The following is a 55027-nucleotide window of genomic DNA, read 5'->3' as shown; positions in this document are numbered from 1 at the left end:
TGGCGCGCGGCAAGACCGGTCGCGTGTATGGCCACCTGACCGGCCTGCTGGTCCTGATGAAAGGCCAGCCGCTGGCCTACAACAAGGACAACCAGGAAGACAAGGAACCGCTGTTCGACACCATCGACACCGTGCTTGATACCTTGCGCATCTTCGCCGACATGGCGGGCGGCATCACGGTGAAGGCCGAGAACATGCGCGCGGCAGCCCTGCAGGGTTACGCGACGGCGACCGACCTGGCCGATTACCTGGTCAAGAAGGGCCTGCCGTTCCGCGATGCGCACGAAGCCGTGGCGCATGCGGTGCGGGCCTGCGATACGGCGCGCTGCGATTTGTCGGAAATGTCGCTGGAACAGCTGCGCGCGTTCTCGCCGCTGATCGAGCAGGATGTGTTTGCCGTGCTGACGCTGGAAGGCTCGGTGGCGGCGCGCGATCACGTCGGCGGCACGGCGCCGAACCAGGTGCGCAAGGCGATCGAGCGCGTGCGCAAGCAATTGGCGGAATAAATCGCCGCCCCTTGCACTCCCGTAGGGTGGTCGGCTGGGCCGACCGCGCGTTCAAACCTGGCTGACATTGACGCATCGTCGATTCTTGCGCTGGTTGAACGCGCGGGCGGGAAACCCGCCCACCCACCTATTCCCCTCGCTTTTCCCGGCCCCGCTGGCGCGCTTCCTTGTTGAGCGTCTTCCACCTGGATCGCTCGGCAATCCTGTCCAGCGCCGTCTGCTCCGCCCTTCTCACCTCCCGCAACAGCTTGCGATAGTTCTGCAGCCTGTCCGCATCCACCACGCCCCGCACCGCGCATCCCGGCTCGCTTTCATGGCGGCAGTCGCGGAACTGGCATTGGTCGGCCAGTGCGGCGATATCGTTGAACGACATGTCCAGGTCATCCTCATCCGCATCCGGCTGCCACGCGCGCAAGCCCGGCGTATCGATGATGCAGGCGCCGCCCGGGCAGCGATGCAGCGAGCGCACCGTGGTCGTGTGGCGGCCGCGGTCGTCGCCGTGGCGGGTGCCCCCGGTGGCCTGGCTGCTGCTGGCGAGCGCATTGGTGAGCGTGGACTTGCCGACGCCCGAGGAGCCCAGCAGCACCAGGGTCTGCCCTGCCCCCAGCCACGGCGCCAGCACGCCCGCATCGTCCTGCGCGGCCGGCACCAGGTTCAACGCCGGCACGTCGTCGGGGATGCGCTGGCGCAGTTGCGCGATCTTTTGCGCGGCGTCGCTGCCGATATCGGGCTTGGTCAGGACCATCACGGGCGCCACGCCGCAGGCGCGTACCAGGGCGATATAGCGCTCCATCCTGCGTGGATTGAAGTCGTTGTCCAGGCCCATCAGCAGCAAGGCCGTGTCGACGTTGCTGGCCAGCAGCTGGCGGCCCGAGGGCGTGCGCCGGGAAAGCTGGGTAGTCGGGGCTAGCGTGCTGTCGATCCAGTATTCGCCGCGGTTGAGGGTGTTCAGCACCCAGTCGCCGACCACGGGCTGGCCGCTGGCAACGAAGCGCGGGCAACGCGCGGGGAAGGCCTCATGGCCGTCGTCCAGCATCAGCACGTCGCGCTGCACCGAGGTGACGCGAGCGAGGCGCTGTTGCGGCGATGCCGCCGCCAGTTGGGAAACGAAGTGTTGGGTAAAGCCGATCCGGTGCAGGGCCGGGAAATCGAAGTCGATCATGACGATGGTAGATTCCAGTTCGATGGCGCAACAGGCGTGCGCAGGCAGCCGCGCTATTGGCGCGGCAAGGTCAAGGAATGGAAGGTCGGCGCGCTAACGCGCCCGGTGCATCGTCGTGCTACGGCGTGGTGCTGGACGAGCGGATCAGGCGGCCGACCGGAGGGCGGTATCAGGCTGGTTCATGTGATGGCTCCTCGAATCGGTGAAGGGATTGGTAGTCTGGCAGTGAGCGTTCGCGGCGTCAAGGGCCGGTGGGACTGGCCTGTGGGGCGAGGCACATGGGCCATTTGCGCTATGCTGTTTCTTTCCTGTCAACGACGAGACCGCACCCGTGAGCCCGACCAATCCCACCGTCCTGCCTTCGCGCGAATACGAGGCTTTCCTGTTCGACATGGACGGCACTATCCTGACGTCAATCAAGTCCGCCGAACGGGTCTGGACCGCCTGGGCCATCCGCCACGGGCTCGACCCTGTCAGCTTCGTGCCGACCATCCACGGCAAGCGCACCGAAGACAGCATCCGCGCGCTCGGCCTGCCGGGGGTCGATCCGGTGGCCGAGGCGCTGGGCATTGCCCTGGCAGAGATCGACGACGTCGCCGACATCGAAGAGATCGCCGGCGTCGGACGCTTCCTGGCCAGCCTGCCGCTCGAGCGCTGGGCCATCGTCACCTCGGCCTCGCGCGCGCTGGCCACGGCCCGCATCGCTGCCGCCGGGCTGCCCTTGCCGCCGCTGCTGGTGTCGGCCGATGATGTGAAGCGCGGCAAGCCGGCGCCGGATCCCTTCCTGCTGGGCGCCAAGCTGCTGGGCGTGACACCGCAAAACTGCCTGGTCTTCGAAGACACGACGATCGGCCTGGCGGCAGCGGAAGCGGCCGGCATGGACAGCGTCGTGGTGACGGCCACGCATACCCATCCGGTCGAGACGCTGTCGGCCGGCGTGCCCGACTACGCCGACCTGGAAGCCGTGCGCACCGGGAATGGCTTGCTGCAAGTGCGCCGCAAGGCCATGTAGTACAGAAGGAGGAAAGCATGCAGCGCTACCGGGACCTCAGCGGCGAATCCGGCGTCGTCGCCTATGACATCGGCGATGGCGCGATCACGGTCAAGTTCCGTGACGGCGAGCGCTATCTCTACACCGCAGAGAGTGCGGGTGCAGAAAACATTGCCACGATGCAGGAACTAGCCCGCGCAGGAAGCGGGCTGTCGACCTTCATCAGCCGGCATGTCAGGGACGGCTACGCGCGCAAGCTGGACTAGCCGCGCGGCGGGTAGGGCGTGCCATCCTTGCGCGTGTATGCCTCGGTGGCGTTGTCGTAGCGCAGGTCGACGTCCGGATACGACGCCACGTCTTCCTTCACCCGCGATCCGACACACAGGAACACGCCCGGGCCCCAGCCACGGTTGACGAGGTTGTGGCCATTCGGCCTGCCCGCCGGAAACGCCGCGCAGTCCCCTGCCCGCATGATGGTCTCGCCTTCGTCGGTGACCAGCACCAGCTCGCCCGACACCATCATGACGAACTCGTCTTCATGCGAATGCCAGTGGCGCTGCGACGAGGCCGCGCCGGGCTGCAGCTCGACCAGGTTGGCGCCGAACTGGCTCAGTCCACCGGCGTCGCCCAGCGCTTGCCGGCTGCGTCCGTCCACCAGTTCGGCGAACGGTTCCGGATAGCCGGTACCTTTCACTACGGGAATGCTGCTCAGGTCCAGTCTCGCCATGCCAAGGTCTCCTTGATTGGTCGCGGCCTAGCCGCGTTTTTGTACCAGCGTCAGGATATCGTAACTCGCCACCAGTTCGTCGTGTTGATTCGTCACCTGCACGTCCCAGGCCACCACGCCCTGGCCACGCCCCTGCTCGTCAACGCGGTTGCGGTCGACCTTGCGCTTGCAGGTCAGGCGCGCGCGGATGGTGTCGCCGATGGCCACCGGCGCCACGAAGCGCAGGTTGTCCAGGCCATAGTTGGCCAGCACCGGGCCCGGGGCCGGCGACACGAACAGGCCGGCCGCCGCCGACAGCACGAAGTAGCCGTGCGCAATGCGCTTGCCGAACTGGGTGTCCCTGGCTGCGATGTCGTCGAAGTGCATGTAGAAGTAGTCGCCCGACACGCCGCCGAAGTTGACGATGTCGGCCTCGCTCACGGTGCGGCGGTGGGTCAGCAGCGAGTGGCCAATCTCGAGGTCTTCGAAATGGCGGCGGAACGGATGCAGCTCGCTTTCCTTCACGGCGCCGCCGCGCACGTATTCGCCGGTCACGGCGCCCAGCATGGTCGGCGAGCCCTGGACGGCGGCGCGCTGCAGGAAGTGCTTGACGGCGCGGATGCCGCCCAGCTCTTCACCGCCACCGGCGCGGCCCGGACCACCGTGCTTGAGCTGCGGCAGCGGCGAGCCGTGGCCGGTGGAATCGACTGCCGATTCCCGGTCGAGGATGTGGACGCGGCCGTGCGAGGCGGCGGCCACCGGCACCGCGTAGGCGGCAATGGCCGGGTCTTTCGTCACCAGGGTGGTCACCAAACTACCCTTGCCGCGTGCGGCCAGCTCCAGGGCTTCGTCGATGCCGCTGTAGGTCATCAGGGTGCTGACCGGGCCGAAGGCTTCGACGTCGTGCACGGCGTCGTTGACCATCGCGTTGCGGCACAGGAGTAAAGTAGGCGCGAAGAAGGCGCCGCCGGCGACACCTTCGCCCACCGGCTTGAAGCCGTCGCGGGCGCTGAACAGGACTTCATTGCCGCGCGCGAGCATCTCGACCCGCTCGGTCACGTCGCGGTGCTGGTCCATCGAGGCCAGCGCGCCCATGCGCACGCCTTCCATCTTCGGATTGCCCACCGTGATTTTGGCCAGGCGTTCGCGCAGGCGCTGGCCGACGGCGTCCACATGCTGCTCCGGCACGATGACGCGGCGGATCGCCGTGCACTTCTGGCCGGCCTTGCCGGTCATCTCGCGCGCGACTTCTTTCACGAACAGGTCGAATTCAGGATCGTCGGGGGTGACGTCGGGCGCGAGGATGGCGCAGTTGAGCGAGTCGGCTTCGGCGGTGAACGGGACCGATTCGCGGATCAGGTTCGGGTTGGCGCGCAGCTTGGCGGCGGTGTCGGCCGAGCCGGTGAAGGTGACGGCGTCGAAGCCGCCCAGGCGGTCGAGCAGGTCGCCGGTACTGCCGATGACCAGCTGCAGCGCGCCTTCCGGCAGCAGGCTAGATTCCATCATCATCTTGACGGTGGCATGGGTCAGGTAGCTGGTAGCGGTGGCCGGCTTGACGATGCAGGGCATCGCGGCCAGGAAGCTCGGCGCGAATTTTTCCAGCATGCCCCAGATCGGGAAGTTGAAGGCATTGATGTGCACCGCCAGGCCGCCGCGCGGCACCAGGATGTGGGTGCCGGAGAAGCCGCCGCGCTTGCCCAGGGCGATGGCCGGGCCTTCATGCAGCACATTCGACGAGGGTAGTTCGCGCGAACCCATGCTGGCATAGGCGAACAGCGTGCCGATGCCGCCTTCGACGTCGACCCAGCTGTCAGGCCGGGTGGCGCCGGTAAGGTGGGAGATCTCGTACAGCTCTTCCTTGCGCTCCATCATGTAGAGGGCCAGGGCCTTGAGGACCTGGGCGCGCTTTTGGAAATCGAGCTGCATCAGCTGCTTCACGCCGGTCTTGCGGGCGTAGGTGATGGCTTCGCTGAAGTCGATCTTTTCGGCGTGGGTGTGGAAGATCAGGTCGTTATTCAGCGCGCTGTGCAGCGGGGTGAATGCTTCAGCGCCGTGCCAGCGGCCGGCGATCAGGCTTTGCAGGGTTGCGATGTTGCCCATGTTGTAAGTCTCCGTTCAGTTGTCTTTTCAGTCCACCACCAGCCCCAAAACCGTCGTCCCGGCGCAGGCCGGGACCCAAGGTTTTCGCATGTCGCTGGCGCATCCGCGAAGCGTTAGCGGTGCGCACACAAAATTGGGTACCGGCCTTCGCCGGTACGACGTTGAGGAGTTGCGGGTAGTGCTTAGCTTTTCGGCTTATGCGACGTCGCCATATCAAAATCGATGCCTTTGCGCCCAGGCTCCACCTCTGTGAACGCCTCCACCTCCCGCATCGTCTGCAGCGAGCGCACGTTCAGGTCGTGGTACTGGCGCGTGCCGAAACTCTTCCATTTCACGTCTTCGTCCGTCAGCGCGCGCATGACCTTGGCCGGTGTGCCCATCACCATGCTGCGCGGCGGGATGATCATGCCGGCCTTCACGAAGCTCATGGCGGCGACGATCGACTCTTCCCCGACCACCGCCTTGTCCATCACCACCGCATTCATCCCCACCATGGCATTGCGCTGGATGCGGCAGCCGTGCAGCACCGCGCCATGCCCGATGTGGCCATCGACTTCCACCACCGTGTCTTCACCCGGGAAGCCATGCATCACGCAGGTATCCTGCAGGTTGGCGCCCTCCTCCAGGATCAGGCGCCCGAAGTCGCCGCGCAGGGAGGCCAGCGGCCCGATATAGCAGCGCGGGCCGACGATCACGTCGCCGATCAGGACCGCGCTCGGGTGCACGTAGGCGCTGGGATGCACCACCGGCCGCACGCCGTCGATCTCGTACACCTTGACCATGGCTTACACCCGCTCGACGATGAGCGCGATGCCCTGCCCCACGCCGATGCACATGGTGCACAGCGCGTAGCGGCCACCGGTGCGGTGCAGCTGGTTGACGGCGGTGGTGATCAAACGTGCCCCGGAAGCGCCCAGCGGGTGGCCCAGCGCGATCGCGCCGCCGTTCGGGTTCACGTGTTCGGCGTCGTCCGCCAGGCCAAGGTCGCGCGTGACGGCCAGGCCTTGCGCCGCGAAAGCTTCATTGAGCTCGATGACATCCATCTGGTCCAGGCGCAGGCCGGTCTGGGCCAGCAGTTTTTTCACGGCCGGCGACGGGCCGAAGCCCATGATGCGCGGCGCCAGGCCGACTGTCGCCATGCCGACCACGCGCGCGCGCGGCGTCAAGCCGTGGCGGGCGGCGGCGTCGCTGGACGCCAGCAGCAGCGCGCAGGCGCCGTCGTTCAGGCTGGAGGCGTTCCCCGCGGTGACCGAGCCGTCCGGCGTCACCACGCCCTTGAGCTTGGCCAGCGCGACCAGGCTGGTCTCGCGCGGCTGCTCGTCGGTGTCGAAGACCAGTGGCTCGCCCTTCTTCTGGGGCAGCGTCACCGGCACGATCTCGTCGCGGAAATAGCCCTTGGCGTGGGCCGCGGCCCAGCGCTGCTGGCTGCGCAGGGCAAAGGCGTCCTGGTCGTCGCGGCTGATATTGAATTCGCGTGCCACGTTCTCGGCGGTTTGCGGCATGGTGTCGATGCCGTAGCGGGCTTTCATCAGCGGGTTGACGAAGCGCCAGCCGAGGGTGGTGTCTTCGATCCTGGCGCCGCGCGAGAAGGCGCTGTCGGCCTTGCCCATCACGAAGGGCGCGCGGGTCATGCTTTCGACGCCGCCGGCGATGATCAGGCTTGCTTCTCCGGCGCGGATGGCGCGGGCGGCGGTGCCGACAGCGTCCATGCCCGAGCCGCACAGGCGGTTGATGGTATTGGCCGGCACCTCTTGCGGCAGCCCGGCCAGCAGCGCGGCCATGCGGCCGACGTTGCGGTTGTCTTCGCCGGCCTGGTTGGCGCAGCCGTAGAACAGGTCGTCGATGGCAGCCCAGTCCACGTCCTTGTTGCGGGCAATGAGGGCGGCGATGGGCAGCGCGCCCAGGTCGTCGGCGCGCACGGTGGACAGCGCGCCGCCGTAGCGGCCGAAGGGGGTGCGGATGGCGTCGCAGATGAATGCGTCAATCATGGGGTCTCCTGTGTATTCAGTTCTTCGGGCGCTGGTCGACCACGCGCCGGGCCTTGCCGGTGAGCGTGCGTTCGATGCCGCCGGGCGGGCGCAGGCTGACGCGCGTGCTCACGCCCACCAGCGTCTTGATGCGATGCTGGAGTTCGCGGCCGAGCATCTCCACGTCGTCGGGCGAGAGCGAAGCGTCGCGCAGTTCGCCCAGCACCGCCAGGGTGTCGAGGTGTCCCTCGCGCGCCACCACCAGCTGGTACTGCGGCGCCAGCGCCGGCATCTTCAAGACGATTTCCTCGATCTGGCTCGGGAACACATTCACGCCGCGGATGATCAGCATGTCGTCCGAGCGGCCCGTGATGCGGCCCATGCGGCGCATGGAGCGCGAGGTCGGCGCCAGCAGGCGGGTGAGGTCGCGGGTGCGGTAGCGGATGATCGGCAGCGCTTCCTTGGTCAGCGAGGTGAATACCAGTTCGCCCTCTTCGCCATCCGGCAGGACCTCGCCGGTTTCGGGGTCGATGATCTCGGGGTAAAAATGGTCTTCCCAGATCACCGGGCCGTCCTTGCTCTCGATGCACTCGCTCGCCACGCCCGGGCCCATCACTTCGGACAGGCCGTAGATGTCGACCGCGTCGATGCCGGCGCGGGCCTCGATTTCGCGGCGCATGGCGTCGGTCCAGGGTTCGGCGCCGAAGATGCCGACCTTCAGCGAGGACTGCGCCGCATCGAGCCCCTGGCGCGTGAATTCCTCGATGATGTTGAGCATGTAGGACGGCGTGACCATGATGATCGCGGGCTTGAAGTCCTGGATCAGCTGCACCTGTTTCTCGGTCTGGCCGCCGGACATGGGGATCACGGTGCAGCCGAGTTTCTCGGCGCCGTAGTGCGCGCCCAGGCCGCCGGTGAACAGGCCGTAGCCGTAGGAGATATGCACCATGTCGCCGGCGCGCCCACCGGCGGCGCGGATCGAGCGTGCCACCACGCCGGCCCAGGTGTCGATGTCCTTCGCCGTGTAGCCGACCACGGTCGCCTTGCCGGTGGTGCCGCTGGAGGCGTGGATGCGCACCACCTGCTCGCGCGGCACCGCGAACAGGCCGAACGGATAATTGTCGCGCAGGGTCTTCTTGTCGGTGAACGGGAATTTCGCGAGGTCGGCGAGCGACTTCAGGTCATCCGGGTGCACGCCTGCGGCGTCGAAGGCGGCGCCGTAATGCGGCACGTTCTCGTAGGCGTGGCGCAGCGACCACGTCAGGCGCTCCAGTTGCAGGGCCTGCAGCTCGTCGCGGCTGGCGCGTTCGATCGGCTCCAGCTCGCCGGCTGCGGGTGTACGTTGGACCATCGTCGACCTCCTGTGTGTTGCTAAAGCTCTGCCACCATGCCGCTGACGCGGTGCGACTTCCCGCGGAACAGCGCGATCGTGCGCCCGTCCTGGCTACTGACCTTGATGTCGTAGACGCCGGTCTTGCCCTGCAGCGCCTGTTCCACCGCTTCGGCCACCAGCACGTCGCCTTCGCGCCCGGGCGACAGGTAGTCGATGGTGCAGCCGGCGCCCACGGTATTGAAGTTGTGCGAGTTGCAGGCGAAGGCGAAGGCGCTGTCGGCCAGCATGAAGATGTAGCCGCCGTGGCAGGTGGCGTGCCCGTTGAGCATGTCGGCGCGCACCGGCATCGACATGCGCGCGTAGCCGGGCCGGATCTCGTCGAGCGTCATGCCCAGCGCCTGGCTGGCCTGGTCGCGCTCAAACATGGTCTTGCCGGCCAGTTCGGCCAGCGCTTGCGCGTTGCTATGCATGGAAGCGCGCTCCTTCGCCGCCTGCCGCGAGCTTGCGGCGCAGCAGCGGCGAAACCCGGTAACGGTCTTCGCCATAGGTGGCGGCCAGGTTGGACAGCACGGTGACGACCTGCTGCAGCCCGACGCTGTCGGCCCAGGCGAGCGGACCACGTGGATAGTTCACGCCCTTCTGCATGGCGATGTCCACCGCTTCGGCGCTGCACACGCCCTGGTTGACCGCGTCGGCCGCTTCGTTGGCCAGCATGGCGACGGTGCGCATCACCAGCATGCCCGGCACGTCGTCGAAGCGCGACACGGTGAAGCCGGCGGCCTGGAACATGCCGACGACGGCGTGGTAGGCCTCGATGCTGCACTGGTCGGCGCGCGCCAGCGCGATGCGGGTGGCGCCGGCTGCATCGAGCAGCAGGTCGTAGACCACGGTGTCGGCGTGCCAGCTTTCGGCGGCGCGCTCGGTGGCGCTGCGGCCGTCGCTCAGGTAGACGGCGGCGCCCTGGCAGACGAAGCCGGGCGTGCTGTCCAGGGTTTCCTCATGCTGCAGTTCGAAGCCGGCGCCGGCCAGGCGGGCCGCCAGCGGCGCCAGTGCGGGCGACTCGCTGCCGACGATCGAGACCGATGCGGGCCGGGGTTGCGGCGCCTCGGTCTGCACGGCCGGCTTGTCGGCGCCTTCGCCGTAGCGGTAGAAACCGCGGCCGGTCTTGCGGCCCAGGAAGCCGGCGTTGACCAGCTCCTGCTGCAGGACCGAGGGGGTGAAGCGCGGGTCGCCGAAGTAGGCGTTGTAGACCGAGTTCGTGACCGAGAAATTGATGTCGTGGCCGATCAGGTCCATCAGCTCGAAGGGGCCCATGCGGAAGCCGCCGCAATCGCGCATCACGGCGTCGAGCGTGGCGACATCGGCTGCCTGTTCCAGCAGCAGGCGCAGCGCCTCGGCGTAGTACGGGCGGGCGACGCGGTTGACGATGAAGCCGGGCGTGGACTTGGCGTGCACCGGGTTCTTGCCCCAGGCTGCGGCGGTGGCGTAGACGGTGTCGGCGACGTCGCCGGAGGTGGCGATGCCCTTGACGACTTCGACCAGCGCCATCAGCGGCACCGGGTTAAAGAAGTGCATGCCGACCAGGCGCTGCGGGTGGCGCAGCGGCGCGGCGATGGCGGTGACCGAGATCGACGAGGTGTTGGTGGCCAGGATGCATTCCTGGCTCACGATGCTTTCCAGCTCGGTAAACAGCGCGCGCTTGGCGTCGAGGTTCTCGACGATGGCTTCCACCACCAGTGCTGCCTCCTTTGCTTCCTGCAGGCTGCCGATGCTGATGAGCCGCTTGCCCGCTGCGTCGGCGTCGGCGGCGCTCATGCGGCCCTTCTCGACCAGCTTGGCGAAGGTGACGGTGATGCCCTTGATCGCCGTGTCTGCGGCCCCGAGGCGGGTGTCGAACAGCAGCACCTGGTGGCCGGCGGTGGCGGCGACGTGTGCGATGCCTGCGCCCATGGCGCCGCTGCCGATGATGGCGACGATGCTGTCTTTCGCGAGTGCCTGCATGGTCTTACTCTCCCTTGAATTGAGCCGGGCGCTTGGCGATGAAGGCGGCGACGCCTTCGCGGTAGTCGTGGCTGTTGCCCAGTTCGCGCATCATCTCGCCTTCGAGTTTGAGCTGTTCCGGCAGGGTGTTGGCCCAGCTGGCCTGCAGCGCTTTCTTGGTGAAGGCCAGGCCCTTGGTGGGCGCGCTGGCGAAGTGGGTGGCCATGGCCATGGCCTGGGTCATCAGTTCTTCGTCGGGCACGCAGGCCCAGATCAGGCCCCACTGCTCGGCCTTCTCGGCGCTCAGTTTGTCGCCCAGCATGGCCAGGCCCGTGGCGCGTGCCTGGCCGATCAGGCGCGGCAGGTGCCAGGTACCGCCGGTGTCGGGGATCAGGCCCAGCTTGCAGAAGGCTTCGATGAAGCTGGCCGATTTCGCCGCCAGCACGATGTCGCAGGCCAGCGCCAGGTTGGCGCCCGCGCCGGCCGCCACGCCGTTGACGGCGCAGATGACGGGCATGGGGAGGGACTTCAGGGCCAGGACCAGGGGGGCGTAGAATTTTTCGACGGATTCGCCGAGGTCGACGGCTTGGGCGCCGGGGGCGACGGCGCGGTCTTGCAGGTCCTGGCCGGCGCAGAAGCCGCGGCCGGCGCCGGTGAGGACCAGCACGCGCACCGACTTATCGGCCTGGAGTTGGTCGAGGGCGTCGCGCACTTCGAGGTGCATGGCCTGGGTGAAGCTGTTCAGGCGATCGGGGCGGTTCAGGGTGAGGAGGGCGATGCCGTTGTTGATGCTGAATTCGATGGATTCGTAGGTCATGGATGTCTCCAATTTTATTGTTATCGCTTGCCCGTCGTTCCCGCGCAGGCGGGAACCTAATTTCGTAGCGTTTCGATTGCGCTCGCAAATTGGGTTCCCGCCTTCGCGGGAAGTCGTAGGCGCCAGTGGCGCGTACGACGGTCTTGGGGCTAGAGGGGAAAGGCGGCGCTAGCCTTATTCGGCGATGTCGAAATCCACCACCACCTTGTCCGTAATCGGAAAACTCTGGCAACTCAACACAAACCCCCTCGCCACTTCGTAGTCTTCCAGTGCGTAGTTCACGTCCATTTCCACTTGCCCGTCCAGCACCTTGCAGCGGCAGGTCGAACACACGCCGCCCTTGCACGAGTAGCGCATGTCGATGCCGGCGCGCAGGCCGGCGTCGAGCAGCGATTCCTTGTCCTTGTCCATCGTGAAGCTGGTGGCGCTGCCGTCCATGATCACGGTGACTTCGGTCAGGTGCTGCGCGCCCGCCTCGATCTTGCGCGGCTTGTGTTCGTGCTTGGGGATGCTGGCGGCGAACAGCTCGATACGGATTTTTTCCTTCGCCAGGCCGGCCTGCTGCAGCGAGCGCGAGACGCCGTGCATCATGTCTTCCGGGCCGCAGATAAACGCCACGTCGATGTCGCGGATGTCGATCCAGTGCCGCAGGAACAGGCCGCACTTTTCTTCGGTGATGCGGCCGTTGAACAGTTCGATGTCCTGCTGCTCGCGGCTCATCACATACACCAGCTTGAGCCGGTCCATGTAGCTGTCCTTGAGGTCGGTCAGCTCGTCGCGGAAGATCACGCTGGACGAGGCGCGGTTGCCGTACACGATGGTGAAGCGGCTGTTCGGCTCGGCCAGGAGCGTGGTCTTCACGATCGACAGGATCGGCGTGATGCCGCTGCCGGCGGCGAAGGCCAGGTAGTGGCGCGCGCTGCCTGGCTCGAGCGGCACGTTGAAGTGGCCCATCGGCGGCATGACTTCCAGCGTGGCGCCGGGCGCCAGGTGCTCGTTGGCCCAGGTCGAGAACAGGCCGCCCGTGGTGCGCTTGATCGCCACGCGTAGAACGTCATCCTGCACGGCCGAACAAATCGAGTAGGAACGGCGCACGTCCTCGCCGTCGATCATGGCGCGCAGGGTCAGGTGCTGGCCCTGCTGGTAGGCGAACAGGGTTTTGAGTTCGGCCGGCACATCGAAGGTGACGGCGATCGCGTCGCGCGTCTCATGCTTCACCGCGGCCACGCTCAGTGGATAGAATTTGCTCATCTTAGTGGCACTTGAAATAGTCGAAGGGCTCGCGGCAGTCGAGGCATTTGTACAGGGCCTTGCACGGGGTCGAGCCGAATTCGCTGGTCAGTTGGGTATGGGCCGAACCGCAGTTGGGACAGGAGACTTGCGGCGCGGCGCGGCTGCGGATGCCGGCGTGCAGGCCGCTGATGTCGATCGCCTGCTGCACCGGGGGCGCGATGCCATAGCCCTTGAGCGCGGCCTTGCCGGCTTCGCTCATCCAGTCGGTGGTCCAGGCGGGCGCCAGCTGGCTGACGATGCGGACCTGCTCCAGGCCGTGGGCCTGCAAGGCTTCCTTCACCGAATCGGCGATGACCTGCATGGCCGGGCAGCCGGAATAAGTGGGCGTGATCGTTACCACGCAGGCGTCGCCTTCAAACGCCACGCCGCGCACGATGCCCAGGTCCACCACCGAGATGACCGGGATCTCCGGATCGGCAACCTCGCCGAGCCAGGCCCAGACCTGTTCGAGGGTGACGCCCAGTGCGTTCATTACCACTGCGCTCCCGGATAGGCGCGCTGCAGGAACTGCATCTCGGCCAGGATGAATCCCAGGCGCTCGGTGTGGCGTCCCTGCTTGCCGCCGCGCTGCATGTAGGCATCCGGCGATGGCATCGCCAAGGTGGCTTCGCCCAGCACCTCGGCCACGTGGTCGAGGAACTGGCGGCGCAGCGCTTCCGCGGCCGGGGCAACGCCCTGCTCCACCATGGCGTTGTCGATGTCGTCGTAGATGAACATCTCGCCGCTGTACATCCACAGGTCGTCCAGCGCGGCCTGCATCTTCGCGTGGCTCACGTCGCTGCCGTCGCCCAGGCGCACCACCAGGTCGCCCGAACGGCGCAGGTGGTAAGTCACTTCCTTGATCGACTTCTGGGCGATCTCCGCGATGCGCGGGTCGCTTGATTTGGCCAGGCCGTCCATCAGGAAGTAGTGCCAGGTATCGAACAGGAACTGGCGCATCATGACGTCGGCGTAGCTGCCGTTGGGCTGCTCGACCAGCTGGCAGTTGCGGTAGTCGCCGGCGTCGCGGTGGAAGGCCAGGCGGTCTTCGTCGCGGCCCTTGCCTTCCAGTTCGCCGGCATAGGTCAGCCACATGCGGGTCTGGCCCAGCAGGTCGAGGGCGACGTTGGACAGCGCCATGTCTTCTTCCAGGGCCGGGCCCTTGCCGCACAGCTGGCACAGCTGCTGCGAGAGGATCAGTGCATTGTCGCCCTGGCGCAGCAGGTAGTCGATTTTTGCGTCCACGGCCGGGCTCACAGGTTTTTCACTTCTTCCGGCATCGGGAAGAAGGTCGGGTGGCGGTACACCTTGCTGTTGGCAGGCTCGAACAGCGCTTCCTTGTCGGACGGGCTGCTAGCCACGATGTCGTTGGCGCGCACGACCCAGATCGAGACGCCTTCGTTGCGGCGCGTGTAGACGTCGCGTGCGTTATTGACGGCCATTTCGGCGTCGGGTGCGTGCAGGCTGCCCACGTGCTTGTGGGCCAGGCCGTGCTGGCTGCGGATGAAGACTTCCCACAGCGGCCATTCTTTACTCATATTCTTGTCTCCGTGCTTTGTATTCGTCATGCGGGCCTGCGTTGGACGCGCGTTCGGCGAAGCCGAACACCCTACGCGGCCTTGGCTGTTTTCTTGTCGGCGTGCGCCACCAGGGCGTCGCGGAACCATTCGCCATCGTCCCAAGCCTTGACGCGGGTACGCAGGCGTTCGCGGTTGCAGGGGCCGTTGCCCTTCAGGACGTTCTGGAACTCGCTCCAGTCGATGGCGCCGAAGTCGTAGGAGCCGCGCTCGGCGTTCCATGTAAGGTCGGGGTCGGGCACCGTCAGGCCGAGGTATTCGATCTGGGGCACGGTCTGGTCGACCATGCGCTGGCGCAGCTCGTCGTTCGAGAACAGCTTGATGCGCCAGGCGGCCGATTGGGCGCTGTTGACCGATTCGGCATCCGACGGGCCGAACATCATGAGCGAAGGCCACCACCAGCGGTTCAGCGCATCCTGCGCCATCGCCTTCTGTTCCGGCGTGCCTTGCGCGAGGCTCATCATGATGTCGTAGCCCTGGCGCGCGTGGAAGGATTCTTCCTTGCAGACGCGGATCATGGCGCGCGCGTACGGGCCGTACGAGCAGCGGCACAGCGGGATCTGGTTGATGATGGCCGAGCCGTCCACCAGCCAGCCGATGGCGCCCATGTCGGCCCAGCTCAGCGTGGGGTAGTTGAAGATGCTCGAATATTTAGCCTTGCCCGAGTGGAGGGCATGCAGCAACTCGTCGCGCGACACGCCCAGGGTCTCGGCGGCGCTGTACAGGTACAAACCGTGGCCGGCCTCGTCCTGGATCTTGGCCAGCAGGACCGACTTGCGCTTGAGCGTGGGCGCGCGCGTGACCCAGTTCCCTTCCGGGAGCTGGCCGACGATCTCGGAATGCGCGTGCTGCGAAATCTGGCGGATCAGGGTCTTGCGGTAGGCATCGGGCATCCAGTCCTTGGCCTCGATCTTGATACCGGCGTCGATCCGCGCCTGGAACGCGGCTTCTTCCGCGCTCATGTCTTCCTCGGTGCGGACTTTCTTCAGTCCGGTCTCCACCATTTGTGCGTACATGCTAGGCCTCCATTGCAATCCCGTTCAATCCATAATACGATACAAAAAAATAGATGTACACCGAAATTTTGAATCATATTGCGACCAAGCCCATGCAGCCAAGCAGCACCAGCGACTGGATCGCCCACTTCCTCGCGACCGATCCGCCGCGCCACAAATCGCTGGTGATGACCCTGTGCGGCGACGCCATCGCGCCGCACGGCGGCGCCTTCTGGCTGGGCAGCACCATCGAGCTGCTGGGCCCGCTTGGCGTATCCGACCGGCTGGTGCGCACCAGCGTGTTCCGCCTGGTGCAGGAAGGCTGGCTGGTGGCCAGCCGCGAAGGCCGGCGCAGCCGCTACGCGCTCGAACCGAAGGCCCTGCCGCGCTTCGAACGGGCCAACCGCCGCATCTATTCGCCGCCGGGCCTGCACTGGGACGGCCGCTGGACCTTCGTGCTGGCCCCGAACGGCAGCATCGACGGCGACCTGCGCGCGCTGCTGCGCAAGGAACTCGAATGGGAAGGATTTACCATGCTGGCCACCGGCGTGATGGCGCACCCGGCGCCGTCCCGCGACACCCTGCACGAGATCCTGGCGCGCTGCGGCGCCGACGGAAAGGTCTTCGTGTGCGACGCCACCGAGCTGGCGGGCGCCGGTTCGCGCCCGCTGTCCGAGCTGGTGGGCGACGGCTGGGACCTGTCGGGCGTGGCCGCCAGCTACCGCCAGTTCATCGACGCGTTTACGCCGGTACTGGGCCTGTTGGGCAAGCAGCCCGACATTGGCCCGCAGGACGCCTTCGCGATCCGCACCCTGCTGATCCATGCCTACCGCCGGGTGCAGTTGCACGACCCGATGCTGCCGCTCGAGCTGCTGCCCACCCCGTGGCCGGGGTCGGCCGCCTATGCACTGGCCAAGGAGATCTACCTGCTGACCTACCGCCAGGCCGAGCAGCACATCATGGCGATGCTGCTGCGCGAAGACGAGACCACGCCGCCCGCCAACAGCGACTTCCATGAGCGCTTCGGTGGCCTGGCCAGAGCGTTACTGTAAAATTATCACTTTCGCTCACACCCCAACACATAAATACCGACAGGACACACCATGTCTATCAAGATCAGCAGCCAGTTCGACGCTGGCGCCATCGATGTCGTGAACGCCACAAGCGCGAACGCCATCGACCTGAACATCCGCAAGGATTCGCACGCCGACATCATCCAGTGGTTCTATTTCCGCCTGCAGGGCGCGCAGGGGCAGGCGTGCACGATCCGCTTCCTCAATGCCGGCCAGGCCGCCTATCCGGCCGGCTGGGAAGGCTACCAGGCGATGGCGAGCTATGACCGCATCAACTGGTTCCGCGTGCCCACCAGCTTCGACGGCCAGGTACTGAGCATCGAGCACACCCCGGGCATGGACAGCGTGTACTACGCCTACTTCGAGCCGTATTCGTGGGAACGCCACCTGGAGCTGCTCGACCGCGCCCAGATGTCGGAGAACGTGCGCATGCTCGATCTCGGCTCCACCGTCGACGGCCGCGACCTGAACATGCTGGTCATCGGCGAGCCGTCGCCGGAAAAGAAAAAAGTCTGGGTGATCGCACGCCAGCACCCGGGCGAGACGATGGCCGAGTGGTTCGTGGAAGGCATGCTCGACGCCCTGCTCGACCCGGCCCATCCGTTCGGACGCCAGCTCCTGAAAGAGTCGGTGTTCTACGTGGTGCCGAACATGAACCCGGACGGCTCGGTGCGCGGCAACCTGCGCACCAATGCGGCCGGCGCCAACCTCAATCGCGAGTGGCTGAACCCGACCATGGAACGCAGCCCGGAAGTGTTCCTGGTGCTGAAAAAGATGCATGAAACCGGCGTCGACCTGTGCCTGGACGTGCACGGCGACGAAGGCCTGCCTTACGTGTTCGTGGCCGGCAGCGAATCGCTCCCGACCTGGACCGACGCGCAAGCCGCCCAGCAGCAGCGCTTCATCGACGACTTCAAGATCGCCAGCCCGGACTTCCAGGACGAACACGGCTACGGCCAGACCCCGTACACGGAAGAAACGCTCACCATGGGTTCGCCGCACATCACCCACGCCTTCGGCTGCCTGTCGCTGACCCTGGAACTGCCGTTCAAGGACAACGCCAACGATCCGGACCTGCTGGTGGGCTGGGACGGCGCCCGCAGCGCACGCCTGGGCGGCGCGGTGCTGCAACCGGTGCTCAACGCCGTGCGCACCCTGGCCGCACAGGGCAAGGCATGACGGTCTTCGCCGCATCGGTATTCGACGCCACCGTGGTCTTCGAAGGCCAGGAGCTGTTCAAGGGCCGCGGCTCGGCGCAAGCCTGGGCCGAGAAGGTGGCCAGGGAGCTGGAAACCGACGTGACGGTCGAGAAGGTCGGCACCGGCTGGGTGCTCAAGGCCACGGTCGAGGGCGAGCCGCGTAGCTGGGGGATCTTCGGCCAGCGCCTGAGTCGTATCGAATTGCCAAGTTAATCCGGCTCCTGCTGCGCGCTTACAAAAATCCGTATCCGCGCAGCAACACAACTCCTGTCCAGCCGTGTTTCAGCTCGACAATAAAACACGCTTAGGACATAGTTGCAGCTGAGAAAAATCCATTCCCAGCCATGTCCTCCACTACCTCCGCTCCTACTCCGCCCGCCATTCCAGCAATCCATACTGGATCCAATTCTGCGGCCCATGCCCTGCGTGCCACTGGTACCGCGGGAGCCGATACGTTGGAAGGCAGCGAGGAAGCCGACGAGCTTTCTGGCGGTGCGGGCGACGACGTCCTGCGTGGCCTTGGCGGCAACGATATCCTGATCGGCGGCGCCGGCGACGATATCCTCGAAGGCGGCACGGGCGACGACTACTTGGAAGACGTAGAAGGCAATGACCAACTGCGCGGCGGCGACGGCAACGACTTCCTGCAAGGTTGTTTGATGACCGGCATCGCGGGCTCGACTGGACTGCTTGATGGCGGCGCCGGCAACGATGTGCTGCGCGGATATAACGGTTACGATTACGCAGGCGGCGCCGGTGACGACCTCATTGCGATTACCCTGTCCAGCACGAAGGCAATCAATACCGTGGCCAGCGGCGGCAACGGTGCCGACCGATTCGAACTGGACGTGGCAGGACCAATCCTAGGCCGACTGAGCATGAGCGGCGGCGGCGGCATCGATACCTACGTTATCTCCGGCACGGCAGCGCTGCTGGCGGGAAGCCAGCTGCACATTGCCGATTTCGCGGCCGGGCCCGGCGGCGACATCATCGACCTGTCCTGGTTCCTGCCCTACAACGACGCGGCCAACCCCTTCGCGAGTGGACTGCTGCGCTTGGTCGCCACGGGTAGCGACACCCTGGTGCAGCTACGTTCGGGAACGAGTTATGTTCCCGTCGTGCAACTGGCGGGTGTGCAGCCATCGCAGCTGGGTGCGTCCAACTTCACCGGTGGCTTCGACCCGGCCGGCAGCACGACCGGGTTGGATCTGTCCGGCACGGGCGCAGGCGACATCCTGGTCGGCGGCCAGATGAACGACCGCCTGGTCGGCAATGGCGGCGACGATATCCTGAACGGCATGGGCGGCAATGATCGCCTCGAAGGCGGTGACGGCAACGACAGCCTCGAAGGCGGCGAAGGCAATGATATCCTGCTCGGCGGCGATGGTGACGATATGCTGTTCGACACCTCCACCGAAGGCAACAACGAACTCTACGGCGGCGCCGGGAACGATGTCCTGGAGGCACGCTCGACCGGAAATAACCTGCTCGACGGCGGCGCGGGGAACGACCGCCTGCTCGGCTATAACACGGGCGACTTCCCGTCGACGGGCAAGTACACGCTGCGCGGCGGCGAGGGCAACGACTACCTGGCCGCCTACCGGGGCGCGACCCTCGAGGGCGGCGCCGGCGACGATACCCTGGTCAGCCTGGACGGCGCAGGCTGGCTCGATGGCGGCGACGGCAACGACCTGCTGGTGGCCAACGACGACGCCGGCGATACCTTGAATGGCGGCGCCGGCGTCGACCAGGTGCGCTTCGCCCAGGCCAGCACCGACTACACGGTGACGCGCACTGCAACCGGCTACGCAGTGGTCAATAACGACATGCCCGGAAGCGGCGCCCACCTGCTGACCGGCATTGAGCGCCTGCAGTTCTCCGACATCAGCGTCGCACTCGACCTCGACGGCGCCGCGGGCCAGACCTTCCGCATCTACCGGGCGGCCTTCGACCGTGCACCGGACGAAGCGGGGATGGGCTTTTGGCTATCGCAGATGGACGGCGACACCTCGCTGGTGGACATTGCAGGCGGCTTCGCGGCCTCGCGCGAATTCGTTCAGCTGTATGGCAACGCGCCGTCGAATACCGAGCTGGTGACGCGTATGTACAAGAACATCCTGCACCGCGATCCGGAGCCGGCCGGTTATGCCTTCTGGCTCGATATCCTCGACCAGGGCAAGGCCAATGTCCCGACCGTGCTGGCGTCGATCAGCGAAAGCGCCGAAAACAATGCTGCCGTGGCAGCCTTGATTGCCAACGGCATTCCCTTCATACCCTACGGCGGCTGAGCGCCACCAGTCATCCTGGGTAGCGCTTGCGCGTATCGTCTGCCGCATCCGCCACCATCTGCTGCAGCACGCTCTGGTCGACATCGGCCAGGCAACGCACGTACAGGCAGGACTTGCCCATCTTGTGCCTGCCAAGGCGCTCGCGCAGCGCATCCTGGGCAGGCGCGTCGCAGGACAGGTAGATGCTGATGTCGCCCTTGCGCGACGCGAAACCGGCCAGCGGCGCATCGCCCTCACGTCCGCTGGCATAGGTGTAGTGGTAGCTGCCGAAGCCCACGATACCGGGGCCCCACATCACCGGCGGCTCGCCGGTTACTTTTTCCATCATCGCAGCGATCGTTTCGCAATCCTGGCGCCGCGTGGCGTCCTCGATCGCGTCGAAATAGGCGCGCACGCTCGCGTCGGTCGGGACAGTCTTGTTCTCAGCCATAGGGGGTGTAGGCGAAGCCGTTGGCAATGACGGCCGCGCTGCCGCTGATGTTTTCCTGGCTCTCGCTGATCCCGGCCAGCACGTCGGCGCGCGAAACGCCGCCCTCCAGCTTGGCCATCCAGAAATCGATGCCGGCCTGCTCGGGTGCGCGGTCGAGGATGTTGGTGTAGTAGCGGGTGACCAGGTCGCGGTTCAACATGGCCGACCCGTAGGCGTCGATGTATTCCTGCGAGTCGAGGAAGCCCTGCGCCACCGCGCTGACGGACACGCCGCGGTCCAGCGCCCGGATCCAGAAGCCGACGCCGGCCGCGTCCGGCGTGCGGTTGAAGGCGGCCTCGTACAGGCGATAGGCGCGGCCGCCGATTTCGCCCACGCCCACGTCCAGCGCCACGTTGGTGTCGCGGAACACCAGGCGCTCGACTTCGGTCAGGCTGTCGATGCCTTCGGCGCCGGCGTCGTCCGCCACCGTGACATCCAGGCCCGTGCGGCTGATCGTGAAGCCGGCGCGCACGCCGGAGTACTGGGCGAAATCGCTGCCCGCCCCGCCCGAGATCCAGTCGTTCCCGCCGCCGCCGCGCAGCAGGTCGTTGCCGGCAAAGCCCATCAGGCCATCGTTGCCTGCGCTGCCGGTAATCGAGTCGTCGCCCGCGAGGAAGGGTTCGTAGAGGCCGCGCAGGTCGCCGCGCCGTTCGATATAGGGCGCCAACAGCAGGGCGTCGTGCTCCAGCCCCGTGATGCTGTAGACCAGCTCGCCGCGCATGAGGAAGGACGAGGCCTTGACCACGCCCTGCAGGCTGGTGTTAGGCGTATCGAAGAACTCGCCGTCGAAGGCTTGCCGGTAGGTGGTGTTGGCGATAAATGCCTGGCTGAAACTGGTATCGCGCAGGATCCAGTTCCAGTCCTGCACGGTGCGGAAATCGAATGCTTGGGACAATACGACTTTGGCCATGATGCCTCCGCTTGCAGGTAAGTGAAACGCTTAAAGCTCGACGCCCAGGTGCTGGTGTACCCAGGCATTGGCGTCGGCAATCGTGTCGAAATGCAGGGTGGCGATCGCCGTCTTGTCCGGCGCCAGGAAGGTCGTGTAGACCTTGCGGCTGTCGTTGCCCGAGCTGAGCAGGTCGGACTGCTGGGACAGCTCGACGGTAGCGACCAGGTCAAGGTTGAGCAACACGGTCTTCTGGCTGTTTTCCTTGTCGATACGGACGAACTGGCTCATGGCTTTCTCCTGTTCAGCTGCCGGCAATAACCATCTTCTCGATCAGGATCGAGCCGGTGGACTTGTTACCGCGGGTAAGGACATCGTTGCCGATGGCCACGATCTGCTGGAACATTTCGCGCATATTGCCCGCGATGGTGATTTCTTCCACCGGGTACTGGATCACGCCGTTCTCGACCCAGTAGCCGGACGCGCCGCGCGAATAGTCGCCGGTCACGTAGTTGACGCCCTGGCCCATCAGTTCGGTAACCAGCAGGCCGGTGCCCATCTTGCGCAACATGCCTTCGAAATCGTCGGCGCGCTTGGTCTGCGTGGACACCAGGTCGAGGTTGTGCGAGCCGCCGGCGTTGCCGGTGGTCTGCATGCCCAGCTTGCGTGCCGAATACGACGACAGGAAGTAGCCCTGCAGCACGCCGTTATCGACCACCTTGCGGCGCTGGGTTTTCACGCCCTCTTCGTCAAACGGGGCCGAGCCGACCGCCCCCACCAGGTGCGGGTCTTCGACCACATTGATGTGGCTTGGGAACACCTGCTTGCCCAGGGTATCGAGCAGGAAAGTGGACTTGCGGTAGAGCGCGCCGCCCGAGGTGGCTTGCACGAAGGCGCCCACCAGGCCGGCGGCCAGCGGCGCTTCGAACAGCACCGGGCAGGTGCGGGTATCCAACTTGCGGGCGTTCAGGCGCGCCAGGGCGCGTTCGGCGGCGTAGCGGCCGACCGCTTCCGGCTTTCCCAGCTTTTTCGGGTCGCGCGCCGAGGTGTACCAGTCGTCGCGCTGCATCTTGTTGCCCTTGCCGGCAATCGGCGCCACCGAGATGGTGTGGCGCGAGAACGGGTAGCCGCCGATGAAGCCGCGCGAATTGGCGCCGACGAAATGCGATTGCTGCACGTACACACTGGCGCCTTCGCTGTTGGTGACGCGCGGGTCGACCTCGAAGGCGGCGTTTTCGCAGCGCTGTGCCAGCTGGACGGCTTCTTCGGTGGAAATGAGCCACGGGTAGTACAGGCGCAGGTCGCGCGGGGCGGTTTCGAGCAGGTCGGCGTCGGGCAGGCCGGCGCAGTCGTCTTCGGCGGTGAAACGGGCGATGTTCCAGGCCGCTTCCACGGTATCCTTCAGCGACTTGGTGGAAAAGTCGGAGGTATTGGCGTTGCCGCGGCGCTGGCCGGAGTACACGGTGACGCCGATCCCCTTGTCGCGGTTTTGCTCGATGGTCTCGATTTTGCCTTTACGCACAGAAACTGACAGGCCGCTTCCTTCGCTGATTTCGACCGATGCGTCGGTGGCGCCCTGCGCTTTCGCGAACGCCAATACGTCGCGGGCAAGCTGTTTCAGCTGGTCCTGGGTGTGGGTAAACGCGGAGTCGTTCATATAGTGTTTTTCGTAGCGAGCCCTAAAACAGTTATCATAGCAGCCGTTTACAGTTTTCACTGATCGGCCCAAGGCCAATCGGAACAATCACCATCATGCCAAATCCAAACCGCGGCTCCGTCGGCTTCCAGTCCAGCGAATTCGAGCAAGAATACGAACGCCCGTCCAAGTCGGAGGCCAAACGCCATTCGAACGAGTTGCAAAAACTCGGCGAACAGCTGGTCGACGCGCCGCGCGACCGCGTCAAGCGCGTCGAGATGCCGGAAGACGTCAAGGAAGCCATCCTCACCTGCCAGAGCATCAGCAACCACGAAGGCCGCCGGCGCGCCCTGCAGTTCGTGGGCAAGAAGATGCGCACCCTGGACGAGGAAGAAATCGCCGTCATCCAGCGCAGCATAGACAGCTGGAAAGGCGCCTCCAAGGCCGAAACCGCCTCCCTGCACGCGCTGGAACGCCGCCGCGAGAAGCTGCTCACCGACGACAAGGCCCTGACCCAGCTGCTGGAAGAGAACCCGGAACTGGACGTGCAGCACCTGCGCACCCTGATCCGCAACGCGCGCAAGGAGCAGGCGGAGAACAAGCCGCCGAAAGCCTACCGCGAGATCTTCCAGATCCTCAAGGACCTGACCAAGAAGTCGAAGCAGGCCGACGCCGGCGACGAGGAAGCGGCCGATGACGAGTCCGACGACGAGTGACGCGCCGCTGGTGATCGGCCTGGTGTCGGTGTCGGACCGCGCCAGCGGCGGGGTGTATGAAGACAAGGGCATCCCCGCCCTGGCGGACTGGCTGGCGCAGGCCATCACCACGCCCTACCGCCTGGAAACCCGCCTGATCGCCGACGAGCGCGCCGACATCGAACGCACCCTGGTCGACCTGGTCGACACGGTGGGCTGCCACCTGGTGCTCACCACCGGCGGCACCGGCCCGGCGCGGCGCGACGTCACGCCCGAGGCCACCATCGCCGTGGGCACCAGGGAAATGCCCGGCTTCGGCGAGCAGATGCGCCAGGTCAGCCTGCGCTTCGTGCCGACCGCCATCCTGTCGCGCCAGACCGCGGTGATCCGCGAAACCGCCACGCACGCCGCGCTGATCATGAACCTGCCGGGCCAGCCGAAGTCGATCAAGGAAACGCTGGAGGGCCTCAAGGACGACGCCGGCAACACGGTCGTCGGTGGCATCTTCGCCGCGGTCCCCTACTGCATCGACCTGATCGGCGGCCCGTACATGGAAACCAACCCTGCCGTGAGCAAGACCTTCCGCCCCAAGTCGGCGCTGCGTCCCGCCACGCCGTAACATCTTAGGACTTGCATGAACCAGCTGCTGGAAAACATCGAAATCGAGACCGCGCCGAACCCGCAAGTGGCGGTCATCTGGCTGCACGGGCTGGGCGCCGACGGCAACGACTTCGTCCCGCTCGTCAATGAGCTCGACCTGGCCGGCCTGCCCGGCATCCGTTTCGTGTTCCCGCATGCGAAGACCATGCCGGTGACGATCAACGGCGGCTACGTCATGCGCGCCTGGTACGACATCGTCGTCTCCGACCTCACCCGCCGCGAAGACGAAGGCGGCCTGCGCGCCTCGCAACTGGACGTGGAAGCCCTGATCGCCCGCGAAAAAGCCCGCGGCATCCCCGCCTCGCGCATCATCCTGGCCGGCTTCTCGCAAGGCTGCGCCATGACCCTGCAGACCGGCATGCGCCATCCGGAGAAACTGGCCGGCATGCTGTGCCTGTCGGGCTACCTGCCGCTGGCGAACGTCGCCGCGGAAGAACGCAGCCAGGAGAGCCTGGGCACGCCCGTGTTCATGGCCCACGGCCGCCAGGACGGCGTGGTGCCCTTCGCCCGCGCCCAGGCTTCGCACGAGGCGCTCAAGGCGATGGGCTACCAGGTGGAGTGGCACGAGTACATGATGCAGCACTCGCTGTGCCTGGAAGAGGTGCAGGATATGTCGAAGTGGATTCGGAAGGTGGTGGGGTAAGCGGTTCGACTCCGCTTGCTTTCACCGTTACCCTCAAGACCGTCGTTCCGGCGCAGGCCGGGACCCAATTTCGTCGCATCACGTTTGCGCGTGATTGATGCGTTGGTGGTGTGCGTAAGACTTGGGTTCCGGCCTTCGCCGGAACGACGGTTTTTAGGGCGGTGGCTAAAGCAATCACTGCTTCAACGCCACCTCCACCGCATCCGCCAGCCTCGACACGATCTCCGACAAATCCGCCGCCGTTGCAATGAACGGTGGCGCCAGCAGCACGTGGTCGCCGAACTGGCCGTCGATCGTCCCGCCCATCGGGTAGACCATCAGACCGTTCTCCATCGCCCTGGCCTTGATCGCCGCGTGCAGCTTGCGCTCCGGGGCGAACGGGGTCTTGCTGGCGCGGTCCTGGACGAACTCCAGCGCCAGGAACATCCCGCGCCCGCGGATATCCCCCACGTGCTCGTGGGTCCCGAACACGTCGCCCAGCATGCGCCGCAGCGTGGCCCCGCGGCTGCGCACCCGCGCCAATAAATCGTCGCGTTCGATCACCTTCTGCACCGCCAGCGCCGCCGCAGCCGCCACCGGGTGGCCGATATACGTGTGCCCATGCTGGAAGACGCCGCTGCCGCTTTTCAGGCAGTCGACGATGGTCTGGTGCGCCAGCACCGCGCCGATCGGCTGGTAGCCCGCGCCCAGGCCCTTGGCGATGGCGATGATGTCCGGCGCCACGCCGTCCTGCTCGATCGCGTACATGGTGCCGGTGCGGCCCATCCCGCACATGACTTCGTCGGCGATGAACAGGATGCGGTAGCGGTCACAGATGTCGCGCACGCCCTGAAAGTAGCCGGGCGTGGGCGGGATCGCCCCGCCGGTGGCGCCCACCACCGGTTCGGCGCAGAAGGCGATGATGTTTTCCGGGCCGGCTTCGAGGATGCGGGTTTCCAGTTCGTCCAGCAGGCCGGCGGTGTAGTCGTCCGTGCTCTGGTGCGCGGCGCGGCCGCGGTATTCGTAGCAGGGGCCCACCCGCACCGTATCCATCAGCAGCGGCGCGAAGGCCTTGCGGCGCCACTCGTTGCCGCCCACCGCCAGCGCGCCCAGGGTGTTGCCGTGGTAGCTCTGGCGGCGCGCGACGAACAGCGTGCGCTGCGGCTCCCCCGCCTCCACCCAGTACTGGCGCGCCAGTTTCAATGCCGTCTCCATCGCTTCCGAGCCGCCCGAGACCAGATAGACGCCACCAATGTCGCGCGGCGCGCCGGCCACCAGGCGGTCGGCCAGCTCCTCGGCCACGTCGGTGGTGAAGAAGGCGGTGTGGGCGTAGGCGCAGCGGTCGATCTGGCGGTGCATGGCGGCGATCACGTCCGGGTGCCCATGGCCCAGCGAGGACACGGCCGCGCCGCCGCTGGCGTCGATGTAGACCCGGCCGGCGCTGTCGCGCATGCGGATGCCGTCGCACGAGACCGCGAGCGGCGGGACGTGGCGCAGGTTGCGGTGGAGGATGTGGCTCATTGCGGCTCCCGTCGGGTGAGAATGACGCTTGACAATAAGCGTGCGGCGCGCCGGTTCTTTTGATTTTTGACGGACCCTGTGCAATTATTTTCCAATTACAACAGAGACCGCCCACCATGACCGAGCGCCTCGGGCCGATCGCCCCTGAAGACATGACGCCGGCCCAGCGCGCCGCGGCCCAGGCCATCATCGACGGCCCGCGCGGCGCGGTGTACGGCCCCTTCGTGCCGCTGCTGCGCAGCCCCGAGCTGATGGAGTACGCCCAGCGCATGGGCGAATACCTGCGCTACCGCAGCGCGATCGGCGTGCGCCTGTCGGAACTGGCGATCCTGGTGACGGCGCGCCAGTGGAGCCAGCAGGTGGAATGGGCGATCCACGCGCCGATCGCGGCGCAGGTGGGGATTCCCGAGTCGGTGATCGGCGCGATCGCGCAACGGCGGCGGCCGGAGGGCATGCTGGTGGATGAAGCGGTGGTGCACGACTTCTGCGTCGAGCTGCACGAGGGGAAGGCGGTGTCGGACCGGGTGTATGCGGACGCGCTGGCGCTGTTCGGCGAACAGGGGGTGGTGGATTTGATGGGGCTGAACGGGTATTACACGTTGCTGGCGATGGTGATGAATACGGCCAGGACGGCGGTGCCGGGGGTGGGTGGGGAGGGGTTGCCGGACTAGCGTTTGCGTTTTGGTTTACTCACGCAAAATTGGGTTCCGGCCTTCGCCGGAACGACGGTTTTGAGGGTGGTGGTGCAAACTACGCCGTCACCGTAACACTCGAAAAATAAACCAACGTCGTCCCGGCGCAGGCCGGGACCCAATTTAGCAGCGTAGCAATAACGCGCGATTACTTCGCAAAACCCACCACCTCCTGCTGCTGCTGCTCCCCCAAGCCCGCAATCCCCAGCCGCAGCTTGTCCCCCTTCTTCAGGAAGCGCTGCGGCGAGCGTCCCATCCCCACGCCCGGCGGGGTGCCGGTGGTGATGATGTCGCCCGGCTCGAGCGTCATGAAGCGCGACACGTAGCTGACGATGTGGGCCACCGTGAACACCATGTTCGAGGTATTCCCCGACTGCATGCGCTTGCCGTTCAGTTCCAGGTACAAGTCCAGGTCCTGCACATCGAACACGTCGTCGCGCGTGACCAGGAAGGGGCCGACCGGGCCGAAGGTGTCGCAGCCCTTGCCCTTGTCCCACTGCGAGCCCATCTCGAACTGGAAGGCGCGCTCGGACACGTCGTTGACCACGCAGTAGCCGGCCACGAACTTGAGCGCGTCTTCTTCGCTCACGTACTGCGCGCGGGTGCCGATCACCACGCCCAGCTCCACTTCCCAGTCGGTTTTCTTCGACCCCTTGGGCAGCTGCACCGGGTCGTCCGGGCCGGACAGGCAGCTGATCGCCTTGGTGAAGAACACCGGTTCCGCCGGCACCGGGGCGCCGGTTTCCGCCGCATGGTCGGCGTAGTTCATGCCGATGCCGATGAACTTGCCGACACCTTTCACCGGCACGCCCAGGCGCGGGTTGCCGCGCACCAGCGGCAGCGTCTTCCAATCGAGCTTCGCCAGCTTGCGCAGGGCCTTGTCGCCCAGGGTCGCGCCGTCGATGTCGTCGATGATTGCGGACAGGTCGCGCAGGCGGCCCTCTTCGTCGAACAGGCCCGGCTTTTCCTTGCCCGGGCGGCCATAGCGCACCAATCTCATGCTTGTCTTCCTGATGATGTAACAGGCGGCGATGATACCAAGGATCGGGCGGGGCGGCTCACAGGCCCAGCAGGTAGGCGCTGATGTCGCGCGCATCGCGCTCGCTCACGCCCATGTTCGGCATCGCCGTGTTCGGGTCGATCGATTGCGGATCCTGGATCCAGCGCATCACATTGGCCTGGTCGGTCGGCAGCGCACCGGCCATCACCCTGGTCTTGGCGAGCTCGCCGAGTGGACGGCCGACATACACTTTCGAGCCGGGCACGCCGGGGATCATGTGGCAGGAATTGCAGGCGTACTGCGTCACCGCGATCTTGCCGCGCAGGGTATCGCCGCGCACCCCGGGCGGCGGCGGCGTCGGCGAGCAGCCCGCCAGCAGCAGCGCCAGGGCCGCCACGCGCAGCGCGCTCATTTCGCCTCTCCCGGCGCGGTGGCCGCGCGGTAGTCCTGCGCGCTCATCGCGGGCAGCACCGTCACAAAGGCCACCACCGCCCAGATCTCGTCCTCGCCGAGGTGGTATTCCCAGGCCGGCATGCCGCTCATCTTGATCCCGTTTTTGGTTACCCAGTACAGCTCGCGCGCTTCCCAGCGCTGGGTGGCATCGACCAGCGGGCCGGGAATCGGCTGCATGCTCATGCCGATGGTGGCCTGCGCGACACCGGGGCCGCCATGGCACTGCACGCATTTGTCGCGGTAGACCCGGGCGCCGAGCTGCAGCTGCTGCGCGCTTCCCAGCGGCGGCACCTTGATTTCCTGCGCATGGTGGCGCACCGACTGCTTCATGCCTTCTTCCAGCACCGAGTACACGAAGGGGAAATGCTGGGCCGTGGCCCCGATGTTGTACCAGCCGCCGTACAGGACGGCCAGGCCGGCGGCGCCCGCGGTCACGCCGGCGGCAAGCAGCGTCAGTACAGCGGTCTTGAGCATCAGCCGGTGGCGATTGGAGAGCATGGCAGGGGGTGCGCCCGATTGGAGTAGTTAAAAAAAATACATTATTCTTTGTGTATTATAAAAGCCACATCAATCTCGGCGATTTCCAAACGTGCGCACCCCTCATTCACACAATTTTGCCGGCAAAACCAGGGTCAGCGTACTACTGGCCTGCGCGGCCTTGCTGGCCGGGTGCAAGAAAGAGCCGGCTGCCGGCCCGGTCCCGGGCGGCGACGCGCAGCAGGGCCTGCGCCTGGTGACGCAATACCAGTGCGGCGCCTGCCACACCATCCCCGGGGTGCAGGGCGCGGCCGGCGAGCAAGCTCCGTCGCTCGCGCACATCGGCCGCCTGAGCTACATCGCCGGCGGCATCCCCAACCACCCTGCCAACATGATGCAGTGGCTGCGCACGCCGCACGCCGTCAAACCCGGCACCGAGATGCCGCCGATGGGCCTGACCGAACAGGAAGCGCGCCACATGGCGGCCTTCCTGTACACCCTGCGATGAGCGGCACGCTGCATTCGGTGCTGCACCCGGCCGGCTGGGACGCGGCCATCATCAGCCAGTTCGCCTGGGTGCTGTTCGCCGCCGGCGCCGTCATCTTCGTGGCCGTAATGGCCCTGCTGGCACTGAGCCTGCGGTCCCAAGCCCGCCCTGCCGGCGCGCTGCTGTGGATCGGCGGCGGCGGCATCGCCTTCCCGGTGGTGGTGCTCACCGCGCTGCTGGCCTGGAGCACCTGGCGCAGCACCCAGCTGGCGCCGCAATCCTCGCGCGACGCGCTCACCATCTCGGTCACCGCCAAAATGTGGTGGTGGGAAGTGCGCTACCGCGACCCGGCCAGCGGCGTCGACATCGTCACCGCCAACGAAATCCACATCCCGGCCGGCCAGGCGGTGTACCTGGGCCTGAATTCGGCCGACGTGATCCACAGCCTGTGGGTGCCTTCGCTGGCGGGCAAACGCGACATGGTGCCGGGCCGCGTCACGGGCCTCACGCTGCGCGCCGACAAGCCCGGCATCTACCGCGGCCAGTGCGCCGAATACTGCGGCGCCCAGCACGCGAAGATGGCGCTGCACGTGGTGGCTTCCCCGCCGGATGAATTCAAGGCCTGGCTGGCGCGCCAGGCCTTGCCGGCAGCGCCGGCCAACACCCCGCTGCTCGAGCGCGGGCGCGCGGCCTTCCTGCAGCAGCGCTGCCAGGCCTGCCACACCATCCGCGGCGTGAGCGAAGGCACGCGCCTGGGGCCCGACCTGACCCACGTGGGCAGCCGCATGCACATCGGCGCCGGCACCCTGCGCACCCACCGCGACACGCTGGGCGGCTGGATCGCCGACCCGCAGGCGGCCAAGCCCGGCGTCTTCATGCCCGGCTCGCAAGACCTCGACCGCGACACCCTGCGCGCGCTGGCCACCTATCTAGAGCACCTGAAATGAACCAGCAAGACGCGTCCCATCCTTTGCCCAGCTCCCTGCCGCGCCCCGCCGGCGAATTCGAGCGCCTGAAAGAAGCCTGGCGCACGCCGACCGGCTGGCGCTTCATGACCTCGGTGAACAACACCAGCATCGGCCTGCTCTACATCGGCACCGCGCTGCTGTTCTTCGTGCTGGCCGGGATCCTGGCGCTGCTGATGCGGGTGCAGCTGGCGGTGCCCGACAACACCCTGCTCAGCCCCGGCACCTACAACCAGGTCTTCACCATGCACGGCACGGTGATGATGTTCCTGTTCGCGATTCCCATCGTGGAAGCGATCGCCGTGTACCTACTGCCGAACATGCTCGGCGCGCGCGACCTGCCCTTCCCGCGCCTGTCGGCCTACGCCTTCTGGGCCTATGCCTTCGGCGGCCTGGCCTTCTTCTGCACCCTGTTCTTCGGGCTGGCGCCGGACGGCGGCTGGTTCATGTACCCGCCGCTCACCGGCGAGAAGTACTCGCCGGGCCTGAACGCCGACTTCTGGCTGCTGGGGATCGGCTTCATCGAGATCTCGGCGATCGCCGGCGCCATCGAACTGATCGTCGGCATCCTGTTCACCCGCGCACCGGGCATGACGCTGCGCCGCATGCCGGTGTATGCGTGGGCGATGCTGGTGGTGGCGGTGATGATCGTGTTCGCCTTCCCGGCCGTGATCGCCGGCACCGCGCTGCTGGAACTTGAACGCGCGTTCGACTGGCCCTTCTTCATCTCCGACCGCGGCGGCGACCCGATCCTGTGGCAGCACCTGTTCTGGTTCTTCGGCCACCCCGAGGTCTACATCATCTTCCTGCCCGCCGCCGGCATGGTGTCCACCATGATCCCGACCATTGCCCAGACCCCGCTGGTGGGGCGGCGCGCCATCATCGTGGCGCTGGTGGGCGTGGGCTTCTTCAGCTTCGGGTTGTGGGCCCACCACATGTTCACGGCCGGGCTGGGCGTGCTGGAGATGAGTTTCATCTCGGCCGCCAGCATGGCGGTGGCCATCCCCACCGGCATCCAGGTGTTCGCCTGGATCGCCACCCTGTGGAACGGGCGCGTGCGGATGGGCGCGCCCAGCCTGTTCCTGCTCGGCTTCATGTTCATCTTCGTGCTGGGCGGCCTGACCGGGGTGATGGTGGCCGTGATCCCGTTCGACTGGCAGGTACACGACACCTATTTCATCGTGGCCCACCTGCACTACGTGCTGATCGGCGGGATGGTGTTCCCGATGTTCGCGGCCCTGGTCTACTGGCTGCCCCTGATCAACGGCAACCGCATGTCCGAGGCGGTGGCGCGCTGGTCGTTCTGGCTGATGTTCGGCGGCTTCAACCTCGCCTTCTTCCCGATGCACATCACCGGCCTGTACGGCATGCCGCGCCGGGTCTACACCTATGACGCCAACCTGGGCTGGAACCTGCTCAACATGCTCTCCACGGTCGGCGCCTTCGTGTTCGCCGCCGGCGCGCTGGTCTTCTTCATCGAGATGGTGCGCACCCTGCGCCGGCCCGAGAAGGACGTGGGCAACCCGTGGAATGCACCCACGCTCGAATGGCTCACGTCCGAAAGCTACGGCAACCGCAGCATCCCGCGCATCACCTCGACCAACCCGCTATGGGACCAGCCGACCTTGTCCGACGAAGTCGACCGCGGCCAGCACTACCTGCCCGGCACCGCCACCGGCCTGCGCGAAACCATCGCCACCAGCCCGGTCGCGGCCGAGCCGCGCTACCTGATGATCCTGCCGGGCGACAGCTGGCTGCCGGTGATCGCGGCCCTCGGCACCGCCGGCTTCTTCCTGCTGCTGACGGTCAAGATGATGGTGCTGGCCTGGACCTTCGGGCTGATGGCGGTGGGCGGCACCATTGCCTGGTTGTGGCAGTCGGACCAGAAGCCGCCGCTCATTGAGGCGCGCGTGTCGGACGACCTGGTGCTGCCGGTAAACGCCAAAGGAACCGCCTCGCAATCGTGGTGGGGCACGATGATCATGCTGATTGTCGACGCCAGCATCTTCGCCTCGTTCGGTTTCGCCTACATCCATGTGTCGATGCGCCTGATGGTCTGCCCGCCGCCCGGGGCCGCCCTGCCCGCCCTGCCATGGCAGCTGGCCTCCGGCGGCCTGCTGGCGGCCAGTTCGGTGCTGATGCTGCTGGCCGTGCGCGCGCTGGGCAAGCGGCGCCTGCCCTGGCTGGTGCTGCTGGCGCTGGCCTGCGCCAGCGCCTCCTTCCTGCTCGACCTGCGCGGCCACCAGTTCGCGGGGCTCGACCCCACCGCCACCGCCTGGGCCGCGGCCATTGGCGCCCTGCTCGGCTACCAGGGCCTGCACATCGTGCTGCTCGCCATCGCCGGGCCCTACCTGTGCCTGCGCGCCTGGCGCGGCATGCTGGGCGAGCGCAGCCGCGCCACGCTCGACAACGTCGCCCTGATCTGGCACTACACAACGCTGCAGGGCATCGCCGGCATGGTGCTGGTCCACATCCTGCCGCTGCTGATGGAGTAAGCCATGCACGACCACTTCTGGCGCCAGCTCACCCGCGGCACCCTGCCCTTCCTGGTATGGGCGGCGCACTTCATCTTCTGCTACCTGCTGGCGGCGGCCCAATGCACCCCGGCCGCGATGCGCGCGGGCGGGCCGGACCGGCTGCTGCTGGGCGGCGTGACGGCGCTGGCGCTGGCCGTGTGCCTGTGGCTGGCGTGGAGGGAACGGGGGATCGTTCGCAATGCGAACGAAGCCGGGCTGCTGGATGGGGCGGCAGCCCTGGCGGCGCTGATGGCCACGATCGCGGTGGTGTGGACCGGACTGCCGCTGCTGCTTGTTGATGGATGTGCGTAGGGTGGTCGGCTGCGCCGACCGCGCGTTCAACTCACGGATGAATTGCAGTATCGATGTTCATATTGGGGTGAACGTGCGGGCGGGACACCCGCCCACCCGATTAGCGACTTGCCGGCGTCACCCGCCAGATCACATTTCCCACGTCGTCCGCTACCAATAGCGCCCCCGGCTTGTCGACCACCACGCCTACCGGCCGGCCCAGCGCGTCGCCATTCCTGTCCACGAATCCGGTCAGGATCTTCACCGGCTTCCCGGACGGCCGGCCTTCGCTGAACGGCACGAACACCACGTCATACCCCGACAGCGGCTTGCGGTTCCAGGAGCCGTGCTGGCCGATGAAGGCGCCGTTCGCATACTGCTGCGGCAGCAGCGAACCGGTGTAGAAGGCCAGGCCCAGCGCGGCCACATGGGCGCCCAGCGCGTAGTCCGGCGCCAGCGCCTTGGCCACCAGGTCGGGGCGCGGCGGCTTGACGCGCTCGTCGACGTGCTGGCCGAAGTAGCTGTACGGCCAGCCATAGAAGGCGCCGTCCTTCACCGAGGTCAGGTAGTCCGGCACCAGGTCGCTCCCCAGCTCGTCGCGTTCGTTCACGACGGTCCACAGCACCCCGGTCTGCGGGTTCCAGGCCAGGCCGTTCGGGTTGCGCAGGCCGGAGGCGAACAGGCGCGTCTTGCCGGTGGCGATGTCGACTTCGAGCACGGCGGCGCGGTCGACTTCCTTGTCGATGCCGTTCTCGGCGACGTTGCTGTTCGAGCCGGAAGTGGCGTAGAGCTTGCGGCCATCCTGGCTGGCGATGATGTTCTTGGTCCAGTGGTGGTTCAGCGGGCCGCCCGGCAGCGGCGCCACCGGCTGGGCGGTGGCGGTGATTTCCGTCACGCCCTCCTGGTAGGGGAAGCGCACGATGGCGTCGGTATTGGCCACGTACAGCATGTCGCCCACCAGCGCCATGCCGAAGGGCGAATGGAGGCCCTTGAGGAAGACGGTCTTCGTTTCGGCCACGCCGTCGCCGTCCTTGTCGCGCAGCAGGGTGATGCGGTTCGCGCTCGGCACGGCGGCGCCGGCCCTGGCCATCACCTTGCCCATGATGTAGCCCTTGATGCCTTTCTTGTCCTCCGGGCGCTCGGGCGCATTGGTCTCGGCTACCAGCACGTCGCCGTTGGGCAGCACGTGCAGCCAGCGCGGATGGTCCAGGCCCGTGGCAAAGGCATTCACCGCCAGCCCGGCGGCCGCGACCGGCATGCCACCCTGCGGCCAGCCCTTGGCGGGGGCGATGTCGACGGTAGGGATGGTGGTCCTGACCGGGGCCTTGATGACCGGCTGCAGGCCGACGTCGGCGCCGACCGGCAGGGTGGACTTGTCGCCACAGGCGGCGAGCAGCATCAGCAGCAGGGTGACCGCCGGCAGGCGGGGCAAACTAGGGTTACGCATGAATGTTCTCTCCCGGTGCAAGGCGGACGGCGTCCGTGTCGCCTGATGCTAGCCAACCTGGCAGGTTGGCGCCGTCCGTTACCGCAGAGAAAACTCGTCCTTCACAGGGGCGCTGCCAGCGGCTCTTCCAGCGCCGCCACCCTGGCCGCCATGGCTTCGCGCCGCCGCCGCAGCACGAAGCCGACCAGTCCCGGCAACTGCAGCGCCAGCAGCACCGCAAAAGCCGCGCGGTAGGCGATCGCCGGCGCCTGCCCGCCCTCGCCGGGCGCCCACAGGCCCACCATCAAGCCGAAGCCCGCCTGCACCACGAAGGCGCCGATGAAGATCAACAGGTTCAGGCAGGTCGCCGCGCGCCCGGTCAGCTCGCGCGGCATCGACTGGGCGATGATCGCGTACTCGATGCCGGTGATGGTTCCCACCAGCGTGAACATCACCGACAGCAGCTGGAAGCTGGGCTGGTAGCCGACGATGAAGCCGGCCTGCACCAGCAGGAAGACGGCGATGCCGGCCGCCGCCACGTCGAGCGGGGCGATGCCGCGCCGTCCCGCCCATTCGGTGATCATGCCCACCGCGATAGCCCCGAAGATCACCGCGGCCATGCCCATGTAGAGCAGGTAGGCCACCGCATCGTCGGAAAAGCGCGCCACGTCGGACAGCCAGCGCCCGATCCACAGGCCCTGGATGCCGAAGAACACCGCGTGCGGCAGCAGCACCAGCGAGGCCGTGGTGCGGAACACGGGCGCCTGGAACACGCTGCGCAGCGCTGCGCCCAGCGGCCCGCGCGCCGGCGCCGGCCCGGTGGCGCGCGGGCACAACAGCCAGATCAGCAAGCCGCAGCAGGCGGTGAGCGCGGCCAGCATGACGAACAGGCCGCGCCAGTCGGTGTACTCGAGCGCCAGGCGCACCGGCATGGTGGCGGTGGCCGCGCCCAACCCGCCGACGGCGATCAGGTAGCCGTGCACCGAGGGCAGCTTGCTCGGCGCGATCCAGGTCGACATCGCCTTGACCGCCGCCATGAAGCAGCCGCCCAGGCCGAAGCCCATGATGGCGCGCGCCACCACCAGCTGCCCGAAGCCGGATCCGCGCGAGAACAGCAGCGCCCCGACGGCCCCGACCAGCATCATCGCCAGCTGCACCTTGCGCGGCCCCCAGCGGTCGAGGGCAATCCCGACCGGCAGCTGGACCAGCGCGAACGCAAAGAAGAAGGCGCTGGTGAGCAGCCCCAGTTCGCCCGGCGTGAGCGCGAGCGCCCCGACCAGGTGCGAGGCCAGCACCGCGTTCACGTTGCGCAGCAGCGAAGACAGGTAGTGCCCCAGCGCGAAGGGCAGGAACACGTAGAAAAACACCGCCACGCCGGACAGGCGTGGCGCGTTGGGCTGGTCCTGCATGGCCTTGGGTCCGGGCGTGGCGTCAGGCGGCGTCCTGGGCCGCGCCGCAACCGGATTGGCTGGCGCGCAGCTGGTCGGCCGGCACCAGCGGGATCACGCGCCCGCCGGGTCCGCGCAGCGGCCCGCCGCTCTCCTGCTCGAAGAAGAACTTGTCGCGGCCGAAGGCCGGCTTGAGGTGGTCGAGCCAGGTGGCGTCGGCGTCGAACTTGGCGAAGAAGGGACGGCGCACCCATTCGGGATTGCGGGCCTGCAGGAACTGCAGCGCGAACAGCTTCTCGCCGTTGATCGTCACCACCCCGTCGATCACCACCTTGCCCGGGAAGGCGCTCATCGACGGTCCGCGCACGGTGCGCGACAGGCCCGACACCATCGAGTAGGCCTCCTGGAAGATCTGGTGCGCGCGCGCCAGCGGCAGCGAGAAGTAGTCGCGCGGGCCGGTGTCGCGCTCGACGAACATGTAGTAGGGAATCGCCCCCAGGCGCACGCCGGTGGTCCACAGTTCGGCCCAGCTCTTCGGGTCTTCGTTGATGTGGCGGATCAGGGGGCCCTGCATGCGCAGCGTGGCGCCGGTGCCGACGATGCGTTTCACCGCCTGCTGGGCGATGGGGTGGCGCAGCTCCACCGCATGGTTGTAGTGGCCCATGATGGCCAGGTTCTTGCCCGACCTGACTACCTTCTCGAACAGGCGCAGCAGGTCGTCGCTGTCCTTGTCGGACACGAAGCGCTGCGGCCAGTAGGCGACCGACTTGGTGCCGATGCGGATGTTCTGGATGTGCCCCAGCTCCGGCGCCAGCAGCGGCTCGAGGAATTCGGCGAGCGAGCGGGTATTCATGATCATCGGGTCGCCGCCGGTGATCAAGACGTCGGTGACGTCCTTGTGCGACTCCAGGTAGGCCACCAGTTCGGTGCATTCGCGCGCATCGAACTTCATGTCGTCCATGCCGACGAACTGCGGCCAGCGGAAGCAGAAGGTGCAATAGGCGTGGCAGGTCTGGCCGGCGCTCGGGAAGAACAGCACGGTTTCCTTGTACTTGTGCTGCAGGCCCTTGAGCGGCGCGTCGTTCACGCGCGGCACGTTGTGGGTCATCTGGCCGGCGGGGTGCGGGTTCATGCGCATCCGGATCCCGTGCACCAGCTTGGCGATCGCCGCTTCGTCCTTCTTGTACAGCACCAGGTCGCGCAGCTGCTCGTATTCGCTGGCCGGCAGCATGTCGCGGTGCGGGAAGGTCAGCCGGTAGATCGGATCGTCCGGCACCTTGTCCCAGTCGATCAGCTCCTCGAGCACGTAGGCGTTGACGCGAAATGGCAGCACATGGGACACCACTTGCACCGCTTCCTGCAGCTCCGGCGTCATCCACTGCCACTGGCGCGCGGTGTGGATACTCTGCCGGGTATAGGGCTTGAACTTGGAGGGCGTCGATTCGGTCGTGATCACGGAAGTTCTCCAGGAAACGAAGGGGGGAGGTAGCCGGCGCGGGTAAAGCATTGCCGGTAAGAATCCATCTTACGTTAGGGAAAGTTCGTGAGAATTGCCGTCAATCAATCAGAGGGTTCCTACGATAGGGGTTAGAACAAGGAGGGACAAACGGGACAACAGCCGGACAGCGCAGCGTGGCCGGCCTCCCCATTCGCCTATTCCCTGGTGCGCTCCTGCCGCCATGCGCCGAAGCGGCTGCCCACCATCAGGTCGCCTTCATAACTCAGGTGATTATTGTCGCGGTACATCAGGCGGCCGTCGATCATGGCGTCGCACTGCCTGTCGTCGCACAGCACGGCGGACGCGTCGAACCATTCAATCTGCGGGAACTCTGTCGCGAATCCCTTCACCACTTCCATGTGCTGCGCGATCTGCTGGTCCCACTCGCCGCGCGGGATGGCACAGGGCACGCGGGTGGCCGACGAGGCGACGCCGGCGCGCTTGATGCACGAGCGCGGGTCGAAGCCGATCAGCGGCACGTCGTGCATGAAGATCACATGCTTGCCGGCGGCGAGCAGGCGGCGGAAGGTCTCGCGCGCCGCATCCACATAGAGTTTCTGCTCCGGCACCGTGTAGAAGCGCAGGTGGGTCGAGAACACCACAGTCTTGACCGACGGCGTGTCGATCGCCAGCTCGACCATCTGCTGGGTCGCCTGCTGGTAGGGATCGGCGTGCGGATCCAGGCCCCAGTAGGGGTGGCGGGTGCCGAGCATCAGCAGGTTGTCGCCGATGCTGCTGTAGTACCGGGTCAGGCCGGCCACCACGTGATAGGCGTGACTGTCGCCCAGCAGTACCACGGTCGGGTCCTTGGCCACGTCGGCCAGCAGGCAGTACTCGTAGTCCGAATCGAAGCCGTAGCGTTTCTTGCATGCCGCGGCGTTGGCCTTGTCCTCGACAATGAGCAGGGCCTTGTGGTTGGCCAGATTGTCCTGGACCGGCTTGCGGCCAGGCAGTCCGCCGTTCAGGTAGATATAGGCGCCGGTGGCAGCGATCGCCAGCATCAGCGCACACAGTGCCGCGACCTTGCCGCGCGCAGCGCCGGCACGCAGCGGGCGCTCCATCACCCGGTAGGTCAGCCAGGCCAGCAGGATTGCCAGCAGCACTGCGCCGGCGCGGATGGCGGGCGACGGCTCGCGCGACTCGATGATCTGGGCGAAGGACAGCAGCGGCCAGTGCCACAGGTAGAGCGGATAGCTGATCAGCCCCACCCACACCATCAGGCGGTTCGACAGGACGACCCGGTTGAACCAGGCCTGCGGTCCGGCGCCGATGAGCAGCAGCGCGCCCAGCGCGGGCAGCAGCGCGAACCAGCCCGGGAAGTGGCGCTCGCGCGTAATCAAGGCCAGGCCGGCGGCGAGCAGCGCCACGCCGGTCCAGGCCACCAGGTTGGGCGACCATTTGCCCAGGCCGGAGCCGGCAGGACGCGCATGCAGGCAGGCCAGGCCAGCGCCCAGCAGCAGCTCCCAGGCCCGGCTGGCCGGCGAATAGAAGGTGGCGGTGGGGTGCTGGGCAATGAAACCCACGTTGACGGCGAACGACACCATTGCCAGCACCGCGGCCACCATGAGCAGGTTCAGGCGCAGGCGCCAGGCCGCCAGCAGGACCACCGGCCAGAGGATATAGAACTGCTCCTCGATGCCGAGCGACCACAGGTGCAGCAGCGGCTTGGTATCGGAGGCGGTGTCGAAGTAGCCGACCTGGGCCCAGTAGAAGAAGTTGGCGGCAAAGCCGGCCCCGCCAACCACGTGCTTGCCGAGCTGCTCGTATTCGTCCGGGAACAGCGCAAGCCAGCCGAAGGCCAGGCAGGCCGCGATGACGAGGATCAGTGCCGGGAAAATGCGCTTGACGCGGCGCGCGTAGAAGCCGGCGAAGCTGAACACGCCCTGCTGCAGTTCGCGCAGCAGGATGCTGGAGATCAGGAAGCCGGAGATGACGAAGAAGATGTCGACCCCGATGAAGCCGCCGCGCAACACTGCGGGAAACGCATGGAAGATCACCACGGCCAACACGGCCACGGCGCGCAGGCCGTCGATGTCGCGGCGATAGGCCAGGTGGGTCGCCGGAGCGATTGGCGGTTCCGATGGCTCCCCAAACTGGATCTGTTGTTCGAGCTTCATGTAATTACATTAACAAAACTTGCAATTTTACATGAGCCCAAAGTTGGGGGCCATCTTGCACGCTTGAACATCGGCAATTCGTTGCTGTCATGCCTCATTGCAAGGACTCTCCGGCGTCCCGGCCGGATCAGCATCGACTGACGGGGACCCGCAAACTTCCTACACGCAAGGCGATTGCGCAATCGCAATCCCCACGCTCCCCGCCCCGGTACATTTGCCAATGCACTTTAGCAATATTGGGTCCCAGAACATCCAACCTAGGAGTCACCATGAAACTGTCCGCCACCATGTTCAGCACCGCCGCCGCCCTGTGCCTGGCGCTTGCCGCCGCCCCCGCCCTCGCCAACGGCCCGACCGAGAAAGACGCCATCGCGATGGTCGAGCGCGGGGTTGCCCTGGTCAAGGCCAAGGGCAAGGACGAGATGATGAAGAAGATCAACGCGAAGGATGCCGAGTACGTCCAGGGCGAGCTGTACATCGACATGCGCGACCTCAAGACCGGCATCGTGCTGGCCCACCCCTACAATCCCTCGATCGTCGGCAAGGACCTGACCGACGTGCCTGACGCCAGCGGCAAGAAATACCGCCGCGAGATCATCGACCTGGCCGCCGCCAAGGGCAAGGGCTGGGTCGACTACCAGTACAAGAACCCGACCAACGGCAAGATCGAGCCGAAGACGACCTTCATCCAGCGGGTCGACGACGTGGTGCTCGAAGCCGGCATCTACAAGAAATAAAGTCCCCTCCCCTCCCCTCCCCGGAGTCAAGCATGCTGAATACATTGCGGATCGGCCCCAAACTCCTGCTGGCCCCGGGGCTCGTGCTGGTGCTGCTGACCATGCTGTCGGCCGCCGCCTATTACGGCATGGTGCGCCAGAACGCGTCGCTCGAGCACATGGTGCAGGTGCGCGCGGCGCGCCTGCAGGCGGTGGCCGACGTCGCCGGCGACGCGCGCTTTGCGCACGCCAACATCTACCAGCTGCTGGCCTGGGTGAACGGGAGTTTCGCGGCCAACCGGCTGGCCGCGCTCACCGCCGACATCCACAAGAAGCATGGCAGCATCGGCGCCAAGCTCGGCGAGCTGTCCAGGCGCGCCGAGCCCTCCGAGCAGGCGGCGCTGGAAGCTTCGCTGGCGGCGCTGGCAGGCTACCGCAAGCTGGTGGGCGAGACGATCGAACTGGCCCAGGTGGACCAGTCGATCGCCACCAATTCGATGCAGAAGGCCGAGAAGCAGTTCGTCGCGCTCGACACCGAGCTGCAGCGCCTGGCCAGCCTGGAAAAGAAACTGAGCGTGGAAGCCCACGCCGCCGCCAAGGCCGAATTCCGCTCGCTCGGCATCATGATGGCCGGCCTGGTCCTGCTGTCGATCGGACTGTCGCTGATGGTGACGATGCTGGTGCGGCGCGCCATGCTGGCCGACATCCAGGCAATCGCCACCGTGGTGGGCGACCTGGCCGACGGCCGCCTGCGTCCCTCCGGCACGCCCGGCAGCGGGCGCGACGAGATCGCCGACACTTCGCGCGCGCTCGACCACACCATCGGCCGCCTGGACGGCGCCCTGCGCAGCATCCTGAGCGCGGTGCGCTCGATCGACACGGCGTCAAAGGAAATCGCCAGCGGCAACCTGGACCTGTCGACCCGCACCGAGATGCAGGCCGGCTCGCTCGAGCAGACCGCCAGCACCATGGAAGAACTGACCACCGCGGTGAAGGAAAACGCCAACAACGCGCAACTGGCGTCCAGCCTCGCGGCCGAAGCGGCGCAGCTGGCCTCGAACGGCGGCGCCGCCGTGGGCCGCGCGGTGGCGACCATGGAATCGATCCAGGCCAGCTCGCGCAAGATCGTCGAGATCACCGGCGTCATCGACGGCATCTCGTTCCAGACCAACCTGCTGGCCCTGAATGCGGCGGTGGAAGCGGCGCGCGCCGGCGAACAGGGCCGGGGCTTCGCGGTGGTCGCGGCGGAGGTGCGCACGCTGGCGCAGCGCTCGGCGGCGGCGGCGCGCGAGATCAAGGCCCTGATCGCGGACTCGGTGAAGATCATCGAAGACGGCAGCGCGTCGGTGAGCGAGGCGGGCAGCAGCATGGGCGACATCGTGGCCTCGGTGCGCCAGGTGAATGACATCATCGGCCGCATCAGCGTGGCCAGCACCGAGCAGGCCGACGGCATCGCCGAAGTGAACAAGGCGATCGGCCAGATGGACGGCATGACCCAGCAGAATGCCGCACTGGTCGAACAAGCCGCGGCAGCCGCCGAAAGCCTGCACGAGCAGACCGTCAACCTGGCCAAGGCGGTGTCGATCTTCAAGTTCGACGGCGAACAAGCCACGGCCATCGACGACGAAGCAATCGACGACGACGACGGCGACGAAGGCTTCCATGGCCTGCAGGAACGGCGCGCCAGCGCCAGCCCGATGCGCGGGCGTCCTGTGCCGGCCCTGACCGCAGCAACCAAGCCTGCCACAGCGCCGGCGCAGCGCCGCCATCGCGCGTAAAGCCCTGCTGGATCAGCGGAATGGCCGGCTGACGAAGCGCGAGCCGGCCAGCCCGAAGCGCCACGGCACGTCCATCGCCTTCGAGATGCCGATGCGCGGCCCCGCCACCACCTCCAGCCCCGCCGGGCCGGGCTGCAGCTCGAAGGGCGCTGCGGACAAGGCCCTGCCGTTGTGCGCGCGGGTCACCCCCAGGGCCTGGCACAGCTTGCCGGGACCGGAGCACAGCAGCCACAGGTCGTCGGCGTCGCGCCGCACGCGCATCTGATCCAGCCCCGCCAGGGGCTCGAGCGCACGGATCAGGACCCCGGCCCCGTGGCCTTCCTCGCGGCAGACGAAGTTCAGGCACCAATGGATGCCATACGAGCGGTACACATAGGCGTGGGCGGGCGGGCCGAACATGGCGGCATTGCGCTCGGTGGGGCCGGAAAAGGCGTGCGAGGCCGGGTCCTCCCGGTCATAGGCTTCGGTCTCGACGATGCGTCCGCCGACACCGTCCACCAGCACCGTCATGCCGATCAGCTGGCGTGCGACCAGCTCCGCCGGCTGGGTAAAATCGATTCCCGCTATTGTCGAAATGGCCATACAAGGATTCTAGCCCGCGCCTCATCCTCGTGTCGCTTTGGTGAAATTGACACAGGTTCAGGCACGAAATGGCATTGCTTTCGTGCAAGAAGAATGATGCTGGGGTATAGTTGCACGGTTGTTCGAATTTCCTTGCAGCATCTTCCTGACGCAGCTCTACCCGCCCCCAGTCCCAGCCCGCGCCCCATGAATACCGTCGCCGATCCCATCCCGCACCTCGACCAGGTCGATGCCCTGATCAAATCGATCCGCATCCCGCCACGGCCGAGCCTGCTCGCCGACATGCAGCGCGAACTGGCCTCGGAAGACCCGTCGCCGGAAGCCATCGGCAAGATCGTGGCGAGCGACGTCGGCATGTCGGGCGCCCTGCTCAAGCTGGCCAATTCCTCGATCTATGGCGGGCGCCGCAAGGCCAAGTCGATCGAGCAGGCCATCCTGTTCCTGGGGATTAACCAGGTCGCGGCCCTGATGACCGGGCTGCTGGCGCGCCAGGCGATCCCGACCAACAGCGCGATGCTGGCCAGCTTCTGGGATATCTCGACCCGCCGCGCCCAGGCCATGGTGTTCCTGTCGCGCCGTCTGCGCATCGGCGAGCCCGACGTGGCCCATACCTTCGGCCTGTTCTGCGACACCGGCGTGCCGCTGCTGATCGACCGCTTCCCCGACTACGCCGCCAGCTACGCGGCCGCCTCGCTGGAAGCCGAGCGCCCGTTCACGGCGCTGGAAGACGAGCGCCACAGCACAAGCCACGCCGCGGTCGGCTGCCTGCTGGCGCGCAACTGGGGCCTGTCGGGCGACGTCGGCTGGGCCATCCTGCACCACCACGATTTCGCGGTGCTCGACGACGCCGCCACCGCCGGCACGGTGCGCTCGCTGGTCGCCCTGTCGGTGCTGGCCGAGAACGCGATCTGCCGCTACCAGGGCCATGCCGAATCGCTCGAATGGAACAAGGGCGGCGCCGCCGCCTGCGCCTACCTCGGCCTGTCGGATGAAGAAACCGCCGAGCTGCTGGACGAACTGGTGGACGCCTTCCACGAAGAGTAAGCGGCCTTTGACATCCCTCCTGCACAGGCAGATACTTCGCTTGTAAGTACGCCCTGGAGGGAACCATGAAGTCGATCGCCATCCTGCTGTCCCTGTCCCTGCTGGCCGGCTGCGCCAGCATGGAGCCTCCCGCCGCGCCCCCTCCCCTGCTGGCCGATGCGCGCTTCGCGCCGCCGACCGAAAAAGTCGGCGCCGACGACCTGTTCACGCTCAGCCCCGCGATGCGCAGCTACATGAACAGCTTCGCCTTCACCAGCCAGCTGCGCCAGAACGGCCAGCGCCACGGCCTGCTCAAGGCGCTGTACAGCAAGACCGACCTCAAGCTCGAATACGAATCCTCGCGCACGCGTACCGCCGCCGAAACCTACGCCGACCGCGCCGGCAACTGCCTCTCGCTCGTGATCATGACCGCGGCGTTTGCCAGGGAGCTGGGCATGCAGGTGCACTACCGCAGCGTTCAGACTGACGACGGCTGGAGCCGCAGCAATGGCCTGTACCTGACCAGCGCGCACGTCAACATCGGCATCGCCAACCGGCCGGAGGTCGGCATGCGCAGCACCGACATGGACGCGATGCTGGTGGTCGATTTCATCCCCTCGAGCGACGCGGCCAGGCTGCGCGCGCAGGAACTCGAAGAAGAAGACATCGTCGCGCTCTACCTGAACAACCGCGCCGCCGAAATGCTGGTGCAGGGCCGCATCGACGACGCCTACTGGTGGGCGCGCGCCGCGGTGGCGAAGCGCCCCGGCATGGTCGCCGCGCTCAACACGCTGGGCGTGGTCTACGAGCGCCACGGCGATATAGGCCTGGCCGAGAAAACCTACCGCGTGGCCCTCGACCGCGAACCGGAAAACATGGCCGTGATGCGCAACCTGCAAGGCGTGCTTGCCACAGTCGGCAAGCCGGACGAGGCGCAGGCGCTGGCCCGGCGCATCGCCAGCATCGAACCATTCCCGCCCTACTACCACTTCGACAAGGGCATGGAAGCCCTCAAGGCCGGCGACTTCGACACCGCCCGCGGCCTGTTCGCACGCGAGGTCAAGCGCGCGCCCTACAACGACGAATTCCGCTTCTGGCTCGGCGTGGCGCACCTGCGCCTGGGCGACGTGAACCACGCACGCGAGCAGATCGCCAGGGCGGTCGATACCAGCACGCGGCAGGACATGCGCAAGCTGTATTCGGCCAAGCTGAATTATCTGCGGGCACAGGCTGGGACCGGGACGCGCATCCGTTAGCCTGCGTAGCGTGGTCGGCTTCGCCGACCGCGCGTCCAGCCTTCGGCGGCGCATCCACAGGGCTGGCCGGAACCGACCACCCTACCCGATCAGTGCGCGCCAATGCGCCAGCTTCTGCTCGAAGCTCAGGGTCTGGTGTGCGGGTGAACTCGACGGCAGCACCACGGTGCGATAGCCCGCCGCCGCGAATTGCGGCGCGAACTTGCCCGAGGCCTGGCCATTGAACCCGACTGTTTCGAGCGCCGGGCACAACGCGCGCAGGCGTTCGAAATCGTTGGCGGCAGGCTTGCGGATGGCGGAATCGAGGCTGCCTTCGCGCTCGCAGCCGGCCAGCACGTCCCACAGGCCGAAGCCGTGCGCCAGCAGGCGCACCAAGCGCAGTTCATACGGCAGCGCCGCGAGATCTTCCTCGAGTACACGCGATACCAGGGGCCAGAACTGGTTGCGCGGATGGGCGTAGTAGCGCCCCGCCGCCAGAGAGGCCGCGCCGGGGAAGCTGCCGAGGATGAGGACACGCGTATCACGCGCAATGACCGGCGCCAGGCCAGTCAGTGTAGGGGTGGGAATCGCCATGGCCGTGATTGTAAGCCGGGCGAAAAAAAGCGGCGGGTACATATGCACCCGCCGCAAAGGGCAGAAACGCCTGGAGAAAAACCTTAGTTCTGTGCGACCGTCCGGCCGTCGACAGGCTGGGCGTCCCAGCCGCCGCCGAGCGAGCGAATCAGGGCGACGGTGGTCACCGCGCGGTTGCCGCGCAGCTGGACCGCCGTCCGCTCTACCGACGCCAGGTTGCGCTGGGCGTCGAGCAGTTCGAGGTAGCTGGAGCGCCCGGCGTCATACAGCTTCTGCGCCAGATCCGCCGAACGGCGCGCCGACAGCACCGCCGCATCGATCTGCTCGGCCTGGCCAGAGAGGATGCGCAGGCCGGCCAGGTTGTCCTCGACTTCGGCAAAGGCCGTGAGCACGCTCTGGCGGTAACCCCCCACCGATTCTTCCAGCACGGCGTAGCTAGCCTCGACGTTGGCGCGGTTGCGGCCACCGTCGATGATCGGCATCGAGGTGAGCAGGCCCAGCACCCACGAACGGCTGCTCCACTTGAACACTTCGGAGAAGGCGCCACCAAGGCCGCCGCCGGCCGCGCTGATGGTCAAGGCCGGGAACATGGCGCCGCGCGCCACGCCGATGCGGGCGTTCGACGCTTCCATCGTGCGCTGGGCGGCGACGATGTCGGGACGGCGTTCCAGCAGCGTCGATGGCAGGCCGGCCGGAATCGCCGGCAGCGCCGTCGCATCGAGCAGCGGGCTGGTACCGGCCACATAGTGCGCCGCCGGTTTGCCTAGCAAGACCGCCAGTGCATGCTCGGCGGTGGCGCGTTGGCGCTCCAGGCCGATGGCTTCGGCGCGAGCGGTGGCCAGTTCGGTGCGGGCGCGCGACAAATCGAACTCGCCGATGTCGCCCAAATCAAACCGGCGCTGCGTCACTTTCACGCTCTCGTCGCGCAGGCGCACGGTCTGCGCCACCGTGTCCGTTTCCGCGTCGAGGGCGCGCAGGCGGAAGTAGGTTTGCGCCACGTCCGCCTGCAGCGCCAGCAGCACGGAGCGGTAGTTCGCCTCCGACGTCGCCGCGTCGCCGCGCGCCGCCGACACGCCGGCCGCTACCCGGCCGAACAGGTCGACCTCGTAGCTGGCGGTGAGGCTGGCCGTGTAGCTGGTCTGCGGCGGGGTGGCGCTGCCCTGCGGCAGGTTCACTTCCAGCGGCGCCGGACGGGCGCGCTGGGCGCCGATGCCGATGCCCACCTGCGGCATGCGGTCGGCGTTGGCGATGCCAGCGATGGCGCGGGCCTGCTCGACGCGGGCTGCGGCTACCGCCAGGTTGGCGTTGTTGGCGCTGGCTTCATTCACCAGCGCGGTCAGCGCCCGGTCATTGAAGGCCAGCCACCACTGGCCGCGCGGCTGCTGCTCCGCCGGTTGCGCCGGCTTCCAGCGCGCGCCGTCGATGCCGTCCACCTCGGCGGGCTTCGATACCTGCGACTCGCGGAAGGCAGTCGGCGTGTCGATGGCCGGCTGCTGGAAGGCCGGCGTGGCGCAGGCGGTGAGCAGCAAGGCTGCCAGCAGCGGGGCCACGCCCCTTGCGATCATGTTGTTCATCTCAGTGCACTCCTTCCAGGTCCAGCACCGGCGCTTTCGCGACAGGGACCTTTTTCTCGAAACGTTTGGCGAAGCTGCGCAGCAGGACGTAGAACAGCGGCGTCAGGAACAGGCCGAAGAAGGTCACGCCCAGCATGCCGAAGAACACCGCGACACCCATGGCGTGGCGCATCTCGGCGCCGGCGCCAGTGGAGAACACCAGTGGCACCACGCCCATGATGAAGGCGATCGACGTCATCAGGATCGGACGCAGGCGCAGGCGGCTCGCTTCCAGCGCGGCTTCGACGACGCTGCGGCCGTGGTCTTCCAGTTCGCGGGCGAATTCCACGATCAGGATCGCGTTCTTCGAGGCCAAGCCCACCAGTACGAACAGGGCGATCTGGGTGAAGATGTTGTTGTCGCCACCGGTGATCTTCACGCCGATCAGGGCGCACAGGATCGACATCGGCACGATCAGGATCACGGCCAGCGGCAGGGTCCAGCTTTCGTACTGGGCGGCCAGCACCAGGAACACCAGCAGCACGCACAGCGGGAACACATACACCATGGTGTTACCGGACAGGATCTCCTGGTAGGTCAGGTCGGTCCACTCGTAGGCGATCCCTTTCGGCAGCGTGTCCTTGGCCAGCTGCTCCATGATGGCTTGCGCCTGGCCCGACGAGACGCCGGGCGCCGCGCCGCCGTTGATGTCGGCCGCCACGTAGTTGTTGTAGCGCTGGACGCGGTCCGGGCCATAGCTGTCCTTCACCCGCATCAGCGACGACAGCGGGATCATCTCGCCCTTGTCGTTGCGGACCTTCAGCTGGGCGATCTGCTCCGGCTGCGAGCGGAACTGCGCGTCGGCCTGCACCCGCACCTGGTAGGTGCGGCCAAACTGGTTGAAGTCGTTCACGTACAGCGAGCCCAGGTTCACCTGCAAGGTCTGGTAGATGGTCGCCAGCGGCACGCCGAGCTGCTTGGCCTTCACGCGGTCGACATCGGCAAACAGCTGCGGCACGTTGATCTGGTAGCTCGAGAACACGCCCGCCAGTTGCGGCGTGCCCCAGGCTTTCGCCTGCAGCGCCTGCGTGGCCTTGTACAGTTCGTCGTAACCGAGGTTGCCGCGGTCTTCCAGCATCAGCTTGAAGCCGCCGGTCGTGCCCAGGCCATTGACCGGGGGCGGCGGCAGCACCATGACGAAGGCGTCTTCCACCGCGCCCATGCGCTTGTTGATTTCGGCGGCGATGGCTTCGGCCGACTGCTCCTTGCCCTTGCGCTCGCTGGTGGGTTTGAGCGACGTGAACACGATGCCGGCGTTCGGCGCATTGGTGAAGCCATTGATCGACAGGCCAGGGAAGGCGATCGACGATTCCACGCCCGGGATGTCCTTGGCGATGGCCGACATGCGGCGGATCACGGCGTCGGTGCGGTCGAGCGAAGCGGCGTCGGGCAGCTGGGCGAAGCCGATCAGGTAGCCCTTGTCCTGGGCCGGCACGAAGCCCGGCGGCACCACCTTGAACATGAACATCGCGGCCACGCCCAGCGCCAGGTAGACGCCCAGAGTCGCGGTCTTGCGGCGCAGGACGGTCTTCACGCCGCCTTCATAGCTGTGCGAGGCACGGCCGAAGAAGCGGTTGAAGGCGGCGAAGAAGCGGCCGAACACCTTGTCCATGATGCGGGTCAGGCGGTCCTTCGGCGCGTCGTGGGCTTTCAGCAGGGCGGCCGACAGTGCCGGGGCCAGGGTCAGCGAAGCGAAGGCCGAGATCACGGTGGAAATCGCGATGGTCAGGGCGAACTGGCGATAGAACTGGCCGGTCAGGCCTGCCACGAAGGCGATCGGCACGAACACGGCGCACAGCACCAGGGCGATGGCGATGATCGGGCCCGACACTTCCTTCATGGCCTGGATGGTCGCGTCGCGCGGCGACAGCCCATTGGTGATGTTGCGCTCGACGTTTTCCACCACCACGATGGCGTCATCGACCACGATACCGATCGCCAGCACCAGGCCGAACAGCGACAGCGTATTGATCGAGAAGCCGAACATCAGCATCACCGCAAAGGTACCGACCACCGACACCGGGACCGCCAGCAGCGGGATGATCGAGGCACGCCAGGTCTGCAGGAACACGATCACGACCAGGGCGACCAGCACCACGGCTTCAAGCAGGGTGTGGATCACCGAGTCGATCGACTCGCGCACGAACTGGGTCGGGTCGTACACGATGCTGTACTCGACGCCTTCGGGGAAGTCTTTCGACAGCTCTTCCATCTTGGCGCGCACGTCGGTGGAGAGTTGCAGCGCGTTGGCGTTGGGCGCCTCGAAGATCGGGATGGCGACGGCCGACTTGTTGTTCAGCAGCGAACGCAGGGCGTAGGAGCTGGAACCCATCTCCAGGCGCGCCACATCCTTCAGGCGCGTCACCGCCCCGTCTTCACCGGCCTTGACCACGATCTCGCCGAATTCCTCGGTCGACTTCAGGCGGCCCTGGGTGTTGACGGTGAGCTGGAACTGGGCGCCTTCGGTCGGGCCCTGGCCCACCACGCCGGCTGCCACCTGCACGTTCTGTTCGCGGATGCTGGCCACCACATCGCCCGCGGTCAGGTTGCGCGCGGCGACCTTTTGCGGGTCAAGCCAGACACGCATGGCGTAGTCGCCGGAACCGAACAGCTGCACTTCGCCCATGCCGTTCAGGCGGGCCAGCTGGTCCTTGATGTTCAGCACCGCATAGTTGCGCAGGTACAGGTCGTCATAGCGGCCGTCGGGTGAATTGAGGTGGACCACCATCGTCAGGTTCGGCGAACTCTTGACGGTGGTGACGCCGATCTGGCGCACCTCTTCCGGCAGGCGCGGCAGCGCGCGCTGGACGCGGTTCTGCACCTGGCTTTCCGCACGGTCGATGTCGGTGCCGATGGCAAACGTCAGCGTGAGCGCCAGCGCACCGTCCGAGGTGTTCTGCGAGGTCATGTAGAGCATGTCCTCGATGCCGTTGATCTGCTCTTCCAGCGGCGCAGCCACGGTTTCGGCGATCACCTTGGGGTTGGCGCCCGGGTACTGGGCGCGCACCACCACGGAGGGCGGCACCACGTCCGGGTATTCGGAGATCGGCAGCTGGAAGATCGAGATCAGGCCGCCGACGAACACGATGACCGACAGCACGACCGCGAAGATCGGCTTGTCGACAAAGAAGCGGGAAAAGTTCATGGTCTTACTCCTTGGCGGCCGTGTTCAGGGCCAGTTTCGCGTCGGCCTTGACCGCAGCCGCGGTGGCGTCGGCGTCCATTGCCACCATCTGCGGGGTCACCGGCGCGCCGGGGCGCACGCGCTGCAGGCCGTTGACGACGATCTTCTCGCCGGGCTTGAGGCCAGTGCGCACCACGCGCATGCCGTCCACCACCGGGCCCAGGGTCACCGGGCGGTACTCGGCCATGCTGTCGGCGCCCACCACCACCACGTACTTGCGGCTCTGGTCGGTGCCGACGGCGCGTTCGTTGATGACGACCGCCTTTTCGGCCACGCCGCTGCCCACCTGGATGCGGGCGAACAGGCCGGGCGCCAGCGCGCGGTCGGCATTGAGCAAGGTAGCGCGCATGCGCACGCTGCCGGTACGGGCATCGAGCTGGTTGTCGACGAATTCGAGCTTGCCTTCATGCGGGAAGCCTTCTTCGTTGGCCAGTCCCACCTTGACGATGGCAGCTTGTCCGCGCTGGGCACGGGTGCCGACGCGCAGGTAGGTTTCTTCGTCGCCGTCGAAGCTGGCGTAGATGCGCTCGAGCGAGACCACGGAGGTCAGCACGGCGCTGGCGTCCACCAGGTTGCCGAGGGTGATCTCGGCTTTCGACACGCGGCCGTCGATCGGCGCGGTGACGCGGGTGTAGGCCAGGTTCAATCTGGCCGATTCGAACTGGGCCTGGGCGGCGCGGGCGCTGGCGTCGAGTTCCTTCTGCGAGGCCGATTTTTCATCGAACTCGCGCTGGGCGATGGCCTTGTCCGCCAGCAGCTTGTCGGCGCGCTGCAGTTCCAGGCGCGCCAGGTCGGCACGGGCACGGGCCGCATTCGCGGCGGCGCCGGCGCGGTCGGCTTCGGCCTGGTAAGGGCGCGGATCGATCACGAACAGCACCTCGCCTTTTTTCACTTCGGCGCCCGGCTTGAAGTTGACGGCGGTGATGTAGCCGCTCACGCGCGGGCGGATCTCGACCACTTCGATGGCTTCCAGGCGGCCCGAGAATTCCTGGGTTTCGGCGACCGGCTTTTCGGCCACGATGGCGGCCGATACCGGCGGCCCGGCTGGCGCGGCGGCCGGCTCGGTCTTGCTGTTGGCGTCGGCGCAACCGGTGAGCAGTGCTCCCGCCAGGCCGGCGGCGGCCAGTGCGGCTACCAGGGTCTTGACGCTGCCCATGCGTGCTGTGTGATTGGTCATGATGAAACCTTTCTTATAGTGTGAGACAAAAGCTTCCCTATCGCCGCCGGCGCAGGACCGGAGGAGAGGAAAAAGGGGGGCCCTTCCGCGCTGGATGGCGCGGATGCCGGATGCGTTACAGGTTGGGTGACCGCGCGTGGGCGGTCAGGACGCGATCGTCAGCGTCGACAGCGGCAGCGGGTGCCGCGCGGGCGGCAGCAGCTCATGGCAGGCGCCTGGTTCATGGCTCACCTCTCTTCAAGACGGTCCCTCACGTCGCGCTGGCGACGGCTGTTGGGAAAAACGGATAAAACGGGGCCTCCCCGCGCCGGCAAGGCGCAGTGGTGCGGGGAAAGCTGGTTGGCTTGGCCTGGTGCTGAGGGGTCAGCGATCCAGCCCTGCAAGGAAGGTGGCGATCTCGCCGAGCGCGTGCACCTTGCATGCACATTCGTTGCGCCCACCGGGTTCCTGCAGGGGCGCGGGCGGCATGCGCCGCACGGTGGTGCGTACCCCGGCGTTAATCAGCTTGGCGCCGTATTGTTCGGCCTCGTCGCACAATGGGTCTTCCTCGGCCGAGAGGATGAGCGCCGGCGGCAGGTTCTTGAGCCGGGTCGAGCGCAGCGGCGACGCATACGGGTGCGCGCGGTCGGCCGCGTGCGGCAGGTAGCCGCGGTAGGCGGCGGCGCATTCGGTGCTCAGCTTTTCACGGTCCGGGCATTGGCTCATCTGGCGCATCGAGACCGTGGACAGGCCAGGGTCGAGCATCGGCATGATGAGGATCTGGCCGGCCAGCTTGGGCGCGGCGCGGTCGCGCGCCATCAGCGTGCACACCGCCGCCAGGTTGGCGCCGGCCTCGATGCCGGCCACCACCAGCTTCTTGCCCGACCAGCCGATCTTCGCCTTGTTTTTCACGGTCCACAGCAGCACCGCATGCGCATCTTCCACCGCGGCCGGGAAGGGGCTGGTCGTGGCCAGCGTGTAGTTCGAGGCCAGCACGGCGCGCTCGTCGCTGCATTCGGCCAGGTAGCGCAGGAACTCGTCGGCTTCCTGCAGGTCGCCCGAGATGAAGCCGCCGCCGTGGAAAAACACGATCAGGGTGTCGCGCTTGGCCGCTACGCCGGAATGGTAGAGGCGCGCAGCGAGCGGGCCCTGGGCGCCGCTGACTTCCAGCTCGCGCACGTCGACCGTGCTGGCGCTGTCGATGTCCTGGTCGAGGACCGCGCTCATTTCCCGCCTCCCACAGGGGCGACGGCCCAGCGGTCGCTGTCCTGCTCGGGGCAGGCGTCGCAACTCATCTCCACGTGCATCGACAGCGCCTTCAGGCCGCGCGCTTCCGCGCCGGCAGCCTGCGAGTAGGCGTCGGTGCCCAGCAGGGCTGCCATTGCGACTCCGCTCAAGGCAACTGCGACCGTGTTGAAGATTCCGTTGCGCATGTTCATGACCTGCTCCGTGTGTGTTGTCTTTTTGCTGCAATGCACACACTATAGACTTCATCTACAATCGGATAAAGATGGCAATACCGAATTGATTGTTCAGATTGCCGAACAATCGACCAAATCAGGAAGAGGGGTCCGACATGAACAAGCTCCAGGCCATGGAGGTTTTTATCCAGGTCGTCGACTGCGGCAGCTTTACCAAGGCCGCGGAAATGCTGAACCTGCCCAAGGCGACGGTGTCGACCCTGGTCCAGACGCTGGAGGCGACGCTGGCGGTCAAGCTGCTGCACCGCACGACACGGCAGGTGATGATCACCTCCGACGGCGCCGCCTATTATGAGCGCTGCATCCAGATCCTGTCGGACGTGCGCGACGCCGAAGAATCCCTGTCGCGCCACCGCCTCAGCCCGAGCGGGCGCCTGCGCGTCGATACCCCCACCGGCCTGTCGTCCGAGATCCTGATTCCCGCCCTGCCGGCCTTCTTCGAGCGCTACCCGGACATCACGATGGAGCTGGGCAGCACCGACCGCCCGGTCGACCTGGTGGAGGAAGGCGTGGACTGCGCGGTGCGCGGCGGCGAACTGGGCGACTCGAACCTGATCGCGCGCCGCATCGGCGTGATCAACTTCGTCACCTGCGCCTCGCCCGACTATATCGCGCGCCACGGCATGCCGCAGCACCCGCGCGACCTCGAGCGCCACCGCTGCGTCAACTATTTTTCTGCCAAGACCGGCAAGATTTTCAAGTGGGACTTCACGCGCGACGGCGAGCGCATCGACATCACCCTGCCCGGCGCGATCGCCCTGAACGATTCGAACGCCTACGTGCAGGCGGGCCTGGCCGGCCTGGGCATCATCACCATGACCGACTACCTGCTGGTGCAGCACATCGCTTCGGGCCGCATGGTGCCGGTGCTGCCCGAGTGGGCGATCGACCCGCTGCCGGTGCACATCGTCTATCCGCAGAACCGCCATCTGTCGGCCAAGGTGCGGGTGTTCGTGGAATGGGTGTCGGAGCTGTTCGCGGCGCACCCGAACCTGCGCCTGCAGGCGCCGCGGCCGGCGCTTGCCCAGCCTTCCACCGCCGCGGAGACGGTGTAGAATCAGCCAAAAATACCGGCTCATCACAGGGCCTACCGGAGACGACATGGACCACAGCACCCAAGCCCGCAATATCGACATCCTGCTGGCGCGCTACGGCGACAGCCACCAGGACCACACCAACGAGATCATCCACTTCGTGTGCATCCCGCTGATCGTCCTGAGCCTGCTGGGCATCCTGTGGGCAGTGCACCCGGTGGTGGCGATCGCGGTCACGCTCGGTTCACTCTATTACTACGCCAAACTGTCGCGCCAGTTCGCGATCGGCATGGGCGTGATGAGCGCCGCGATGCTGGGCATCCTGGCGCTGCTGCCCGAGGGGACCGTGCTGCCGGTGTCGATCGCCGTGTTCGTGGTGGCCTGGATCGGGCAGTTCATCGGCCACAAGATCGAAGGGAAGAAGCCGTCCTTCTTCGACGACCTGCGCTTTTTGCTCATTGGGCCGCTGTTCGTGCTGTCCTTCCTGTATCGCCGCTTGAATCTCGCGTACTAGTAGACAGAATGTATTGACCTACCAACCTCAACAAGCGCGGGTTACGCTGAGGGTTGGTGAACCTTTCGGCGCAGAGCCGCAATTGAGGAGGTAGGTCATGAACGAGTTTAGCAAATATGTTGGCTTGGATGTCCATAAGGCGACGATCGCGGTGTCAATTGCGGATAGCGCTGGTGGTGAGCCTCGTTTCTATGGAGAGATCACGAACACGCCGGTCGCGATAGCGAAGCTGATGGCGCAGTTGGCCAAAGGCGGTGCAAAGCTGTCCGTGTGCTACGAGGCAGGTTGCTGCGGGTACGTGATCTATCGCCAGCTGACCAAGTTGGGTCACTTTTGCCAGGTTATTGCG

Annotated in this window: 54 protein-coding genes and 1 pseudogene (1 of these 55 cut by a window edge); 22 read left to right on the top strand and 33 right to left on the bottom strand. The window is 66.6% G+C overall.

The window, feature by feature from the left end; genetic code table 11:
* On the top strand, positions 1 to 506 hold the end of the coding sequence (argH, locus tag BM031_RS15310; protein ID WP_091875427.1) for an argininosuccinate lyase. The gene continues 892 nt to the left of window position 1, outside the view; the window shows 506 of its 1398 coding nt (coding positions 893–1398); its start codon lies off the left edge, out of view; it ends in the stop codon at positions 504 to 506.
* A 127-nt stretch (positions 507 to 633) separates the two neighbouring features.
* On the opposite strand, the gene rsgA is transcribed toward argH, so the two are convergent.
* Positions 634 to 1668, bottom strand: coding sequence for a ribosome small subunit-dependent GTPase A (rsgA, locus tag BM031_RS15305; protein WP_091875426.1), 1035 nt, complete (start codon positions 1666 to 1668; stop codon positions 634 to 636).
* Positions 1669 to 1999: 331 nt separating this feature from the next.
* Here rsgA and BM031_RS15300 point away from each other — a divergent pair, with 331 nt between their 5' ends.
* Positions 2000 to 2680, top strand: a complete 681-nt coding sequence (locus BM031_RS15300) for an HAD-IA family hydrolase (RefSeq protein WP_229408924.1) — start codon at positions 2000 to 2002, stop codon at positions 2678 to 2680.
* Between the two features lie 17 nt (positions 2681 to 2697).
* Positions 2698 to 2925: a hypothetical protein gene (locus tag BM031_RS15295; RefSeq protein WP_091875425.1), complete on the top strand. Its 228-nt coding sequence runs from the start codon at positions 2698 to 2700 to the stop codon at positions 2923 to 2925.
* On the opposite strand, the gene BM031_RS15290 is transcribed toward BM031_RS15295, so the two are convergent.
* From BM031_RS15290 to paaA, 13 genes are all read right to left on the bottom strand, one after another.
* The gene (locus BM031_RS15290; protein ID WP_091875424.1) at positions 2922 to 3386 is read right to left on the bottom strand and encodes a cupin domain-containing protein; all 465 of its coding nucleotides are present in this window, start codon (positions 3384 to 3386) and stop codon (positions 2922 to 2924) included. The two genes, BM031_RS15295 and BM031_RS15290, sit on opposite strands and share 4 nt — an antisense overlap.
* Before the next feature lie 27 nt (positions 3387 to 3413).
* On the bottom strand, positions 3414 to 5465 hold the full coding sequence (paaZ, locus tag BM031_RS15285; RefSeq protein ID WP_091875423.1) for a phenylacetic acid degradation bifunctional protein PaaZ: 2052 nt from the start codon (positions 5463 to 5465) through the stop codon (positions 3414 to 3416).
* Positions 5466 to 5647: 182 nt separating this feature from the next.
* A complete protein-coding gene (gene paaY / locus BM031_RS15280; RefSeq protein ID WP_091875422.1) occupies positions 5648 to 6247 on the bottom strand; it encodes a phenylacetic acid degradation protein PaaY in 600 nt (199 codons plus the stop codon).
* A gap of 3 nt (positions 6248 to 6250) precedes the next feature.
* On the bottom strand, positions 6251 to 7453 hold the full coding sequence (gene pcaF, locus BM031_RS15275; RefSeq protein ID WP_091875421.1) for a 3-oxoadipyl-CoA thiolase: 1203 nt from the start codon (positions 7451 to 7453) through the stop codon (positions 6251 to 6253).
* A 16-nt stretch (positions 7454 to 7469) separates the two neighbouring features.
* Positions 7470 to 8783, bottom strand: a complete 1314-nt coding sequence (gene paaK / locus BM031_RS15270; protein ID WP_091875420.1) for a phenylacetate--CoA ligase PaaK — start codon at positions 8781 to 8783, stop codon at positions 7470 to 7472.
* 20 nt (positions 8784 to 8803) lie between these two features.
* Positions 8804 to 9235 (bottom strand): hydroxyphenylacetyl-CoA thioesterase PaaI, encoded by a 432-nt coding sequence (paaI, locus tag BM031_RS15265; RefSeq protein WP_091875419.1) that lies wholly within the window; start codon positions 9233 to 9235, stop codon positions 8804 to 8806.
* The gene (gene paaH / locus BM031_RS15260) at positions 9228 to 10766 is read right to left on the bottom strand and encodes a 3-hydroxyacyl-CoA dehydrogenase PaaH (RefSeq protein ID WP_091875418.1); all 1539 of its coding nucleotides are present in this window, start codon (positions 10764 to 10766) and stop codon (positions 9228 to 9230) included. The genes paaI and paaH overlap by 8 nt, the downstream gene beginning before the upstream one ends.
* 4 nt (positions 10767 to 10770) lie before the next feature.
* Positions 10771 to 11562 carry a 2-(1,2-epoxy-1,2-dihydrophenyl)acetyl-CoA isomerase PaaG gene (paaG, locus tag BM031_RS15255; RefSeq protein WP_091875417.1) on the bottom strand — a complete coding sequence of 264 codons (792 nt, stop codon included), beginning with the start codon at positions 11560 to 11562 and terminating at the stop codon, positions 10771 to 10773.
* 174 nt (positions 11563 to 11736) lie between these two features.
* A complete protein-coding gene (paaE, locus tag BM031_RS15250; protein WP_091875416.1) occupies positions 11737 to 12813 on the bottom strand; it encodes a 1,2-phenylacetyl-CoA epoxidase subunit PaaE in 1077 nt (358 codons plus the stop codon).
* A gap of 1 nt (position 12814) precedes the next feature.
* A complete protein-coding gene (gene paaD, locus BM031_RS15245) occupies positions 12815 to 13327 on the bottom strand; it encodes a 1,2-phenylacetyl-CoA epoxidase subunit PaaD (RefSeq protein WP_091875415.1) in 513 nt (170 codons plus the stop codon).
* Positions 13327 to 14079 carry a 1,2-phenylacetyl-CoA epoxidase subunit PaaC gene (gene paaC / locus BM031_RS15240; RefSeq protein ID WP_091875475.1) on the bottom strand — a complete coding sequence of 251 codons (753 nt, stop codon included), beginning with the start codon at positions 14077 to 14079 and terminating at the stop codon, positions 13327 to 13329. The genes paaD and paaC overlap by 1 nt, the downstream gene beginning before the upstream one ends.
* Before the next feature lie 8 nt (positions 14080 to 14087).
* Entirely contained in the window at positions 14088 to 14372 is a 285-nt protein-coding gene (paaB, locus tag BM031_RS15235) for a 1,2-phenylacetyl-CoA epoxidase subunit PaaB (RefSeq protein ID WP_091875414.1), read from the bottom strand.
* Between the two features lie 71 nt (positions 14373 to 14443).
* Complete coding sequence (gene paaA / locus BM031_RS15230) at positions 14444 to 15427, bottom strand: 1,2-phenylacetyl-CoA epoxidase subunit PaaA (RefSeq protein WP_091875413.1); 984 nt, start codon at positions 15425 to 15427, stop codon at positions 14444 to 14446.
* A 92-nt stretch (positions 15428 to 15519) separates the two neighbouring features.
* Here paaA and paaX point away from each other — a divergent pair, with 92 nt between their 5' ends.
* From paaX to BM031_RS26240, 4 genes are all read left to right on the top strand, one after another.
* The gene (gene paaX, locus BM031_RS15225; protein WP_091875474.1) at positions 15520 to 16458 is read left to right on the top strand and encodes a phenylacetic acid degradation operon negative regulatory protein PaaX; all 939 of its coding nucleotides are present in this window, start codon (positions 15520 to 15522) and stop codon (positions 16456 to 16458) included.
* A 51-nt stretch (positions 16459 to 16509) separates the two neighbouring features.
* The gene (locus BM031_RS15220; RefSeq protein WP_091875412.1) at positions 16510 to 17658 is read left to right on the top strand and encodes a M14 family metallopeptidase; all 1149 of its coding nucleotides are present in this window, start codon (positions 16510 to 16512) and stop codon (positions 17656 to 17658) included.
* Complete coding sequence (locus BM031_RS15215) at positions 17655 to 17891, top strand: hypothetical protein (protein WP_091875411.1); 237 nt, start codon at positions 17655 to 17657, stop codon at positions 17889 to 17891. The genes BM031_RS15220 and BM031_RS15215 overlap by 4 nt, the downstream gene beginning before the upstream one ends.
* Positions 17892 to 18022: 131 nt before the next feature.
* Positions 18023 to 19966, top strand: coding sequence for a DUF4214 domain-containing protein (locus BM031_RS26240; protein ID WP_143084605.1), 1944 nt, complete (start codon positions 18023 to 18025; stop codon positions 19964 to 19966).
* A gap of 10 nt (positions 19967 to 19976) precedes the next feature.
* On the opposite strand, the gene BM031_RS15205 is transcribed toward BM031_RS26240, so the two are convergent.
* The 4 genes from BM031_RS15205 to pmbA are packed head-to-tail and all read right to left on the bottom strand — an operon-like array spanning position 19977 to position 22981.
* Positions 19977 to 20396 carry a DUF1801 domain-containing protein gene (locus tag BM031_RS15205; RefSeq protein ID WP_091875409.1) on the bottom strand — a complete coding sequence of 140 codons (420 nt, stop codon included), beginning with the start codon at positions 20394 to 20396 and terminating at the stop codon, positions 19977 to 19979.
* Positions 20389 to 21345, bottom strand: a complete 957-nt coding sequence (locus tag BM031_RS15200; RefSeq protein ID WP_091875408.1) for a DUF4214 domain-containing protein — start codon at positions 21343 to 21345, stop codon at positions 20389 to 20391. Before BM031_RS15200 ends, BM031_RS15205 begins: the two co-directional genes overlap by 8 nt.
* 30 nt (positions 21346 to 21375) lie before the next feature.
* On the bottom strand, positions 21376 to 21615 hold the full coding sequence (locus BM031_RS15195; RefSeq protein ID WP_091875407.1) for a hypothetical protein: 240 nt from the start codon (positions 21613 to 21615) through the stop codon (positions 21376 to 21378).
* Positions 21616 to 21628: 13 nt separating this feature from the next.
* Positions 21629 to 22981 carry a metalloprotease PmbA gene (gene pmbA, locus BM031_RS15190; protein ID WP_091875406.1) on the bottom strand — a complete coding sequence of 451 codons (1353 nt, stop codon included), beginning with the start codon at positions 22979 to 22981 and terminating at the stop codon, positions 21629 to 21631.
* Positions 22982 to 23076: 95 nt separating this feature from the next.
* On the opposite strand from pmbA, the gene yjgA reads away from it, so the two are divergent.
* The 3 genes from yjgA to BM031_RS15175 are packed head-to-tail and all read left to right on the top strand — an operon-like array spanning position 23077 to position 24958.
* Positions 23077 to 23676, top strand: coding sequence for a ribosome biogenesis factor YjgA (gene yjgA / locus BM031_RS15185; protein ID WP_091875405.1), 600 nt, complete (start codon positions 23077 to 23079; stop codon positions 23674 to 23676).
* Positions 23654 to 24274 (top strand): molybdopterin adenylyltransferase, encoded by a 621-nt coding sequence (gene mog / locus BM031_RS15180; RefSeq protein ID WP_091875404.1) that lies wholly within the window; start codon positions 23654 to 23656, stop codon positions 24272 to 24274. Before yjgA ends, mog begins: the two co-directional genes overlap by 23 nt.
* A gap of 15 nt (positions 24275 to 24289) precedes the next feature.
* Complete coding sequence (locus BM031_RS15175; protein WP_091875403.1) at positions 24290 to 24958, top strand: alpha/beta hydrolase; 669 nt, start codon at positions 24290 to 24292, stop codon at positions 24956 to 24958.
* 174 nt (positions 24959 to 25132) lie between these two features.
* Here the strand turns inward: BM031_RS15175 and BM031_RS15170 are convergent, their stop codons facing one another.
* A complete protein-coding gene (locus tag BM031_RS15170; protein WP_091875402.1) occupies positions 25133 to 26458 on the bottom strand; it encodes an aspartate aminotransferase family protein in 1326 nt (441 codons plus the stop codon).
* Positions 26459 to 26574: 116 nt separating this feature from the next.
* Between BM031_RS15170 and BM031_RS15165 the strand changes: the two genes are divergently transcribed.
* Positions 26575 to 27129 (top strand): carboxymuconolactone decarboxylase family protein, encoded by a 555-nt coding sequence (locus tag BM031_RS15165; RefSeq protein ID WP_091875401.1) that lies wholly within the window; start codon positions 26575 to 26577, stop codon positions 27127 to 27129.
* Positions 27130 to 27298: 169 nt separating this feature from the next.
* Here the strand turns inward: BM031_RS15165 and BM031_RS15160 are convergent, their stop codons facing one another.
* From BM031_RS15160 to BM031_RS26005, 3 genes are read right to left on the bottom strand one after another with little or no spacing between them, the layout of a single operon-like run.
* On the bottom strand, positions 27299 to 28150 hold the full coding sequence (locus BM031_RS15160; RefSeq protein ID WP_091875400.1) for a fumarylacetoacetate hydrolase family protein: 852 nt from the start codon (positions 28148 to 28150) through the stop codon (positions 27299 to 27301).
* Between the two features lie 58 nt (positions 28151 to 28208).
* Positions 28209 to 28562 carry a c-type cytochrome gene (locus tag BM031_RS26010; protein ID WP_229408922.1) on the bottom strand — a complete coding sequence of 118 codons (354 nt, stop codon included), beginning with the start codon at positions 28560 to 28562 and terminating at the stop codon, positions 28209 to 28211.
* The gene (locus BM031_RS26005; protein ID WP_229408921.1) at positions 28559 to 29101 is read right to left on the bottom strand and encodes a c-type cytochrome; all 543 of its coding nucleotides are present in this window, start codon (positions 29099 to 29101) and stop codon (positions 28559 to 28561) included. The genes BM031_RS26010 and BM031_RS26005 overlap by 4 nt, the downstream gene beginning before the upstream one ends.
* 91 nt (positions 29102 to 29192) lie before the next feature.
* On the opposite strand from BM031_RS26005, the gene BM031_RS15150 reads away from it, so the two are divergent.
* From BM031_RS15150 to BM031_RS15135, 4 genes are read left to right on the top strand one after another with little or no spacing between them, the layout of a single operon-like run.
* Entirely contained in the window at positions 29193 to 29588 is a 396-nt protein-coding gene (locus BM031_RS15150) for a c-type cytochrome (protein WP_177207776.1), read from the top strand.
* On the top strand, positions 29585 to 30514 hold the full coding sequence (coxB, locus tag BM031_RS15145; protein WP_091875399.1) for a cytochrome c oxidase subunit II: 930 nt from the start codon (positions 29585 to 29587) through the stop codon (positions 30512 to 30514). Before BM031_RS15150 ends, coxB begins: the two co-directional genes overlap by 4 nt.
* Entirely contained in the window at positions 30511 to 33027 is a 2517-nt protein-coding gene (gene ctaD, locus BM031_RS15140; protein WP_091875398.1) for a cytochrome c oxidase subunit I, read from the top strand. Before coxB ends, ctaD begins: the two co-directional genes overlap by 4 nt.
* Before the next feature lie 3 nt (positions 33028 to 33030).
* Positions 33031 to 33360, top strand: a complete 330-nt coding sequence (locus BM031_RS15135) for a hypothetical protein (protein WP_091875397.1) — start codon at positions 33031 to 33033, stop codon at positions 33358 to 33360.
* 100 nt (positions 33361 to 33460) lie between these two features.
* Here the strand turns inward: BM031_RS15135 and BM031_RS15130 are convergent, their stop codons facing one another.
* From BM031_RS15130 to BM031_RS15115, 4 genes are all read right to left on the bottom strand, one after another.
* Positions 33461 to 34786 (bottom strand): PQQ-dependent sugar dehydrogenase, encoded by a 1326-nt coding sequence (locus tag BM031_RS15130; protein WP_091875396.1) that lies wholly within the window; start codon positions 34784 to 34786, stop codon positions 33461 to 33463.
* A 101-nt stretch (positions 34787 to 34887) separates the two neighbouring features.
* Positions 34888 to 36174, bottom strand: a complete 1287-nt coding sequence (locus BM031_RS15125; protein WP_091875395.1) for an MFS transporter — start codon at positions 36172 to 36174, stop codon at positions 34888 to 34890.
* A 22-nt stretch (positions 36175 to 36196) separates the two neighbouring features.
* Entirely contained in the window at positions 36197 to 37609 is a 1413-nt protein-coding gene (locus BM031_RS15120) for a KamA family radical SAM protein (RefSeq protein ID WP_091875394.1), read from the bottom strand.
* A 197-nt stretch (positions 37610 to 37806) separates the two neighbouring features.
* The gene (locus BM031_RS15115) at positions 37807 to 39768 is read right to left on the bottom strand and encodes an acyltransferase family protein (RefSeq protein ID WP_091875393.1); all 1962 of its coding nucleotides are present in this window, start codon (positions 39766 to 39768) and stop codon (positions 37807 to 37809) included.
* Between the two features lie 269 nt (positions 39769 to 40037).
* On the opposite strand from BM031_RS15115, the gene BM031_RS15110 reads away from it, so the two are divergent.
* Together BM031_RS15110 and BM031_RS15105 are read left to right on the top strand one after the other, a co-directional pair.
* Entirely contained in the window at positions 40038 to 40505 is a 468-nt protein-coding gene (locus BM031_RS15110; protein WP_091875392.1) for a cache domain-containing protein, read from the top strand.
* Positions 40506 to 40537: 32 nt separating this feature from the next.
* A complete protein-coding gene (locus BM031_RS15105; RefSeq protein ID WP_091875391.1) occupies positions 40538 to 42262 on the top strand; it encodes a methyl-accepting chemotaxis protein in 1725 nt (574 codons plus the stop codon).
* Positions 42263 to 42274: 12 nt separating this feature from the next.
* On the opposite strand, the gene BM031_RS15100 is transcribed toward BM031_RS15105, so the two are convergent.
* On the bottom strand, positions 42275 to 42844 hold the full coding sequence (locus BM031_RS15100; RefSeq protein ID WP_091875390.1) for a DNA-3-methyladenine glycosylase: 570 nt from the start codon (positions 42842 to 42844) through the stop codon (positions 42275 to 42277).
* Positions 42845 to 43030: 186 nt separating this feature from the next.
* On the opposite strand from BM031_RS15100, the gene BM031_RS15095 reads away from it, so the two are divergent.
* Both BM031_RS15095 and BM031_RS15090 read left to right on the top strand, forming a co-directional pair.
* Positions 43031 to 43888 carry an HDOD domain-containing protein gene (locus BM031_RS15095; RefSeq protein WP_091875389.1) on the top strand — a complete coding sequence of 286 codons (858 nt, stop codon included), beginning with the start codon at positions 43031 to 43033 and terminating at the stop codon, positions 43886 to 43888.
* 65 nt (positions 43889 to 43953) lie between these two features.
* A complete protein-coding gene (locus BM031_RS15090) occupies positions 43954 to 45123 on the top strand; it encodes a tetratricopeptide repeat protein (protein ID WP_091875388.1) in 1170 nt (389 codons plus the stop codon).
* An 81-nt stretch (positions 45124 to 45204) separates the two neighbouring features.
* On the opposite strand, the gene BM031_RS15085 is transcribed toward BM031_RS15090, so the two are convergent.
* From BM031_RS15085 to BM031_RS15060, 6 genes are all read right to left on the bottom strand, one after another.
* Entirely contained in the window at positions 45205 to 45696 is a 492-nt protein-coding gene (locus BM031_RS15085) for a DNA-deoxyinosine glycosylase (protein WP_091875472.1), read from the bottom strand.
* Positions 45697 to 45779: 83 nt separating this feature from the next.
* Positions 45780 to 47270, bottom strand: a complete 1491-nt coding sequence (locus BM031_RS15080; RefSeq protein ID WP_091875387.1) for an efflux transporter outer membrane subunit — start codon at positions 47268 to 47270, stop codon at positions 45780 to 45782.
* Between the two features lies 1 nt (position 47271).
* On the bottom strand, positions 47272 to 50454 hold the full coding sequence (locus BM031_RS15075) for an efflux RND transporter permease subunit (protein ID WP_091875386.1): 3183 nt from the start codon (positions 50452 to 50454) through the stop codon (positions 47272 to 47274).
* Positions 50455 to 50458: 4 nt separating this feature from the next.
* Entirely contained in the window at positions 50459 to 51670 is a 1212-nt protein-coding gene (locus BM031_RS15070; RefSeq protein ID WP_229408920.1) for an efflux RND transporter periplasmic adaptor subunit, read from the bottom strand.
* Positions 51671 to 52033: 363 nt separating this feature from the next.
* On the bottom strand, positions 52034 to 52876 hold the full coding sequence (locus BM031_RS15065) for an alpha/beta hydrolase (protein ID WP_091875384.1): 843 nt from the start codon (positions 52874 to 52876) through the stop codon (positions 52034 to 52036).
* Positions 52873 to 53031, bottom strand: coding sequence for a hypothetical protein (locus BM031_RS15060; RefSeq protein WP_177207775.1), 159 nt, complete (start codon positions 53029 to 53031; stop codon positions 52873 to 52875). The genes BM031_RS15065 and BM031_RS15060 overlap by 4 nt, the downstream gene beginning before the upstream one ends.
* 194 nt (positions 53032 to 53225) lie before the next feature.
* On the opposite strand from BM031_RS15060, the gene BM031_RS15055 reads away from it, so the two are divergent.
* The 3 genes and pseudogenes from BM031_RS15055 to BM031_RS15045 all read left to right on the top strand — a co-directional run.
* Positions 53226 to 54185: a LysR family transcriptional regulator gene (locus BM031_RS15055; protein WP_091875382.1), complete on the top strand. Its 960-nt coding sequence runs from the start codon at positions 53226 to 53228 to the stop codon at positions 54183 to 54185.
* Positions 54186 to 54231: 46 nt separating this feature from the next.
* A complete protein-coding gene (locus tag BM031_RS15050) occupies positions 54232 to 54678 on the top strand; it encodes an Mpo1 family 2-hydroxy fatty acid dioxygenase (protein WP_091875381.1) in 447 nt (148 codons plus the stop codon).
* Positions 54679 to 54775: 97 nt separating this feature from the next.
* Positions 54776 to 55027: pseudogene (locus tag BM031_RS15045) on the top strand (IS110 family transposase); the annotation flags it as partial.

The organism is Massilia yuzhufengensis (genome assembly GCF_900112225.1).
Classification (GTDB): domain Bacteria; phylum Pseudomonadota; class Gammaproteobacteria; order Burkholderiales; family Burkholderiaceae_D; genus Telluria; species Telluria yuzhufengensis.
Note: the sequence above shows the minus strand (reverse complement) of the source record. Positions and strands in the feature narration are given on the sequence as shown.

What these genes read in the sequence shown, in the direction of transcription:
- BM031_RS15050 (WP_091875381.1), top strand. Translation starts at nt 54,232, where the DNA reads ATGGACCACAGCACCCAAGCCCGCAATATCGACATCCTGCTGGCGCGC.
- BM031_RS26240 (WP_143084605.1), top strand. Translation starts at nt 18,023, where the DNA reads ATGTCCTCCACTACCTCCGCTCCTACTCCGCCCGCCATTCCAGCAATC.
- paaI (WP_091875419.1), bottom strand. Translation starts at nt 9,235, where the DNA reads ATGCATAGCAACGCGCAAGCGCTGGCCGAACTGGCCGGCAAGACCATG.
- BM031_RS15080 (WP_091875387.1), bottom strand. Translation starts at nt 47,270, where the DNA reads ATGAACAACATGATCGCAAGGGGCGTGGCCCCGCTGCTGGCAGCCTTG.
- paaX (WP_091875474.1), top strand. Translation starts at nt 15,520, where the DNA reads ATGCAGCCAAGCAGCACCAGCGACTGGATCGCCCACTTCCTCGCGACC.
- BM031_RS15090 (WP_091875388.1), top strand. Translation starts at nt 43,954, where the DNA reads ATGAAGTCGATCGCCATCCTGCTGTCCCTGTCCCTGCTGGCCGGCTGC.
- paaK (WP_091875420.1), bottom strand. Translation starts at nt 8,783, where the DNA reads ATGGTCCAACGTACACCCGCAGCCGGCGAGCTGGAGCCGATCGAACGC.
- rsgA (WP_091875426.1), bottom strand. Translation starts at nt 1,668, where the DNA reads ATGATCGACTTCGATTTCCCGGCCCTGCACCGGATCGGCTTTACCCAA.
- paaA (WP_091875413.1), bottom strand. Translation starts at nt 15,427, where the DNA reads ATGTACGCACAAATGGTGGAGACCGGACTGAAGAAAGTCCGCACCGAG.
- BM031_RS15220 (WP_091875412.1), top strand. Translation starts at nt 16,510, where the DNA reads ATGTCTATCAAGATCAGCAGCCAGTTCGACGCTGGCGCCATCGATGTC.
- BM031_RS15135 (WP_091875397.1), top strand. Translation starts at nt 33,031, where the DNA reads ATGCACGACCACTTCTGGCGCCAGCTCACCCGCGGCACCCTGCCCTTC.
- BM031_RS15115 (WP_091875393.1), bottom strand. Translation starts at nt 39,768, where the DNA reads ATGAAGCTCGAACAACAGATCCAGTTTGGGGAGCCATCGGAACCGCCA.
- yjgA (WP_091875405.1), top strand. Translation starts at nt 23,077, where the DNA reads ATGCCAAATCCAAACCGCGGCTCCGTCGGCTTCCAGTCCAGCGAATTC.
- BM031_RS15070 (WP_229408920.1), bottom strand. Translation starts at nt 51,670, where the DNA reads ATGACCAATCACACAGCACGCATGGGCAGCGTCAAGACCCTGGTAGCC.
- BM031_RS15060 (WP_177207775.1), bottom strand. Translation starts at nt 53,031, where the DNA reads ATGGCAGCCCTGCTGGGCACCGACGCCTACTCGCAGGCTGCCGGCGCG.
- paaG (WP_091875417.1), bottom strand. Translation starts at nt 11,562, where the DNA reads ATGACCTACGAATCCATCGAATTCAGCATCAACAACGGCATCGCCCTC.
- BM031_RS15110 (WP_091875392.1), top strand. Translation starts at nt 40,038, where the DNA reads ATGAAACTGTCCGCCACCATGTTCAGCACCGCCGCCGCCCTGTGCCTG.
- BM031_RS15295 (WP_091875425.1), top strand. Translation starts at nt 2,698, where the DNA reads ATGCAGCGCTACCGGGACCTCAGCGGCGAATCCGGCGTCGTCGCCTAT.
- coxB (WP_091875399.1), top strand. Translation starts at nt 29,585, where the DNA reads ATGAGCGGCACGCTGCATTCGGTGCTGCACCCGGCCGGCTGGGACGCG.
- paaE (WP_091875416.1), bottom strand. Translation starts at nt 12,813, where the DNA reads ATGAGCAAATTCTATCCACTGAGCGTGGCCGCGGTGAAGCATGAGACG.
- ctaD (WP_091875398.1), top strand. Translation starts at nt 30,511, where the DNA reads ATGAACCAGCAAGACGCGTCCCATCCTTTGCCCAGCTCCCTGCCGCGC.
- paaZ (WP_091875423.1), bottom strand. Translation starts at nt 5,465, where the DNA reads ATGGGCAACATCGCAACCCTGCAAAGCCTGATCGCCGGCCGCTGGCAC.
- pcaF (WP_091875421.1), bottom strand. Translation starts at nt 7,453, where the DNA reads ATGATTGACGCATTCATCTGCGACGCCATCCGCACCCCCTTCGGCCGC.
- BM031_RS15075 (WP_091875386.1), bottom strand. Translation starts at nt 50,454, where the DNA reads ATGAACTTTTCCCGCTTCTTTGTCGACAAGCCGATCTTCGCGGTCGTG.
- BM031_RS15095 (WP_091875389.1), top strand. Translation starts at nt 43,031, where the DNA reads ATGAATACCGTCGCCGATCCCATCCCGCACCTCGACCAGGTCGATGCC.
- paaY (WP_091875422.1), bottom strand. Translation starts at nt 6,247, where the DNA reads ATGGTCAAGGTGTACGAGATCGACGGCGTGCGGCCGGTGGTGCATCCC.
- BM031_RS15205 (WP_091875409.1), bottom strand. Translation starts at nt 20,396, where the DNA reads ATGGCTGAGAACAAGACTGTCCCGACCGACGCGAGCGTGCGCGCCTAT.
- BM031_RS26005 (WP_229408921.1), bottom strand. Translation starts at nt 29,101, where the DNA reads ATGCTCTCCAATCGCCACCGGCTGATGCTCAAGACCGCTGTACTGACG.
- BM031_RS15175 (WP_091875403.1), top strand. Translation starts at nt 24,290, where the DNA reads ATGAACCAGCTGCTGGAAAACATCGAAATCGAGACCGCGCCGAACCCG.
- BM031_RS15165 (WP_091875401.1), top strand. Translation starts at nt 26,575, where the DNA reads ATGACCGAGCGCCTCGGGCCGATCGCCCCTGAAGACATGACGCCGGCC.
- BM031_RS15290 (WP_091875424.1), bottom strand. Translation starts at nt 3,386, where the DNA reads ATGGCGAGACTGGACCTGAGCAGCATTCCCGTAGTGAAAGGTACCGGC.
- paaH (WP_091875418.1), bottom strand. Translation starts at nt 10,766, where the DNA reads ATGCAGGCACTCGCGAAAGACAGCATCGTCGCCATCATCGGCAGCGGC.
- BM031_RS15100 (WP_091875390.1), bottom strand. Translation starts at nt 42,844, where the DNA reads ATGGCCATTTCGACAATAGCGGGAATCGATTTTACCCAGCCGGCGGAG.
- paaB (WP_091875414.1), bottom strand. Translation starts at nt 14,372, where the DNA reads ATGAGTAAAGAATGGCCGCTGTGGGAAGTCTTCATCCGCAGCCAGCAC.
- BM031_RS15055 (WP_091875382.1), top strand. Translation starts at nt 53,226, where the DNA reads ATGAACAAGCTCCAGGCCATGGAGGTTTTTATCCAGGTCGTCGACTGC.
- BM031_RS15130 (WP_091875396.1), bottom strand. Translation starts at nt 34,786, where the DNA reads ATGCGTAACCCTAGTTTGCCCCGCCTGCCGGCGGTCACCCTGCTGCTG.
- BM031_RS15065 (WP_091875384.1), bottom strand. Translation starts at nt 52,876, where the DNA reads ATGAGCGCGGTCCTCGACCAGGACATCGACAGCGCCAGCACGGTCGAC.
- BM031_RS15200 (WP_091875408.1), bottom strand. Translation starts at nt 21,345, where the DNA reads ATGGCCAAAGTCGTATTGTCCCAAGCATTCGATTTCCGCACCGTGCAG.
- BM031_RS26010 (WP_229408922.1), bottom strand. Translation starts at nt 28,562, where the DNA reads ATGAGCGCGCTGCGCGTGGCGGCCCTGGCGCTGCTGCTGGCGGGCTGC.
- BM031_RS15125 (WP_091875395.1), bottom strand. Translation starts at nt 36,174, where the DNA reads ATGCAGGACCAGCCCAACGCGCCACGCCTGTCCGGCGTGGCGGTGTTT.
- BM031_RS15195 (WP_091875407.1), bottom strand. Translation starts at nt 21,615, where the DNA reads ATGAGCCAGTTCGTCCGTATCGACAAGGAAAACAGCCAGAAGACCGTG.
- mog (WP_091875404.1), top strand. Translation starts at nt 23,654, where the DNA reads ATGACGAGTCCGACGACGAGTGACGCGCCGCTGGTGATCGGCCTGGTG.
- BM031_RS15170 (WP_091875402.1), bottom strand. Translation starts at nt 26,458, where the DNA reads ATGAGCCACATCCTCCACCGCAACCTGCGCCACGTCCCGCCGCTCGCG.
- paaD (WP_091875415.1), bottom strand. Translation starts at nt 13,327, where the DNA reads ATGAACGCACTGGGCGTCACCCTCGAACAGGTCTGGGCCTGGCTCGGC.
- pmbA (WP_091875406.1), bottom strand. Translation starts at nt 22,981, where the DNA reads ATGAACGACTCCGCGTTTACCCACACCCAGGACCAGCTGAAACAGCTT.
- BM031_RS15105 (WP_091875391.1), top strand. Translation starts at nt 40,538, where the DNA reads ATGCTGAATACATTGCGGATCGGCCCCAAACTCCTGCTGGCCCCGGGG.
- BM031_RS15160 (WP_091875400.1), bottom strand. Translation starts at nt 28,150, where the DNA reads ATGAGATTGGTGCGCTATGGCCGCCCGGGCAAGGAAAAGCCGGGCCTG.
- BM031_RS15085 (WP_091875472.1), bottom strand. Translation starts at nt 45,696, where the DNA reads ATGGCGATTCCCACCCCTACACTGACTGGCCTGGCGCCGGTCATTGCG.
- BM031_RS15215 (WP_091875411.1), top strand. Translation starts at nt 17,655, where the DNA reads ATGACGGTCTTCGCCGCATCGGTATTCGACGCCACCGTGGTCTTCGAA.